46 protein-coding genes and 1 riboswitch (1 of these 47 only partly in view) are annotated in these 56,477 nt (G+C 58.7%); of the genes, 18 read left to right on the top strand and 28 right to left on the bottom strand.

Annotation, left to right across the window (positions count from 1 at the left end):
- The first annotated feature begins 95 nt into the window (after positions 1 to 95).
- Entirely contained in the window at positions 96 to 485 is a 390-nt protein-coding gene (locus tag L6966_RS06325) for an FAD synthase family protein (RefSeq protein ID WP_237233094.1), read from the top strand.
- Positions 486 to 640: 155 nt separating this feature from the next.
- On the opposite strand, the gene L6966_RS06320 is transcribed toward L6966_RS06325, so the two are convergent.
- The 10 genes from L6966_RS06320 to L6966_RS06275 all read right to left on the bottom strand — a co-directional run bounded on the left by L6966_RS06320 (position 641) and on the right by L6966_RS06275 (position 12,240).
- Positions 641 to 1,147 carry a DUF2505 domain-containing protein gene (locus tag L6966_RS06320; RefSeq protein ID WP_237233093.1) on the bottom strand — a complete coding sequence of 169 codons (507 nt, stop codon included), beginning with the start codon at positions 1,145 to 1,147 and terminating at the stop codon, positions 641 to 643.
- Positions 1,148 to 1,219: 72 nt separating this feature from the next.
- Positions 1,220 to 1,816 carry a glycosyltransferase gene (locus tag L6966_RS06315; protein ID WP_237233092.1) on the bottom strand — a complete coding sequence of 199 codons (597 nt, stop codon included), beginning with the start codon at positions 1,814 to 1,816 and terminating at the stop codon, positions 1,220 to 1,222.
- A gap of 14 nt (positions 1,817 to 1,830) precedes the next feature.
- Positions 1,831 to 2,280, bottom strand: coding sequence for a PssD/Cps14F family polysaccharide biosynthesis glycosyltransferase (gene pssD / locus L6966_RS06310; protein WP_083093363.1), 450 nt, complete (start codon positions 2,278 to 2,280; stop codon positions 1,831 to 1,833).
- Between the two features lie 30 nt (positions 2,281 to 2,310).
- A complete protein-coding gene (locus tag L6966_RS06305) occupies positions 2,311 to 3,519 on the bottom strand; it encodes a YveK family protein (RefSeq protein ID WP_083093365.1) in 1,209 nt (402 codons plus the stop codon).
- 35 nt (positions 3,520 to 3,554) lie between these two features.
- The gene (locus L6966_RS06300; protein WP_237224137.1) at positions 3,555 to 5,081 is read right to left on the bottom strand and encodes an oligosaccharide flippase family protein; all 1,527 of its coding nucleotides are present in this window, start codon (positions 5,079 to 5,081) and stop codon (positions 3,555 to 3,557) included.
- The gene (locus L6966_RS06295) at positions 5,082 to 6,368 is read right to left on the bottom strand and encodes an O-antigen ligase family protein (protein ID WP_237233091.1); all 1,287 of its coding nucleotides are present in this window, start codon (positions 6,366 to 6,368) and stop codon (positions 5,082 to 5,084) included.
- Between the two features lie 2 nt (positions 6,369 to 6,370).
- Positions 6,371 to 7,285 (bottom strand): glycosyltransferase family 2 protein, encoded by a 915-nt coding sequence (locus L6966_RS06290; protein ID WP_237233090.1) that lies wholly within the window; start codon positions 7,283 to 7,285, stop codon positions 6,371 to 6,373.
- Positions 7,282 to 8,031: a CDP-alcohol phosphatidyltransferase family protein gene (locus tag L6966_RS06285; protein WP_237224140.1), complete on the bottom strand. Its 750-nt coding sequence runs from the start codon at positions 8,029 to 8,031 to the stop codon at positions 7,282 to 7,284. Before L6966_RS06285 ends, L6966_RS06290 begins: the two co-directional genes overlap by 4 nt.
- Before the next feature lie 330 nt (positions 8,032 to 8,361).
- Complete coding sequence (locus L6966_RS06280; protein ID WP_237233089.1) at positions 8,362 to 11,436, bottom strand: fibrinogen-like YCDxxxxGGGW domain-containing protein; 3,075 nt, start codon at positions 11,434 to 11,436, stop codon at positions 8,362 to 8,364.
- 6 nt (positions 11,437 to 11,442) lie between these two features.
- Positions 11,443 to 12,240: a hypothetical protein gene (locus L6966_RS06275; RefSeq protein WP_237233088.1), complete on the bottom strand. Its 798-nt coding sequence runs from the start codon at positions 12,238 to 12,240 to the stop codon at positions 11,443 to 11,445.
- A 341-nt stretch (positions 12,241 to 12,581) separates the two neighbouring features.
- Between L6966_RS06275 and mfd the strand changes: the two genes are divergently transcribed.
- Positions 12,582 to 16,229, top strand: coding sequence for a transcription-repair coupling factor (gene mfd / locus L6966_RS06270; RefSeq protein WP_237233087.1), 3,648 nt, complete (start codon positions 12,582 to 12,584; stop codon positions 16,227 to 16,229).
- Between the two features lie 23 nt (positions 16,230 to 16,252).
- Here mfd and L6966_RS06265 read toward each other — a convergent pair whose 3' ends face one another.
- The 4 genes from L6966_RS06265 to L6966_RS06250 all read right to left on the bottom strand — a co-directional run bounded on the left by L6966_RS06265 (position 16,253) and on the right by L6966_RS06250 (position 19,880).
- Complete coding sequence (locus L6966_RS06265; protein ID WP_083093377.1) at positions 16,253 to 16,579, bottom strand: hypothetical protein; 327 nt, start codon at positions 16,577 to 16,579, stop codon at positions 16,253 to 16,255.
- A gap of 86 nt (positions 16,580 to 16,665) precedes the next feature.
- Positions 16,666 to 17,358 (bottom strand): deoxyribose-phosphate aldolase, encoded by a 693-nt coding sequence (gene deoC, locus L6966_RS06260; RefSeq protein WP_083093379.1) that lies wholly within the window; start codon positions 17,356 to 17,358, stop codon positions 16,666 to 16,668.
- Between the two features lie 32 nt (positions 17,359 to 17,390).
- The gene (locus L6966_RS06255; RefSeq protein WP_237233086.1) at positions 17,391 to 19,079 is read right to left on the bottom strand and encodes a phospho-sugar mutase; all 1,689 of its coding nucleotides are present in this window, start codon (positions 19,077 to 19,079) and stop codon (positions 17,391 to 17,393) included.
- Positions 19,080 to 19,094: 15 nt separating this feature from the next.
- Entirely contained in the window at positions 19,095 to 19,880 is a 786-nt protein-coding gene (locus L6966_RS06250) for a purine-nucleoside phosphorylase (RefSeq protein WP_237233097.1), read from the bottom strand.
- A gap of 184 nt (positions 19,881 to 20,064) precedes the next feature.
- Between L6966_RS06250 and L6966_RS06245 the strand changes: the two genes are divergently transcribed.
- Positions 20,065 to 21,483, top strand: coding sequence for an NAD(P)H-quinone dehydrogenase (locus L6966_RS06245; protein WP_083093624.1), 1,419 nt, complete (start codon positions 20,065 to 20,067; stop codon positions 21,481 to 21,483).
- 122 nt (positions 21,484 to 21,605) lie between these two features.
- Here the strand turns inward: L6966_RS06245 and L6966_RS06240 are convergent, their stop codons facing one another.
- From L6966_RS06240 to L6966_RS12205, 8 genes are all read right to left on the bottom strand, one after another.
- Positions 21,606 to 23,000, bottom strand: a complete 1,395-nt coding sequence (locus L6966_RS06240) for an MFS transporter (protein WP_143539227.1) — start codon at positions 22,998 to 23,000, stop codon at positions 21,606 to 21,608.
- A gap of 152 nt (positions 23,001 to 23,152) precedes the next feature.
- The gene (locus tag L6966_RS06235; protein WP_237233085.1) at positions 23,153 to 24,970 is read right to left on the bottom strand and encodes an acetyl/propionyl/methylcrotonyl-CoA carboxylase subunit alpha; all 1,818 of its coding nucleotides are present in this window, start codon (positions 24,968 to 24,970) and stop codon (positions 23,153 to 23,155) included.
- Positions 24,971 to 25,066: 96 nt separating this feature from the next.
- Positions 25,067 to 25,771, bottom strand: coding sequence for a Maf family protein (locus tag L6966_RS06230; protein WP_237233084.1), 705 nt, complete (start codon positions 25,769 to 25,771; stop codon positions 25,067 to 25,069).
- A gap of 132 nt (positions 25,772 to 25,903) precedes the next feature.
- Entirely contained in the window at positions 25,904 to 27,427 is a 1,524-nt protein-coding gene (gene exaC, locus L6966_RS06225; protein WP_237233083.1) for an acetaldehyde dehydrogenase ExaC, read from the bottom strand.
- A gap of 272 nt (positions 27,428 to 27,699) precedes the next feature.
- Positions 27,700 to 29,403, bottom strand: a complete 1,704-nt coding sequence (locus tag L6966_RS06220) for a DUF885 domain-containing protein (protein ID WP_237233082.1) — start codon at positions 29,401 to 29,403, stop codon at positions 27,700 to 27,702.
- Positions 29,404 to 29,533: 130 nt separating this feature from the next.
- Positions 29,534 to 30,172 carry an ABC transporter ATP-binding protein gene (locus tag L6966_RS06215; RefSeq protein WP_237233081.1) on the bottom strand — a complete coding sequence of 213 codons (639 nt, stop codon included), beginning with the start codon at positions 30,170 to 30,172 and terminating at the stop codon, positions 29,534 to 29,536.
- Positions 30,173 to 30,186: 14 nt separating this feature from the next.
- Positions 30,187 to 32,202: a hypothetical protein gene (locus L6966_RS06210; RefSeq protein WP_237233080.1), complete on the bottom strand. Its 2,016-nt coding sequence runs from the start codon at positions 32,200 to 32,202 to the stop codon at positions 30,187 to 30,189.
- Between the two features lie 65 nt (positions 32,203 to 32,267).
- Positions 32,268 to 32,567: a lactococcin 972 family bacteriocin gene (locus L6966_RS12205; protein ID WP_369127125.1), complete on the bottom strand. Its 300-nt coding sequence runs from the start codon at positions 32,565 to 32,567 to the stop codon at positions 32,268 to 32,270.
- Positions 32,568 to 32,876: 309 nt separating this feature from the next.
- On the opposite strand from L6966_RS12205, the gene L6966_RS12200 reads away from it, so the two are divergent.
- Positions 32,877 to 33,659 carry an MBL fold metallo-hydrolase gene (locus tag L6966_RS12200; protein WP_083093399.1) on the top strand — a complete coding sequence of 261 codons (783 nt, stop codon included), beginning with the start codon at positions 32,877 to 32,879 and terminating at the stop codon, positions 33,657 to 33,659.
- Positions 33,660 to 33,795: 136 nt separating this feature from the next.
- Here the strand turns inward: L6966_RS12200 and L6966_RS06205 are convergent, their stop codons facing one another.
- From L6966_RS06205 to L6966_RS06195, 3 genes are all read right to left on the bottom strand, one after another.
- The gene (locus tag L6966_RS06205) at positions 33,796 to 34,119 is read right to left on the bottom strand and encodes an acyl-CoA carboxylase subunit epsilon (protein ID WP_083093401.1); all 324 of its coding nucleotides are present in this window, start codon (positions 34,117 to 34,119) and stop codon (positions 33,796 to 33,798) included.
- Positions 34,120 to 34,132: 13 nt separating this feature from the next.
- Entirely contained in the window at positions 34,133 to 35,737 is a 1,605-nt protein-coding gene (locus L6966_RS06200; RefSeq protein ID WP_237224149.1) for an acyl-CoA carboxylase subunit beta, read from the bottom strand.
- Positions 35,738 to 36,000: 263 nt separating this feature from the next.
- Positions 36,001 to 36,285 (bottom strand): YciI family protein, encoded by a 285-nt coding sequence (locus L6966_RS06195; RefSeq protein ID WP_083093405.1) that lies wholly within the window; start codon positions 36,283 to 36,285, stop codon positions 36,001 to 36,003.
- 116 nt (positions 36,286 to 36,401) lie between these two features.
- Here L6966_RS06195 and L6966_RS06190 point away from each other — a divergent pair, with 116 nt between their 5' ends.
- From L6966_RS06190 to gatB, 9 genes are all read left to right on the top strand, one after another.
- Positions 36,402 to 37,262 (top strand): biotin--[acetyl-CoA-carboxylase] ligase, encoded by an 861-nt coding sequence (locus L6966_RS06190; RefSeq protein ID WP_237224150.1) that lies wholly within the window; start codon positions 36,402 to 36,404, stop codon positions 37,260 to 37,262.
- A 104-nt stretch (positions 37,263 to 37,366) separates the two neighbouring features.
- Entirely contained in the window at positions 37,367 to 37,864 is a 498-nt protein-coding gene (locus tag L6966_RS06185; RefSeq protein WP_237224151.1) for a YdbT family protein, read from the top strand.
- 169 nt (positions 37,865 to 38,033) lie between these two features.
- On the top strand, positions 38,034 to 39,161 hold the full coding sequence (locus L6966_RS06180) for an adenylate/guanylate cyclase domain-containing protein (RefSeq protein ID WP_237224152.1): 1,128 nt from the start codon (positions 38,034 to 38,036) through the stop codon (positions 39,159 to 39,161).
- Positions 39,158 to 40,237 carry a PP2C family protein-serine/threonine phosphatase gene (locus tag L6966_RS06175; RefSeq protein WP_083093411.1) on the top strand — a complete coding sequence of 360 codons (1,080 nt, stop codon included), beginning with the start codon at positions 39,158 to 39,160 and terminating at the stop codon, positions 40,235 to 40,237. Before L6966_RS06180 ends, L6966_RS06175 begins: the two co-directional genes overlap by 4 nt.
- Before the next feature lie 144 nt (positions 40,238 to 40,381).
- Positions 40,382 to 42,538, top strand: a complete 2,157-nt coding sequence (ligA, locus tag L6966_RS06170; protein WP_237233096.1) for an NAD-dependent DNA ligase LigA — start codon at positions 40,382 to 40,384, stop codon at positions 42,536 to 42,538.
- Between the two features lie 601 nt (positions 42,539 to 43,139).
- Positions 43,140 to 43,817, top strand: coding sequence for a LysM peptidoglycan-binding domain-containing protein (locus tag L6966_RS06165; RefSeq protein WP_237233079.1), 678 nt, complete (start codon positions 43,140 to 43,142; stop codon positions 43,815 to 43,817).
- A 123-nt stretch (positions 43,818 to 43,940) separates the two neighbouring features.
- Complete coding sequence (gene gatC, locus L6966_RS06160; protein WP_237233078.1) at positions 43,941 to 44,237, top strand: Asp-tRNA(Asn)/Glu-tRNA(Gln) amidotransferase subunit GatC; 297 nt, start codon at positions 43,941 to 43,943, stop codon at positions 44,235 to 44,237.
- Positions 44,238 to 44,246: 9 nt separating this feature from the next.
- Positions 44,247 to 45,836 carry an Asp-tRNA(Asn)/Glu-tRNA(Gln) amidotransferase subunit GatA gene (gatA, locus tag L6966_RS06155; protein ID WP_237233077.1) on the top strand — a complete coding sequence of 530 codons (1,590 nt, stop codon included), beginning with the start codon at positions 44,247 to 44,249 and terminating at the stop codon, positions 45,834 to 45,836.
- Positions 45,837 to 47,342: an Asp-tRNA(Asn)/Glu-tRNA(Gln) amidotransferase subunit GatB gene (gatB, locus tag L6966_RS06150; RefSeq protein ID WP_237224155.1), complete on the top strand. Its 1,506-nt coding sequence runs from the start codon at positions 45,837 to 45,839 to the stop codon at positions 47,340 to 47,342.
- Positions 47,343 to 47,461: 119 nt separating this feature from the next.
- Here the strand turns inward: gatB and L6966_RS06145 are convergent, their stop codons facing one another.
- A complete protein-coding gene (locus tag L6966_RS06145) occupies positions 47,462 to 49,636 on the bottom strand; it encodes a S9 family peptidase (RefSeq protein ID WP_237233076.1) in 2,175 nt (724 codons plus the stop codon).
- A 140-nt stretch (positions 49,637 to 49,776) separates the two neighbouring features.
- Positions 49,777 to 49,894: riboswitch (SAM riboswitch) on the top strand.
- Positions 49,895 to 50,017: 123 nt separating this feature from the next.
- Here L6966_RS06145 and L6966_RS06140 point away from each other — a divergent pair.
- The 3 genes from L6966_RS06140 to L6966_RS06130 are packed head-to-tail and all read left to right on the top strand — an operon-like array spanning position 50,018 to position 53,321.
- Positions 50,018 to 51,373, top strand: a complete 1,356-nt coding sequence (locus L6966_RS06140; protein WP_237224157.1) for an O-acetylhomoserine aminocarboxypropyltransferase/cysteine synthase family protein — start codon at positions 50,018 to 50,020, stop codon at positions 51,371 to 51,373.
- Between the two features lie 4 nt (positions 51,374 to 51,377).
- Positions 51,378 to 52,604 (top strand): homoserine O-acetyltransferase MetX, encoded by a 1,227-nt coding sequence (metX, locus tag L6966_RS06135; RefSeq protein WP_237233075.1) that lies wholly within the window; start codon positions 51,378 to 51,380, stop codon positions 52,602 to 52,604.
- A gap of 30 nt (positions 52,605 to 52,634) precedes the next feature.
- On the top strand, positions 52,635 to 53,321 hold the full coding sequence (locus L6966_RS06130) for an alpha/beta hydrolase (protein ID WP_237224515.1): 687 nt from the start codon (positions 52,635 to 52,637) through the stop codon (positions 53,319 to 53,321).
- A gap of 23 nt (positions 53,322 to 53,344) precedes the next feature.
- Here L6966_RS06130 and L6966_RS06125 read toward each other — a convergent pair whose 3' ends face one another.
- A complete protein-coding gene (locus tag L6966_RS06125) occupies positions 53,345 to 53,563 on the bottom strand; it encodes an RNA-binding S4 domain-containing protein (protein ID WP_180377906.1) in 219 nt (72 codons plus the stop codon).
- Positions 53,564 to 53,688: 125 nt separating this feature from the next.
- Here L6966_RS06125 and L6966_RS06120 point away from each other — a divergent pair, with 125 nt between their 5' ends.
- Complete coding sequence (locus L6966_RS06120; protein WP_237224516.1) at positions 53,689 to 55,071, top strand: glycine--tRNA ligase; 1,383 nt, start codon at positions 53,689 to 53,691, stop codon at positions 55,069 to 55,071.
- Positions 55,072 to 55,225: 154 nt separating this feature from the next.
- Here L6966_RS06120 and L6966_RS06115 read toward each other — a convergent pair whose 3' ends face one another.
- Positions 55,226 to 55,846, bottom strand: coding sequence for a GNAT family N-acetyltransferase (locus L6966_RS06115; RefSeq protein WP_237224517.1), 621 nt, complete (start codon positions 55,844 to 55,846; stop codon positions 55,226 to 55,228).
- A 199-nt stretch (positions 55,847 to 56,045) separates the two neighbouring features.
- Between L6966_RS06115 and L6966_RS06110 the strand changes: the two genes are divergently transcribed.
- A protein-coding gene (locus tag L6966_RS06110) for a GNAT family N-acetyltransferase (RefSeq protein ID WP_237224518.1) crosses the window boundary here: on the top strand, positions 56,046 to 56,477 show its 5' portion. It continues 543 nt past the right edge of the window; 432 of the gene's 975 nt are visible here — the first part of the coding sequence; the start codon lies at positions 56,046 to 56,048; its stop codon lies beyond the right edge, outside the window.

The raw sequence follows: 56,477 nt of genomic DNA, 5'->3' as shown, positions 1-56,477 counted from the left end.
TGCCCGGCGGTGGATGACTCGGTGGAAGCCGGCGTTGAATGCTTTTGCTATTGTTTTTGGTGATCGGTTGCCGCAGGTGGCTGGTCGCTAGATTGTTGTGGGTTTACACCGTTAACCTGACAGTCCCGAACTGTGACTATCTCATTGCAGGCGTGGTCTCCGATGAGATGCTAGAACTCACCAAGGGCCGCCGCCCCATTGTGCCCCTGGCTGAGCGTATGGAAATCGTCTCGCACATCGATTTTGTGGACGAGGTGCGCGCTGAGACCGTGGTTGACAAACTTGAAACGTGGGAACAGGTGCGCTTCAATACCTTCTTCAAGGGCGACGACTGGAAGGGCACTCCCCGCGGAATTGAGTTAGAACGCCGCTTCGCTGAGGTGGGTGTGCAGGTGGTCTACTTCCCCTACACGGCCCATACCTCATCAACCAAGCTACGTGCTGCCCTTGAGGCCCTCAACACTCCGGCTGCTAGCGCCGCCTAGGTCTTCAACCACAGCAAAAACGCCCCGTTTCTCTTGCTACACAGCAAGAGAAACGGGGCGTTTTGCATATATTTTTTGAATCGGGAACAAGAACCCAGAACGGGGTGTGGGAGGGGCACACAGAAACGTGCCCGCATCAACAACCCAACAATAATTTAGTAGTTAGCCTTAATGTATTCTTCGGCGCTGGTTCCCAGAACTGAGAAGACACGGCCAATCTGAGGCTCAGCAGCTGCAGCGATTTTCTTGCCCACAAGGGGAATAGAGCACTTGACTTCACCGTCAACCGTCACCTCGGTGGTTTCTCCAGCGGAGGTGAGGGTCTGGGTGGCGTTGCCGGTAACGGGGATACCCCTGACTGAAACCTCAGAGATGATGGTGCGTGAGCCGTCAGCGGCCGGGGCTGAAACACGGTCTACCTGGTTGACGGTCACGCCGTTGGAGACACCGGGTAGTTTCTTTGCTACGTCAGGGATGCGGTCAGCGGGGATTGCGCGCACGGTGGTTGTGGTGAAAGCCCCCGCGCGGTCGCCTTCCATGGTGAAAGACTCAAAGGAGACACGTACTTTCTCGCTGGCGAAGCGGGCGAAGTTCTCATCGGCGAAAGCGCGGACGACATCTTCGATGGGGGCGTTGATGGTGGTTGAGCTCTGAACTGCCATGGGGCACCTTTCTGGGAGGAATATTGCCCTGTTTATTTTACGGGGTGTTCTCAGCTCAACAAAGCCACCGGCTCACCGAGAGCGTAAACCGGAAATAATGTGGACAGCGCGGCGTAGGAAGCCTGAATTGTGGGCGGTACCTAGAGTTTTGAGCTCAACGCTGAGATTATCTGAGGCTTGGTCGCTACCGGGCACCCTGTAGGTTCCGCGAAGAGAGCCGGGGTCAGCAAGGGCTGCATCAAGCTTGTGACGCAGGTCTTCGGGGCTGGTGACAACGATGGTTTCGCCGTGGGTTTGCATCACGCGTGAAAACTCAACCTGGTGGTTGTCTACCACCTCATCGAGTTCGGCTACACGAGGTACGGCAAGGGGAATAGCTCCAACTTCGCGGGCATCGAGAATAGAGCCGGGCCCGCCCTGCACCAGAACCACCTTAGCTGCACGGTACAGTTCTAAGAGTTCGTTTCGGGGCATGCGCTCAACCGCTTCTGCGTGTTTGGGCGGGTCAGTGAATCCGTGCTGTACCAGGGCTTTGATTTGGGGTCGGTCAGCTAAATAGGTATCGACCCAGCTGATGAGACGGTCGAACTTGTGGTGATCTGTGCCCAGGGAAACCACCAAATCATAGGCAGGCACCTGCTCAGGTGACTGTGCCTTCTCTTCGCTCATGAGTATGCTCCTGACTAGAGAATATGGCCGATATTAACGGCCTCGGGGAAGGTCTTCTTCTGCTCGTCCCACTGCACCACAAAGAGGTCACTGAGAGGGTAGCACATGCGGCCTGTGAGTGTGGGCATGGTAATCCGGTCATAGGCCTCAATGAAGACGGTTTTGATTCCTAAAACCTTGGCAATGATGAAGAAAGGCACGGCTACGGCAGCACCGGTTGAGATGACGGCGTCGGGGCGTTCCTTCCGCAACACTTTCCAGGCTACCCCGACGTTACGGATGGCGTTGACGATGTTGCGCGTGGTGGGAAAGTACACCCAGTAGGTGCGCTCACCTGCCAGGGCAGCCTTGACTTCGGGGAGCTCAAAGGTAGCCCAGGCTCGGTCGTGGTTCTTCCAGAATTTATCGAGCGCAATCAGCTGGGCAAGGTGCCCGCCTGCGCTTGCTGTGAGCAAAACTTTCATGCTGTGTATCTCTATTTGCTGGTGGTTCGTCTACTTCTGGGGGGAGAGGGCCTCAAAGTAGACAGGGATGATGCGAGTGGCCTCAGAGGGGGTTAGCTCACGGAAAAGGCTGCTGGCGCTCTTAACGGAGCTCTTAGCGGTGAACGGTAGCAGGAGCACCCCGGTGTAATCGGCGGCTAGAAGCACCTTGGCGGTGGACGCAGAGTCAGAAGCCTCGATGATGACGGGTGCATTGGACTCGATATGCTTCTGCAACTCGTCCCTGCCCAGGGCATCAAAAGCCGCGGAGTCGGTGAGGGTAGGGGAGCTACCGGTGAGCGAGCCAGAAATCAGCGCGGTGAGTGACGTAGCTGCGTGCGGGGTGGGGGAGAAGATGGTGAAGCCCTTCACATCGCTCCCCGAGAGGTGTCCGTCTGCCACACCGAGACGGCGCAGGAGCTGGGCGGCGGACTCTTCTTCAGCGCCGCTAGCGATGACCGAGACCGGTGCCCCGGCGATTTCTGAGAGTCGCTCAGAGTAGCCCAGGGAGCGGTTAGTGCGGTCTGCCAGGTAGGCGACGAAGATACCGATGAGCAGGCCAACGGCTGCACCAATAAAGAGGGTCTGGGCCAGAGTGAAATTCGAGGGTTTCTTAGAGACCTGAGCTTGCGAAATGATTGTGCCGCTATCGGTGGAGGTAGCTTCAAGAGTGAGAATGGCCTGATCTACAAGCGACTTATCCATGCCTTCTGATACGGCATCTATGTTAGTGCGGGTCTCTTCACGGGAGGCCCTAATCGTGTTCGATCGGTGCGTCAGATAGGCCTGGGCTACAGTGTTGGCGATATCAGCTGACTTCTGGGGATCATCGGAGTTGACGATAATGTCTAGAACGGTGCTGTTGGAATGGCCAGCTGCGGTGACTAAGGAGTCGAGCTCAGCAACGTCCATGCTCAGCTCGTCTGCTGCTGCCTGAAGCACAACGCGGGAGCTTGCGATGGCCTCTTCGGTATCCATATCAATGGTGTTGAGTGAGGCGCGTAGACCGGTGGCACCGGAGCTAGGCTGGGTGACGTTAATAACGGCCTTAGACTCATAGGTGTGAGGAAGGGCCAGACCCACTAGAGCGCCGAGAATAGCGGCAACAAGGGTGCAGATAAGAATGGTGGTTTTGTGGCGTAGAATGCGGCGCACAGCCGCCCCCAGGGTGACGGGGGTGGTCTGCTGGTCGTTAGCTCTAGAGCGGCTGGAGCGTTCCATAGTTGTAGGTTTTCCTTCCCTAGAAGTGTAGGTGCCTAACGGCGAAGTTTACGAGTGATTGAATTGATAAGTTTTTCAAGGCCGATGGCCCGCCTGAAACGGTAAATCAATACCAGGTAGACAGGGACGACGGTGCAGAGATATATACCCAAGGCCAGTAAGGTGTAGCCCGCGAGCATCAGAATGATGACTGCCCCGACCACAGGAACTCCGGCTGCAAGGGCTATCACCGGCAGGACCTCTGTGGGGTGAGGGCGTATCCCTAGCTTGCCGTAGACCTGGGCTGTGGCTAGACCGCAGTCTGTCAGCACAGCTGCAGCCCAGGCAACGGCGGCTCCTGGCATGCCTAAGAGGGGGATCAGCGTCACGTTAAGCGTGAGTGCCACCGCTAGCGCTGAGAGCTTGTTATAGAGTTGCCAGCGGGCCCGGCCACTCATGAGCAGTACCGATTGCACGCCCCCTGCAGCCATCTGTACAAGCATGGCCGCCCCGATGATGTAGAAGAGCGGGGCTCCCTGGGTAAAGCCTGGCCCGAAGAAACTGAGGAGGACAGGACCGAAAGCCGCCAGCGTGATAAAGAAGGGCCAGCCTATCGCGATAAGGATGCGTGTGGCAGCCACAAAAATCTGGCGCGCTCTGGCTGAGTCTCCGGTGGCGATAGCAGCTGAAATATCGGGGCCTGTAACAACCCGGGCCGTGTGCTCAACCATGGCACCTACGCGTACGCAACGGTTGACCGCACCGTAGATGCCGCTGGCTGCCGGGCCCAAAAAAAGGCCAACGAGCAAGACATCAATCCATTCGAGCACAGCTTCAACAATGGCTGATACGCCACGGGCTGAGCTGAAGGCCCAGAAGCTCTTGGCAGATTCGGGCTCTGCCACGGCGCTAGGGGGAACCTGATCCACCGTCAGGTGCTTAGCCTGGCAGGTGGGCAAATCTGGCCCGGTTGGCAGATACTTACCTACCCAGAGCACCGAAATAACAAAAACTACTAGAATCGGCACGGACCAGGCGAGCGCCAGCGAAAACACGACTCCAGAGAGCCAGACGGCCAGTAGCACACCCACAATACGCAGGGTTGGTAGTAGCACTGACTGCAAGAAAGTGAACTCCACTGTGTGCCCAAGCCCGCGCAGAGCGCCGAAGCACAGGGTCATCCAGGCGGCAACGACGACGAAGGGTGCTGATACCAGGACGGCGGCGCGGACGTCCGCGTCTAGGGTGGGGGTAACCCCCGGGAGAGCCACCACCACAGCACCCACTGCCAGTACCGAGGCAATGACGGTGGCCGGGCCGAAGGCAAAACGCAATAGTTGCGGAAGCGCCGAGTAACGGCCGACGGCTCGCTGGGCGCTGACTGTGCGCACCAGGCCGGTATCAGCCCCGAACACACTCAGGGAGGTGGCGATGGCAAAGAAGGCCATGACCGAGAAGAAGGCACCGGCACCGGCCTCTCCCACCCCGTTTGAAACAATCAGGGTGGACACAAAGGCTGCTACCGAGCCGAACATGACATAGAGCGATGAAAAAGCACCGCTTTTGGCAAGGGACCTCGCCATTTAGAGCCCCTCCCCATACATGCGCGATCGCATCATGAGAGCCGCTGAAAACATGAGAACGGTCAGCTGGATAACGTCAAAGGAGTAGAAGAAGACTACAGCGAGGGCTGACACAATCACAGAGTGCACCCACATACCGGTCACCGACGCGATATTCCACGTATTGACCAGCACAGAGATGACGTACAGCAAGAAGAGCCCCAGCCCCACAAAGCCAAAGCAGAACATGAGCGCCCAGACCTGCCCCTGCGTACCCATCGACACGCCCACTGAGTCAGCCATCTTCGAGGTACCGTATCCCACCAGAGGGGAGCGTAGGGTGTACTCGAAAGTCAGGGTGTAGAGGGAGGCGCGGCCTCCCGTGGAGTCAGAAAATTCCTGACGGCCCAAAATCTCGCCCACAGCACCTGACACAAAGAGGTAGCTCACCACACCCACACCAAGCACAGCGCCGATACCGAGAGCCCGCCAGTCACCCTTGAGCAACAATCTCAAAAGCACATATGCAAATGCTGATCCCAGGCCGATGAACATACCGCGGTTAGAAGTCGCCACAGCCGGTACAAGCGATAGGACCACTGCTAGCCCCAGACCAACCTGAATCTTCTTAGAATGTACGCCTGTGATTACCGCAAACACCACAGGGGTCAGCAGAGCATAGGCCAGACCCCAAGAGTTGGCGTAGGGGAAGGGAGCCGAGGGGCGCACATAGGGAACGTCGACGCCCCAGGGCATCTGAACTTCAGCCATAGGCGGTAGCACGTAATCGCGCACCAGGTCGTTACCGAGTAGAGAACCGGGTAGCAAGAAACTCATGGGGGTGCGTAAGCGGAAATCGGGGAAGGCCAGCGCCAGGTAGCCCAGGATGACTACAGTGAACCAGATGGTGAGTAGCCCCCCGAGCATCAGGTGGTTGGGTATGCGTTCGCGAGCATTAAAGAAGTAGAGGGTGTAGATGCCCACGTTGAAGATGTTCATGTAGCGCTGCAACCACCCCAGAAGCTCTGAGGCATTCTCAAGGGAGACCGTGCAGACCAGGCCCCAAAACATGAGGGCAAACCATATCCACATGGTTGAATGAACCAGCACGCGGCGGCGCATCACCATGAGCACAATCATGAGCATAGCTAGGATTGAAGGCGCGAACTGCATGAGGCCAAAAGCCCAAATCAGCGGGAAGCCATAGAGCAGAGTCAAAATAGGCCACGCCGGAAGCGGGGCGCCCACAGTGGGAGCGACCGCTGACAAAAAGCGACTGTTCTGGCGGGTGGGAGTCAGCACTGACACGGTTACAGGCCTCTGCCGGTTTTGTTAACAGCAGCGAGCAAGGCGTCGGGGCTCAATAGTCCCAGTGCTACAGGCAGAGCAGCCCAGGCACGGAGCTGGGTGATGTCACGACGCAGGGTAGCGCGCGCATAGGCTAGGGCCAGAGAGCGGTTGCCCAGGGCCGCGTGAATAAAGGCTATCTGGCCCGAGATACGAGCCAGGCCTTTGGGGTCGTTCTCAAACTCGGGGAATTTGCGGAGCAGGTAGGTGAGGCCGTCGGCCATGTTTTGCCACTTACCGGCAAAGAAGGAGGGCCGATCCCACAAGATGAGCACGAGCGGCTTGGGAACAGAGAAGACATCGCCAAATTTGGTGGCGCGCAACAACAGGTCGTAGTCTTCACCATAGGCCGCCGGAAGGTCCTCATCAACAAGACCCACACGTCCTAACAAATCAGCCTTGCGGTAGAGCATAGCAGAGGGGTGAATCTCAGTGATACGAGAACGCAAAAAGTCTGTGAAGGAGGCCGTGGCTGGAGCCAGGCGGTCAACGTCCTTACCCCCGGTGCGCACCCGAATACCTGACGAAATAGCCACAGCCTCGGGGTGCACCTGCCAGAGCTCAAGCTGATCAGTCAGCTTGCTGGGCAACCAAAAGTCGTCGTCATCGCAGAAACCCAAAACTTCACCCCGAGCAGCTTCAATGCCGGTATTCCGGCCACCAGCTAGCCCCTGGGGGCGGGTATTGGGCAGAGTGCACAGACTGCGGTGAGCAGGCACAGGGACGTCGGTGAGCGGGTCAATCTCAACATGGTCGAACACCACGAGCACCTCAACCTCACCGGTGAAGGTCTGTTCAAAAATGGAGGTCACCGCGGTGCGTAGCAGCTCAGGGCGCTTGCCGTTGGTGGCGATGATAACGGAAACTGAAGTAGTCATGAGGTAACCGCCGGAGTTGATAGGGTAATAAATTTACGTCGCATAGACAGCAACACCGTAGCTGCGTTAGCAAGAAAGAGCAGGCCGTAGACCAGAATAAAGCCCAGGCCGGTACCCCAGAAAATGAAAATCCAGCAGAAGGTGCCGGCGTCCATGTGCAGGTTCACAAAGGAACGCATAGTACCGCCGGAGGCAGGGGCGGCGGTGCTCTTGTTGCGGCGGAGCTGTTCTGCCAAAATCTGGCTCATGAAGTGGCCGGTAACTAGCACCGTGAAAGCCAATGGCAACCACCAGAGCTGCCACCCGGTGAGCGGAAAAGCCTCAGGGTACTTAACAAAGCCCACCAGAATAGTTAGATGCTGAGCCGGGGTGCGCATGGCATCTACCACGTGATCCAACCATTCACCTGCGGGTGAGGAGGTGCCGGTGACGCGGGCCACCTGGCCGTCGGCAGAATCTAGGGCATATCCCAGGGCAAACAGCAGGGCCACGAGCAGACCCAACCAGAGGCTAGGCGGCAGGGCCACCATCAGAACCATGCCCAGCACAGATACTGAAGCGCTAGCTGCGGTCACACCATTAGGCCCCAGGCCAATCTTGACCGCAGCTGCCGCGAATACGCGTGCTACTCGGCGGTTAACCCAGCGAGTATAAGCGGGAACACCAACACCAGACTTCTGCGCTGAGTTAAGCTGAGCCAGTGTTTGCCGAAAGCCCATGCGGGCCGGTGAATGGGTACTAGTCATAAAGCGCAGATAATCCTTTTTACGTGTGTGCTGAGTGAAGTTTCCGTCAGGTAGGGTGCTGGAACATGTGGTAACCGACCCTGCCCAACCACTTCACATCGTGCTTCTGAATCTTTAATTCTAGGTGAACAGACCGCTCGGCAGTAGGTGGAAAACGATCTAAAATACTATGACTTTCACTAACTTTACCTGGTCAGGGGCATTTCCCTACCGTTTTCCGGTTCTCTGAACTGGCACCCTACCGTGCCCTCATGACACCTGTGGCCCGCACCCTATGTGGGGTGCGGGCCACACATCGGTGACATTACAGGTGCCAGCTATTTACCGGATTTATGAAGTGCGGAGCGTGGCATCCATATCAAAGGTGGAGCTCTTAGCCCTGCGGTACGAGTGAACCTCAACGGCGATGACGTTCTTGCCCTGATTCAGCTGGCTCGCAGGTACCACCACGGTAATGGGGGTGGCCTTAGCCAGAGAATAGGTGACGTCACTCTGCGCTGCCGTGTTCGCTGTGGCACCGGCCATGAGGTTGGTGCGGTTAACTTCACGACCGTTTACGTAGATAGCGATGCCGTCGTCAGCGTAGGTGGTCAGCACCAGCTCCTGGTTCGGCTGAGGAGTCAGCTCAATTTCCTTGCGGAGGAACATCGACATGGGCTGTTCAAAGTAGCTGAACTGCAGGCGGGTGGCCAGTGAAAACTCACCCCAACCAATCGAAGTCGGTGCTACGTACCACTGACGGGCAGTGTTGTAGGCGTAGTCAGTCGAGCGCCAGGTCTTATCGTAGCGATTGGTCAGGTAGAAAGCTACGTTCCACTGATCACCCGAGGAGACAATCTGCTGGTCAGCAGGCTTGACCGGTTCGGCGGGAGTCACAGGCTCAGCGGGAGCCGGGTTCTCTTCAACAACCGGGGGAGCAGGCTCCTCGGTAATCTGATCGATGGGCTTTACTGCCGGATCAACCGGGGTGGCCGGGTCAACCGGTGCCTCTGTGGTGGCGGTGGGGGTCGGCTCAGCTACCGGAGGCTCAGTGACGGGTTTTTCCGTAGTGGGTGCCGGGTTGGGCACAGGGTTGGCTACAGTAGCCACCGGGGTGGAGGCAGAGAGGTTGCCAGCAGCATCAGCTACGCGTACGAAGTAACGGGCGCCCTCGGTGGTGGGGAGCGAGTAGTTCGTCTTGGTAGTTGAGGCAACGACGCGGTTATTACGCAGAATCTGGTAGGTTACACCGCGCTCGCCTGCACCGTTCCAGGTGAGGGAATCTGTGGTGCCGTCAGTGGTAACAGCCAGGTTAGAGGCGGTCGCAGGAGCGGTAGAATCGCTCGGCGCGTAGCGGGCAAAGCCCACGGTCTGCTGGACTCCGTTGGTACCCAGAGAGCGGGTGATGTCGCCGCCTACCCAGAGGACGCCGGTGGAGTCGGTGAAGGTGGCCCACACACCGTGGCCGCGTGCACCCTGCAGAATGGGGTTGAAGGAGGGCAGAATCTCGCCGGTCTGAGAGTCGAAGGCAGCCACCAGGCGGATGGTGTTCACTCCGTTATAGGTGGGAGCTTCCCAGGGGTTATTGAAGGTGTCAGCGCCGCTGTAGATCCAGTCACCGCAGTGGCAGGCCGCGAAAAGCACACCGTTCTTGTTGAGGGAGAGATCCTGGAAGTCGCCGCCGCTCTTGGTAATAAAGGTGCTGGGGCGGTTGGCCAGGTTAGCCTTTTCGTACTGGGCCAACAGGTGCTCAGCACCGGCAGCCCAAACAGTTGAACCTGCGTCCTGAACATCGAACTGGAAGCCGTCACGGGAGGTGGGGTTGTTGGCCCGGTAAGAGAGGGTCCAGTTCCACTGCTGAGCAGCCTTGCCGTCGGTCAGGTTGAGGTAGGCCAGCTTCCAGGCGGGGTCACCGTTGAGGGTTGAGAAGTAACCAGCGATAGAGATGCCCTCGTCGCTCGCCGAAATACCGTTAACGGTGCCGTTGGTTACGGGGCGCCAGTTCCAATCGACTGAGTTGTCAGACAGGCGGAAGCGGGCGACGTTCTTGGAGTAGGCGTAGACATTTGAGGTGGAACCCTTCACGTGAGTGAAGTTGCCGCCAATGTAGACGTGACCGCCGTGTACGGTAATGGACTTGACAAAGGAAACGCCGCTGGCGCCGCGGTTAACAACGTCCCAGCCCAGGGAGGTGTCAGTGGCACCGGTGACGGGATCAAGAATCACAAAGCCCTTGGAGGGCTGCCCGTTAACCTCGGTGAACTCGCCACCTACGGCCAACTTACCGTTAGGAAGGGGAGCAATAGCCTTGACCTGGCCGTTGAGCTGGGGGGTGAAGGTGCGCACCAGCTCGCCGGTGTTGACGTCGTAACCAGCGATAAACTTCTGCTGGACCTTCTCACCGGTAGCAGCGTTTTCTACGAAGGCAAAGTCGCCGCCCGTGTATACGGTGTCACCGAGCTGGTCGATGGCCTGAACACGGGTGTTGAGCTCGCTGGTAGAGCCGGTGCCGCTTTCAGCACTGGTGCGCCAGCTAACGCGAGACGAGCGGCTAGAGGGCAGGGCGGGCTTGGTTGATTCTGCGGTGCCGGAATCAGCGATATCAGTGAGGTTAAGGTCAGCCTGAGTCAGCTTGGGGCGCACGAAAACCTGGGTGAAAGGAATGGCGTAACCAGTTGAAGAGGGAGACCACAGGTAGGAGTCTGCAGAAGTGGTTCCCTGCAGCATACGCCCGTAGGCAAAGCCAATCTTCCACTGCTGGTTGGAGCGACCGTAGAAGTTGTTGGCATAGTAGTAGTCGTTGTCATTGGAGACGCGGTTTACAGACAGCGCAGTGGTGCGATCAGCGCCCAAGGTGGGGTCATTATCGTAGCGCACGTTCTCCCAGGGGTGGTAGGCCGAGAGAGTCCAGGACCAATCCTCAATCTTGGAGCGCTGGGCGTACATGTTCTGCCAGGCAGTGCCTTCAGCGTTGCCTGCGCGGTTGAAGCGTACACCGTCCTCGAGGTCCTTCACCTTGGTGCTACCGAGCAGGGCGTCCACGGTGGTGGAGGGGAGCTGCACGGGGGAGAAGGCATCGGTGCCATCGGGGTTGGTTGCCAGGTCGCGGGGGTTACCCTTACCGGCGTAGTCCTCGCTCCAGCCCTCGCGGCCACGGCCAATCATGACCCAGCCGCCGCCGTTGGTCTCCTGGTCGCAGTAGAACTGGGCAGGAGCGTCCATCTCGTCGGTCCAAAGCCAGTAAGCACCTGATTTGGATTCGGGGTCATTCTGCTTAATCTCCCAGCAGGAGGCAGCAGCGGTTTCTGAGGAGAGGCCATTGGCAACGTAGGCTGCATTGGCGGTTGCACCGGGAAGGGTTGATACGCCCACACCGAGGGCTACCGCTCCAACGGCGATTTTAGTGATCAGTGATGGTTTTTTCATAGGTCTTTAGCAATCTGCGTTGTTCGGGAAGTCATGGGAGGCGATCTTCCACGTCCCGTTGTCTTCAATCAGAGTAAAAATGTTGAGCGAGCGAGGGGTCTGGTTCGAGCTCATGGTGTTACCGGCGGCATCCACCACCTTCACCTGGGAGGAGTCCAAGCAGACCTCCATGATTTTGGCGGCCTGGCCCTTGTATTCTCCCTCGGCTACGCGGGGTGAACCTACCACAGTGGAGCTACCCTCTACATGCCAGCCCGAGAGGGCGTATTCGGTGGCTGTAGCCAGGTACTGGTCTAGGGCACTATCGATGGCTGCTTCTTCGAGCTTGGCAGTAGTTTCAGCCGAGACATACTGTTCAGAAGCTACCTGCTCCTGGGCCTGTATGTTTTCGGTGTCGCTCACTACGTCTTCGCCGGTGTTACCTGTGGTGGGGGTCGTAACGGGCTCTATGTTGGCCAGAGCGCCCTGGATATCGGTGTAAAGCTGCTCGGTGGTCTTGACCTCTTCGGAATTTGCATCGACCTCGTTGGCCTTGGCTAATGCCTCTGAGCCTGAGAAGTTCTCGGCCGGAGCTTCACCGGTGCTGTCGGTGGCCGTTGCGCTTGCTGAAGCAGACTCGTGTGCAGTTTGACTGGCTGATGCGCTGGCTGATGTCGATTCACTTGCTGCCTGATCCGGAGCGGTGCTGTTGGAACCGCCGCAGGCGGTTAAGGCCAGGCTGCCTGTGGCAAAAAACACAAGGACGCCTGTGCGCGTCTTGCGCGCGCCGGGCGAAAAAGACAGGGGTATCCCTAATATGTTCATTCAGTCCCTCTGGGGTTATGGTGCGTAGATAGTTGATGGGCCCCCGGGCGCTCCGTGCGAAAAGGAGGTGTTGTAGCCCGAGCTCGTCAACCACTTATCATCATACTACCTGGCGGAGGTGTTTGGGTGTATCTTTTGAAATGCAAAACACAATATTACTCATCGGTAACTTACTGAGGATAAATAATTATTCTCAATTTTTTATTACCTCCCTATCCCATCTGTATTTACGCTGACGCTGGAGCCGGTTGGTTAAGGCGAGAGTGAATCCTTCACCCAGCTCAGGGCCCCTGTGCGATAATGGGGAACGCACTCACCGGCCCAATCAATACGGAGTACCCATGTCTTTGCGGGGTCTATCAGCTGCCCTAGCCACCGAACCCAGCTACACTGCCATGACGGAACAGGCGGCGGCTGCCCCTGCTACCCGCATCGACGAATTTCTCATCGGTAGCCCCGATGGAGCCCGTCCCTTTATTCTGGCAGGTCTCGCTGAACAGCTTGCCCGCCATGATTCGGAGCAGGTGCGCCCGGTCGTCCTTGCCGTGACCGCGACTGACCGTGAAGCCGAAGACACCGTGACCGCCCTGACTGCCCTCCTTGAACCCGGTGAAGCAGTGCTTTTCCCTGCCTGGGAAACCCTGCCGCACGAGCGTCTCTCACCGCGCAGTGACACCGTGGGTGCACGCCTGGCTGTGCTGCGCTCCCTGGCTGGGGGAGGGGCTCAGGCTCCGCGCATCGTGGTCGCCCCCATCCGATCGGTACTGCAACCACTGGTTGCAGGCCTCGAAAAGCTACGGCCGGTTCACCTGAGCGCGGGCTCTGAAACTAATTTTGACGGGGTTATCAAAGCCCTGGTGGCAGCTGCCTACTCCCGCGTTGACCTGGTCTCTAAACGCGGAGAGTTTGCTGTACGTGGTGGCATCATCGATATCTTTCCCCCCACGGCGGCCCACCCCGCCCGCGTTGAATTCTTCGGCGACGAGGTCGAAAACATCCGCTGGTTCTCTGTAGCTGACCAGCGTACCTTACCCAGCGGTGACCACCCCACCGAGCTGACCGCCCCACCCTGCCGCGAACTCCTTATCACCCCTGAGGTCATGAGTAAGGCAGCCCGCCTCAAGGGCTCCTTCCCCGGCGCTGCTGCCATGCTTGAAAAGATTGCAGGAGGTATCTACGTTGAGGGCATGGAATCGTTGATTCCGCTCCTGGTGGACGACATGGTGACCCTACTCAACCACCTGCCTGCAGGCTCCCTGCCTATCATCTTTGAACCCGAGCGCGTGCGTTCCCGTGCAGCCGACCTGGTAGCTACCAACGAAGAATTCCTGCTAGCTGCCTGGGATTCGGTCACAGATAGTTCGGACGCCCCCATCGACCTCGGCGGCACCGGCCCCGCCGGTCTGGGCGCCGGTAGCTTCCGCACCATCGCTGCCGTGCGCGAGGAGGCCCTGGCCCGTGGCTTTGGCTGGTGGGCCCTGACCGCCCTGGGGGTGGACGATGCTATTGACGACGGTATCGACTCCGTCCGGCTGGCTGCCCGCGACCCCCACACCTACGCCGGCAACGTCTCTGAGTTGCTCACCGAGGTGGGTAGAAAGGTTAAGGAAGGCTGGCGCATCACCGTAGTCACAGATGGTCCCGGCCCGTTGGCCCGTCTGCTTGATCTCTTTCAAGAAGCCCAGATACCTGCCACCCGCGTTGACGACCTCACCGACCCGCCGGAGCCCGGCATCATCGAAATGACCACCGCTTCACTGGGCCGTGGCTTTATGATGGACGCCGAGCGCCTGGGGTTGCTGACCGAGGCTGATATTCTGGGGCGCACCAGCCCGTACACCACCCGAGATTTACGCAGCGGCAAGCTACCGGTTCGTCGCCGCAAGAATGCCGTGGACCCTATGAGCCTGACCGCTGGTGACTATGTAGTGCATGAGCAGCACGGTATCGGCCAGTTTGTTGAGCTCATCCAGCGGCCTATCGCCGGGGCTACCATCACCCCGGGGGAGCCCAAGCCCATGAAGGAGTACCTGGTCCTTGAGTACGCGCCCTCAAAGCGCGGCGGGCCTAAGGACCGTCTCTTCGTGCCTTCAGACCAGCTTGACCTGGTCTCAAACTACGTGGGCGGCGACGCCCCTGCGCTCTCGAAGATGGGTGGCTCCGACTGGGCCAAAACTAAATCCAGGGCCCGCAAGGCTGTTAAAGAAATTGCCGCTGACCTCATCAAGCTATACTCAGCCCGCCAGGCCTCACGCGGCCACGCCTTTGGCCCAGACACCCCCTGGCAGCGGGAACTTGAAGAGGCCTTCCCCTACAACGAGACCCCCGACCAGCTGGTTGCCATCAACGAGGTCAAGGCAGACATGGAACGTGAAATCCCCATGGATCGCCTCATCTCGGGTGATGTTGGCTACGGCAAAACAGAAATTGCCGTACGCGCTGCCTTCAAAGCTGTACAGGACGGCAAACAGGTGGCTGTACTCGTCCCCACCACCCTGCTGGCCCAGCAACACTACGAGACCTTCTCTGAACGCTTCTCGGGCTTCCCCGTTTCTATGAGGGTGCTCTCACGCTTTCAGAAAGCCAAGGAATCCGCCGAAATTATGGAAGGCATTAAGAACGGTTCGGTAGACGTGGTGGTGGGTACTCACCGTATTCTCTCGGAAACCGTGGACTGGAAGGACCTAGGGCTGGTCATTATCGACGAGGAACAGCGCTTTGGCGTGGAGCACAAGGAAAAGCTTAAGACCATGCGCACCAACGTGGACGTGCTGGCTATGAGCGCCACCCCCATCCCGCGTACCCTGGAAATGTCTCTGACCGGTATTCGCGAGACGTCCACCCTGGCCACCCCTCCTGAGGAACGCCACCCCGTGCTCACCTTCGTCGGGCCCCGTACCGACAAGCAGATTACCGCCGCCATCCGCCGCGAACTCATGCGCGAGGGCCAGGTCTTTGTGGTACACAACCGCGTCTCGACCATTGAAGAGACTGCCAACGAGATTCAGAAGCAGGTGCCCGAGGCCCGTATCGCTGTGGCTCACGGACGCATGAGCGAGTCTCGCCTGGAGAAAATTATTGTTGACTTTTGGGAACGCAAGTTCGATGTACTGGTCTCCACTACCATCGTTGAGACCGGTCTGGACATCTCGAATGCCAACACCCTGATTGTGGATCAGGCTCAGAATTACGGCCTGTCGCAGCTTCACCAGCTGCGCGGGCGTGTAGGGCGGGGTCGCGAGCGCGCCTACGCCTACTTTCTTTACCCACCCGAAAAGATGCTGACCGAGGTAGCCCATGAGCGCCTTAAGGCTGTGGCGACTCACAATGAGTTGGGTGCCGGTATGCGCCTGGCGATGAAGGACCTGGAGATTCGCGGTGCAGGTAATCTGCTGGGCGGGGAGCAGTCTGGCCATATTGCCGGTGTGGGCTTTGACCTGTATCTGCGGCTGGTGGGTGAGGCGGTGGCTCACTTTGCCCACGGTGAGAAGGGCGAGGTGCCTGCCGAAATTAAGGTGGATCTACCGGTCAATGCCCACATGCCTCACGACTACGTGGCATCTGAGCGCCTGCGCTTATCTGCCTACCGGCAGATAGCTCAGGCCCAGAGTGCAGATGAGCTGGCGGAGGCCCGTGAGGAACTGGTTGACCGCTACGGCACCCCGCCTGCCCCGGTGGAAAATCTTTTCAAGGTTGCGGCTCTGCGCCATCGCGCCCGTGCGGTGGGCCTGACCGAGATTGTGGCTGTGGGCCCCAAGATGCGCTTCTTCCCGGTCAACGATTTGCCGGAGTCGCGTCAGATGCGTCTGACGCGCATGTACCCCGGTGCCCTCTATCGGCAGGTCCCGGGCACAGAGAACTGGCAAATCCTGGTGCCCCGCCCCAAGACGTCCGCGGTCGGGGGCAAGGACCTGGTTGATGATGCCATCGTGGACTGGACCGAGCAGTTTATTCATGCCATCTTTGAGGCTGGCGTCGCCGCTTCTTAACAAGCACCCTATGGGTTGGAGCTCTACTTGAGGTAGAGGTCAGTGCCGTCTGAGCGGGTGCGCTCGTTGGTCTTCGAGGGAAGAATCCACAGCGGAACCAGAAAGGTGATGCCGTACAGTACTACAGCTACGGTCCACCAAATCCAGCCACCCTCGGGATAGGTACCCAGGGCGTAGAAGCAGGCAAACAGCAGGGCAATACAAAAGATGGTCAGAGCAATGTTTGAGCCCAGCTCCTTGGTGCCTGAATACTGGGGGGCACCGCTACGGGCTGGGGCACCCGACTCCATGCCGAGAGACTCGACGTTGGAGCGTTTCTCGGCCTCTGCTTGGGCGTTGGTCTTAGCCATAGATGGGTCCTTTTCGTGTGTGTACTTTATTAGACAGTATAAGCTGTGGGGCTCAGCTTCGCACGGTCTATCACCTATATGACCTGTTAGTAGCCGCTCTGAGCTGTTTGGCCTGCACCGATAATCGCAATACCTTGAGAGGCGCCAATACGGGTTGCACCGGCATCAATCATAGCCAGAGCCTCTTCGCGGGTGCGCACACCTCCGGAGGCTTTCACCCCGACGGTGGGGCCAACGGCTGCTCGCATGAGGGCGATATCTTCAACGGTTGCACCGGCGGAGGAGTAGCCGGTGGAGGTCTTGACGAAGTCGGCACCTGCTTCAACGGAGGCCTGGCAGGCCAGTACCTTTTGGTCGTCGGTCAGCTCGGAGGTCTCAAGGATTACCTTGAGAAGGGCACCCCCGGCGTGGACGGCATCTGCCACGGCCCTGATGTCTGTGACCAGGGCGTCCTTTTTCTCTGCGCGGGCGTCCGCGATATTGATGACCATATCAACTTCGCGGGCCCCGGCCTCAACGGCGGTCTTAGCCTCGAAGGCCTTGACTACGGTGGCAGATGCGCCGAAAGGGAAGCCGACTACCACACAGGGCACAGGTTTCGAATCGGCAAGTTCCTCTGCCAGTACCGGCGCCCAGACAGGGTTAGCACAGACGGACGCAAAGCCGTACTGCCTGGCCTCGTGACACAGACGGCGAACGTCTGCCTCAGATGCGGTGGGGGCTAGGATGGTGTGATCAATCAGGGCGGCCAGTTCAGCCTGAGAAAGTTCAGCAGTCATTATTCTCCTTTGGGGCACGGGGACGGCGGGTGTTAGAGACCCAGGGCGGCCTTCATATCTTCTTTGAGGAGGGCAAGCTTGGTGGCTGCAATTGCGCGGGCATCAGCCACTGAGCTACTTACCGGGACGAGGACCTCCAGGTAGCACTTGAGCTTAGGCTCGGTGCCGGAGGGGCGCACAATCACACGTGAGGAATCTTCGGTGTAGTAGCGCATGCCGTCGGTTGGAGGTAGAGTCTCGGTGCCCTCGGTGAGGTCTTCGACCGAGGTAACGGGGGATTCTGCCAGCTCGGTCGGTGCATTGGTGCGTAGCCTCTTCATCATAGCCGGGATCTCAGTCAGGTCAGAGACGCGCACTGAGAGCTGGTCGGTAGCATAGAGGCCGTGTTCGGCGGCAAGCTCATCGAGCAGGGCGGGCAGGGAGGAGCCAGCGTCCTTGAGTTCCTGCGCATAAGCTGCCATGACCAGGGCCGCAGAGATACCGTCCTTATCACGCACCTGGGAGTGGTCAACGCAATAGCCGAGGGCCTCTTCGTAGCCGAAGGTCAGGTTCTGCACGCGGGCAATCCACTTGAAACCGGTGAGGGTTTCTAGGTGCTTGACCCCTGCGGCGCGGGCGATGGCCCCTGCGGCGCGGGAAGACACAATTGAGTTGGCGAAGGTGGCTTCAGCCGGGTTTTCTACGGACGCCAGTGCGCGGGTTGCTAGAATTGCGCCGGCCTCGTCGCCACGCAGCATGGCCCAGGTGCCGTCACGCTTGACCGCAAAGGCTGCGCGGTCGGCATCCGGGTCATTGGCGATAATTAGATCTGCGCCAATCTTCTCTGCCAGGTCTATAGCCAAATCAAGAGCGCCGGGCTCTTCGGGGTTGGGGAAGGCAACGGTAGAGAAATTAGGGTCGGGCTCGGCCTGCTCGGGCACCAGAGTGACGTTGGTGAACCCGGCCTTACGCAGAGTGGTTTCAGCGGTCTTACCGCCCACACCGTGCATGGGAGTCAGCACGATTGAGAGGTCGCGTTCTTTTGTCTCTACGAGCGGGATGACTCGTGCGATATAGTCGTCCGCTACGGTCTCGGGCAGAATATTCCAGCCGTCCGCTGCCAGTACCGGGGTCTGAACGGCGGCAATGGCGGCGGCAATGTCACCGTCGTAGGGAGGGATAATCTGGGCACCGCGAGCTCCGGGGTCAACAGCGGAACCACCCAGGTAGACCTTGTAACCGTTATCGTTGGGCGGGTTGTGGCTGGCGGTGACCATCACACCGATTTCTGCGCCGTATTCACGGGTGGCCCAGGCCGTCACGGGGGTGGGAAGGGCAGACGGCATGAGGTGAACCTCGATACCGGCGGCAGTAAAAATTGCGGCTGTGTCGAGGGCAAAAATATCGGAGTTTTTGCGTGCGTCAAAGCCTACTACAGCAGAAATCTTTTCCCAGCCCTCAGCCTGCGCGCGCCCGGTAGCGTAGTTAGCCAGCCCCTGGGCGGCGCGTTGAACTACCACACGGTTCATGCGCATGGGCCCGGCACCTAGCTCTGCGCGCAGGCCAGCGGTGCCGAACTGAAGGGTTCCCGAGAAGCGGTCGATCAGATCAGCGGTCGCGGCCTGGTCGCCTGCCTCAACCTGAGCGATGATGCTCTCAAGCTGGGCTTTGGTTTCTGTATCGGGGTCGATAGCGGCCCAGGTGCGGGCTTGCTCAAGGAGTTGCTGAGTATCGAGTGACATGGTCTTTCCTTGTCCTTAGAGGGCCGCGATAATGTCTGCGAGCAGGCGGGAGATACGGGGGCCAGCGGCCTGACCGGCTTCAATCACTTCGGTGTGAGAGAGCGGGGTCTCCTGAATACCAGCGGCCAGATTGGTGACCAGCGAGATACCAAAGACCTCCAGGCCGGCGGCGCGGGCGGCAATAGCCTCAAGCGCCGTGGACATACCCACCAAATCAGCGCCGAGCGCACCGGCCATCTTCACCTCTGCGGGAGTCTCGTAGTGGGGCCCCGGGAACTGCATGTACACGCCCTCTTGCAGAGAGGGGTCAATACTGCGGGCAATCTGGCGGATTCGCGGTGAATATACATCGGTTAGATCGACGAAGTGGGCACCGGCCAGGGGGGAGGTTGTGGTGAAGTTGATGTGATCAGAAATCAGTACCGGCTCACCAGCGGAATAGGCAGGATTGAGACCCCCGCAGCCGTTGGTCAGAATCATGGTGCTGGCCCCGGTAGCTGCCGCCACCCGCACCCCGTGCACCACTGCGTCCACACCCCTGCCCTCGTACAGGTGAGTACGGGAGCCAAGCACCAGAGCCCGCCTCCCGTTTTCTGTCAGAATTGAGGTCAGAGTGCCGGGGTGGCCGGCCACAGCGGCCCTGTGAAAGCCCGGAACCTCATCTGCGGCAAGTACATGGGTTGCCTCACCAATCAGCGACGCGGCAGCACCCCAACCCGAGCCCAGCGTCAGCGCCAGGTCGTGTCTTTCAGCACCGGTCTTCTCGGCAATAAACTCGGCTGCTTCCCGAGCCTGCACCATTGCAGGGTAGGCGGGGTCAGCGGTAGAAATATTAGATTCATTCAACACACCTCTACGGTACCAAAAGTCAGGGCATCGCCCCACCGCTAAACATGCTCCCCTCCCCGGAGATTTGCACCGGGCTACTGACAGGCAGAAAGAGACGCAAGTTGAGCCAGACTGCGATGTGCGACACAATGTTCTTGTGACTCTAAAAACTGACAATGCTTCGCACAAAATCGTTATTTTGGGCGGCGGCCCTGGCGGCTATGAGGCCGCGCTGGTAGCAGCTAGCCACGGTGCTGACGTGACCCTCGTCGAAGAGAAGGGCATGGGCGGCTCCGCCGTGCTCACTGACGTCGTGCCCTCCAAAACCCTGATTACCTCAGCAGAGGCCCGCAACCGCTTCGGCAAGGCCCAAGACCTAGCTATATCGGTAGGGGACGACGCTGACCCGCCCCAGATTACGGTTGACCTGGCCAAGGTCAATGCCCGCCTGCTAGACCTAGCCCAGCAGCAGTCCCAAGACATCAAGCGAACCCTAGAACGCAAGGGGGTCAAGATCATTGACGGGCGCGGTCGACTTAAGGACCGCCACACGGTTGAGGTTACCGACTCAACCGGACTCACCTATGAGCTGACCACAGATTTCATTATTCTGGCTGTTGGTGCCCACCCCCGTGAGTTACCCACTGCCCAGCCAGACGGTAAGCGCATTCTTAACTGGACTCAGCTCTATACGCTCGAAGAGCTCCCTCAGGATCTCATTGTGGTGGGCTCTGGCGTCACCGGAGCCGAATTCGCCTCAGCCTACAACGGTTTGGGCTCGCGCGTTACCCTCATCTCCTCACGAGACCGGGTGCTCCCGGGCGAGGACGAGGACGCCGCCACCGTCCTTGAAAACGTCTTTGAGCGCAAGGGCCTGCGCGTGATGCCGCGCTCGCGGGCTGATGCTGCCTGCTATAACGAGTCGGGTGACGGTGTGATTGTAACCTTGGGTGACGGGCGTAAGGTCTCCGGTTCGCATGTGCTCATTGCGGTGGGCTCTATTCCTAACACCGAAAACCTGGGGCTTGAGGCTGTGGGAGTTGAGGTTGGAGAGTCTGGCCATATCACTGTGGACCGTGTCTCGCGCACCAACATACCCAATATCTACGCAGCCGGTGACTGCACCGGCGTGTACCCCCTGGCTTCGGTCGCGGCCATGCAGGGTCGTGTTGCGGTTTCGCACATGTTAGGTGATATCGTCAGGCCTTTGCGCACCCATCAGGTTGCGGCCAATATTTTTACCGCCCCCGAAATCGCAACCGTAGGGGTCTCCCAGGCTGAGATTGAATCTGGCCAGTACCAGGCTGACATGGTGATGCTACCGCTTGCCACTAATCCCCGGGCTAAGATGATGGCTGTTGAGGACGGCTTTATCAAGATTTTTGCCCGCAAGCACTCCGGCACCGTTATCGGCGGTGTGGTGGTGGGCCCCCGGGCCTCAGAGCTCATCTTTCCTCTCTCCCTGGCCGTTGATAAGAAGCTACACGTTGATGACATCGCAGAAACATTCACGGTCTACCCCTCACTGACCGGGTCCATCTCAGAAGCGGCCCGCCAACTGCACACCATGCAGTAGGGCATAAGATAGTTACAAGAAAAACCGCCCGTTCTTCACTATGAGGAACGGGCGGTTTTTGATGATGCCTCTGTTCTAGCAGTATTGGAGGCGCTTCTGCTTGAGCTATACGGAGGTTTACCCTACTTGGCGCGGGCCATGGTGGTTAGATCTACGTCGCGGGTTTCGTGGGTGATGGCCATGAAAATTAAAGTCAACAGGGCCGCACCGGCCAGATAGAGGCCAACCGCACCGACACCGCCGTTAGCGTTCAGCCAGACCGCAGCGTAGGGGGTCAGTGCAGCACCCAGAATGGAGGAGACGTTGTAGCTAATACCGCTGGCGGTGTATCGCACGTTGGTGGGGAAGAGCTCGGGCAGGTAGGCGCTCATAGAGCCGAAGGTGAGACCCATCAGGGTCATGCCGATAGCCATAAAGAGCACGATGCGGCCGGTGTTGGCCTCAGCACCTGTGCCCACCACCGAGGGATTCATGAGGAAGCCGAAGGAAAGACCGAAGATGATAATAGCTCCGGTGATGACCAGCTGGGAGGAGCGGCGCCCGTACTTATCGGCTAGCCAGCCCGAGACCGGGACCATGGCTGCGAAGAAAAGGATGGTGATGATCTGAATCAGCAGGAACTCGCGGTAGGCGATGCCCAGGCCGCCTTCTTCGACTTTGCCAATGCCGAAGGAGAGGATCCAGGCGGTCATGAGATAGAAGAGCACGTAGGTGGCCAGCATAATGAAGGTGCCCTGAATCATGGGCCACCAGGCCACCTTGAAGGCCTCAGCCAGGGGGGTCTTGACCTTCTCGTCCTTGGCAAGGGCCTGCTTGAAGACCGGGGTCTCTTCGAGCTTGAAGCGCACATAGAGGCCCACCAGAACCATCACGACGGAGGCGATGAAGGGGATGCGCCAGCCCCAGACCAGGAAATCGTGGTCAATGGTGTCACCTGCAGCCAGGGAGGTGAAGCCCATGGCGACGGTGAGCAGCAGCATAAAGCCGTTGGCCAGGATGAAGCCGAACGGAGCGCCCAGCTGGGGCCACATGGCAGCGCGGGCGCGTTTGCCTTCCTCAGCATACTCGGTTGCGAGTAGCGCTGCGCCCGACCATTCGCCGCCCAGGCCCAGACCCTGGCAGAAACGTAAGATGGTCAGCATGATAGGTGCCCACAGACCAATCTGGTAGTAGGTGGGCAGAAGGCCAATGAGGAAGGTGGCGATACCCATGGTAAGTAGTGCACCGACTAGGGTGGCCTTGCGGCCGATCTTGTCACCGAAGTGGCCGAAGACTACGGAGCCGATGGGGCGGGCGATAAAGGCAGCGCCAAAGGTCGCCATGGAAGCTAGCAGCTTTGCGGTTTCATCTTCGCCGGTGAAGAAGAGGGCAGGAAAGACAGCTACGGCTGCGGTGGCGTAGATGTAAAAGTCGTAGAATTCGATGGTGGTGCCGATGAGCGATGCCAGGATGACGCGGCTGCGCGGCACGGTCGGCTGCGCGGCAGAGCTGGCCGAGGTAGCAGTTGAGGGGTTCACAATACTTCTTCCAGGTTGAGTGAATGTGGTGTGTATTCACTGTAAAACTGGTGTTCCCTATAGTGAACTCACATTCCATTATATGAGCAAAAGACGTGTAAGGGCGGGGTATCACCCCGCCCTTACAGCAACCTACTTCTGCTATGCAGACACTACTTGATGGTCGCGATAATTGCCCCGGCTGAGACAGTGTCGCCGGACTTGAGCTTGAGCCCGGTGACCTTGCCTGCTTTATGAGCGGTAATGGGCTGCTCCATCTTCATCGCTTCGAGCACCACAATTAGATCCCCTTCAGCCACCTTGGCCCCGTCCTTAACCGCGACCTTGACAATGGTTCCCTGCATAGGGCTGGTAAGTTCGTTGCTGTTGGCAGAACCGCCTGCTCCGCCTCGGGCAGAGCGAGACTTACGGGCCTTAGAAGCGGCAGCCGCCTTAGGCGTGCCACCACCCAGGGCAGGGAGCACAACCTCCATCCGTTTACCGTTGACCTCCACGGTGATTTTCTGGCGATCCTCGTCAGCCTCCGCCAGGGTCAGAGACCCCTCATAGGCAGGGAGCGTGTTCTCAAACTCGGTTTCAATCCAACGCGTGTGCACCCTAAACTCCTCACCGTCAGCTGGCGCGAAGGCTGGGTCGGCAATCACCGTACGGTGAAAGTTAGCCACGGTGGGCATGCCCTCGATAACCAGCTCGTTGAGTGCACGGGCAGACCGCTGCAGGGCCTGCTCACGGCTACTGCCGGTAACAATGAGCTTGGCAATCATAGAATCAAAATTACCGCTCACAGTGTCACCTGCGATTACGCCCGCGTCCCAGCGGACACCGGGGCCCGTAGGTACAACCAGTTTCTCGATGGTGCCCGGTGAGGGCATAAAGCTACGGCCAGCATCCTCACCGTTGATACGGAACTCGAAAGAGTGCCCGCGCACCTCTGGATCCTCGGGGCTGATCTGTTCGCCGCGCGCGATGCGGAACTGCTCGCGCACCAGGTCAATACCGGTGACCTCCTCAGAGACCGGGTGCTCCACCTGCAGGCGGGTGTTGACTTCGAGGAAGGAGATGGTGCCATCAGTACCTACCAGGAACTCACAGGTGCCCGCCCCCTGATAGCCAGCCTCACGCAAAATCGCCTTGGAAGCCTCATAAAGACGCTCGTTCTGCTCGCTGGTCAGGTAGGGGGCAGGGGCCTCTTCGACCAGCTTCTGGTTGCGGCGTTGCAGGGAGCAGTCTCGAGTTGAGACAACGACGACGTTGCCGTGGGCATCCGCCAGGCACTGGGTTTCAACGTGGCGGGGCGAATCGAGAAAGCGCTCAATAAAGCACTCACCCCGCCCAAAGGCGGCGATGGCTTCACGCACTGCCGACTCGTAAAGTTCAGCGATGCCCTCACTCTCGCGGGCAACCTTGATACCGCGGCCGCCCCCACCAAAGGCTGCCTTGATGGCGACGGGCAGGCCATACTCGTCCGCGAATTGTTCAACCTCAGCGGCAGATGCCACCGGATCCTTGGTGCCGGGCACCAGCGGCGCACCGACTTTCTCTGCTATGTGACGGGCGGCGACCTTGTCGCCTAGGCGGTTGATAGCTTCGGGGGAGGGGCCAATCCAGGTCAGGCCTGCATCGATGACCTGCTGGGCGAACTGGGCGTTCTCAGAGAGGAAGCCGTAACCGGGGTGTACTGCATCGGCACCGGAACGGCGGGCAACCTCAAGTAGCTTGTCCATGACCAGGTAGGACTCAGCGGCGGTTGAGCCGCCCAGCGCGTAGGATTCATCGGCAAGGAGCACGTGTTGGGCTTCGCGGTCGGGGTCAGCATAGACAGCTACAGTCGTTAGCCCTTCGTCCTGGGCCGCCCGAATCACGCGTACCGCAATTTCACCGCGGTTGGCAATCAGTACCTTGCTGACCGGGCCAGTGTGGCGGCCCGGTACCTGGGTGAAATTCTGGGCCTGGGTTTTGGTTTCAGTCACGGACGCTCCTCGGTTAGGGCACCGGCGCGCTGGGTGGGGTGCCGGTGGTGGGGTCTCTCCCTGTGTCGGCTAGTGGGAAAACCTGCATCTTGAAATTTATCGTGATTTTTTCCAAATGTCGGTGATTGAAACACCTAAGCTGCCCAGCATTGTGCGCAGGGCGTGGACGGAGAGGCCGACTACGGTATGGTATTCGCCCTCAACGCCCTTAATGAAGGCCGCCCCGAACCCGTCGATGGTGAAAGACCCTGCCACCCAAATCGGCTCCCCGGTTGCCACGTAACGTTCGGCTTCAGCTTGGCTGAAGGTATCAAAGTGCACGGTGGCAGTGCGTAGCTCGCTGGCTTCTGGTAGCTGGTGGTTGGCTGCGCACGTGGTGCGGGTGTCAACCAGCCAGTGGCCTGTGTGGAGCTGCCCGCTGCGTCCGCTCATTGCGGTAATACGTTCAAGGGCGGCTTCGGGGCTACCCGGTTTGCCGTAGGCCAGGCCGTCCAGTTCAAATACCGAGTCGCACCCCAGAACCAGAGCTCCTGCCGCTTCGGGTAGCGCGGCAACGGCCCGTGCTTTGGCTTGAGCGAGTAGCTGGGCGGTTCGGGTCGGGGTGATGTCGCCCAGCCCCGCAGTGTAGGCGGCCTGCTGGGCTTTGGCGAGAGCGGCGTCCTCATTCACATTTGAGACTATGACGTCAAAAATAATCCCGGCATCTTCGAGTAGCTTTTTGCGGGCCGGGGAGGATGAGGCTAGGACGAGCCGCACCGGCTGCTCGCCCGATGAGGCTGTATTTTCAGTGGGGTTCTGCATGGGTAACAGTCTAGTGGCTGGCGGTAGACAGGGGGGCAGAGCCCCATCTCTCACGACGCGAGGGCTCAAAAATGTGCACGAAACTACGGTGTTTTCTACACATTTTTGAGCCCTCGCCTTATGAGAAGTTACTTAGAAGAGGCCCATGGGCTTATCCGAGTAGCTCACCAGCATATTCTTGGTCTGCTGGTAGTGCTCAAGCATCATCAGATGGTTCTCGCGGCCGATGCCCGACTTCTTGTAGCCGCCGAAGGCAGCGTGGGCCGGGTAATTGTGGTAGTTGTTGACCCACACGCGGCCTGCCTGGATGGTTCGGCCAGCCCGGTAGGCGGTGTTTTGGTCACGGGTCCACACACCGGCTCCCAAGCCATAGTCGGTGTTATTGGCGATGCGCATGGCCTCATCAAAATCGGTGAAAGAGGTGGTGGCCAGCACGGGGCCGAAAATCTCTTCCTGGAAGATGCGCATATCGTTGTTCCCAGCAAAGACGGTGGGTTGAATGTACCAGCCGTCTGCTAGGTCGCCACCCAGCTCACAGGCCTCGCCGCCTACAAGGACGTCCGCGCCCTCGTCCTTACCAATTTTCAGGTAGCCGGTAATCTTATCCCACTGTTCCTTGGAAGCCTGCGCACCGACCATGGTCTCAGTATCCAGTGGGTTACCCTGCTTCATAGCTTTCACGCGTTCAATACCGGCCTCCAAGAAGGAATCATGAATGGGCTTCTGAATCAACGCACGCGAGGGGCAGGTGCAGACCTCGCCCTGATTCAGGCCGAAGGAGGCAAAGCCCTCCAGCGCCTTATCGTAGAAAGAGTCCTTCTCGGCGGCAACATCGGCAAAGAAGACATTGGGGGATTTACCACCCAGTTCCAGGGTGACCGGAATGATATTTTCTGAGGCGGCCTTCATGATGATGGAGCCTGTAGTGGTCTCGCCGGTAAAGGCGATCTTGCGGATGCGCTTGCTACCAGAAAGCGCTGCACCAGCCTCGGGCCCAAAACCGTTGACGATGTTCAGTACGCCTGCAGGCAGGACGTCCTTCCAAAGGTCAACCAGGTAGAGCACCGATACCGGGGTTTGTTCAGCGGGCTTGAGCACAATAGTGTTGCCAGCAGCCAGCGCGGGGGCGATCTTCCAAATAGCCATGAGAATGGGGAAGTTCCAGGGGATAATCTGGCCTACTACACCGAGCGGCTCGTGGAAGTGGTAGGCCACCGTGTCTTCGTCGAGTTGAGAGAGGCGGCCCTCCTGGGTGCGGATGGCGGACGCGAAGTAACGCAGGTGGTCAATAGCTAGCGGGATGTCTGCGGCCAGGGTTTCGCGCACGGGCTTACCGTTTTCCCAGGTCTCGGCTACCGCAATAGATTCAAGGTTGTCCTCCATAATCTGCGCCAGCTTGAGTAGCAGGGAGGCGCGCTGGGTGGGGGTGGTCTTCCCCCAGGTTTCAAAGGCCTTTTCGGCCGCATCGAGAGCCGCCTCAATGTCAGCGGCGGTGCCGCGGGCTACCTCTGCAAAGGGTTTGCCGTTGACGGGTGAAACGTCGTCAAAGTACTGGCCCTCGGCCGGGGCTACCCATTCGCCTCCGATGAAGTGGTCGTAGCGGGACTTAAAAGTAGCAATGGAATCGGCGGTGCCGGGTGCGGCGTAGACGGTCATTGTCTCTCCTCTGAAGTTGTGTCTGACGAAGACGAAATTTTGCTACCCTCCATCTCTGACACAGGGGCAGAAGGTAACCTGAATCACATTCTAATGGTGTTGGTCACTTTAAGGGAAGAGCCTTGAGTAAGTTTTGGGGGTACGCAGAGACTCTATAGAGATTTTGGGAGTGCACCACAGAGAGAATAGGGAGGCCTTGCCCTCCACACCTTGTTTTTTGGGGGAGGGCAAGGCGCGGTTGTTCTTGCTGCGCCTATAAGGTAAGCCTTTAGCTAGAAGGTCAGTGCCTTGCGGAGCGTGTCAAGGCCGACCGACCCTAGCATGAGGGCGCGAGTGTGAAAGTCTCGGTCAGAGATACCGGCGGACCGGGCCTCATCGCGTAGCTGTAGCCAGATGCGTTCACCCACCTTATAGGAGGGAGCCTGCCCCGGCCAGCCCAGGTAGCGCAGGAACTCAAAACGGCGCTGGCCCTCAGACATATCTAGGTTGGCTTCTAAGAACTTATAGCCTCTCTCTGCATCCCAAATACCCGGCTCTACGCCCAGCTCAGCAACCCAGCGTTCGGGGATCTCAAAGCCGCAGTGCAGACCAATATCGAAGACCACGCGAGCTGCGCGTAGGCGCTGGGCATCGAGCATACCCATGCGGTCGCCCGGGTTAGAGAGGTAGCCCAGCTCGTCCATGAGACGCTCAGCGTAGAGTGCCCAGCCCTCACCGTGGCCCGAGACCCATACGGCGTTAGCGCGCCACTGGTTCAGGGCATCAGCCATGGCCGTTGCGTAGGCAATCTGCAGGTGGTGCCCGGGCACGCCCTCGTGGTAAACGGTTGAGGTTTCGCGCCAGGTGCCAAAGGTATCTTCACCTTCGGGCACCGACCACCACATACGCCCGGCGCGCTCGAAGTCAGCGGACGGGCCGGTGTAGTAGATGCCGCCCTCCTGGGTGGGGGCAATCATGCACTCGAGCTTGCGTAGCGGCCCCTCGATGGTGAAGTGCTCTTTGGCCAGGTAGCCAACTGCGGCGTCAGAGAGCTCCTGCATCCAGGCCTGTAGCTCGTCGGTGCCGTGCAGGGTGCGCTCGGGGTCGGCATCGAGCAGGGCTTTTGCCTCGTCAATAGTGGCGCCGGGCTTGATGGTCTCGGCCACCTCTTGCTGGGCTGCGACGATGCGGTCGAGTTCCTCAATACCCCAGGCGTAGGTCTCGTCCAGGTCAAGGGTGGTGCCCACGAACTGGCGGGAGTAGAGGGAGTAGCGCTCGCGGCCCACGGCGTCGGCCTCGGGTGCGTCGGGGCGCAGGGTATCTTTCAGGTAGGTGAGAAGCTCGCTGTAGCCTTCCTTGGCGGACGCCGCACCCCGGGCTGCACTGTCGGCGTGCTCGGGGGCTGCCTCGGCAACCTCTCTCGCCAGGGTGTCGAAGAAGCCGCCCTCAGCCACGTAGGCAGTGACCTGCTCGATGACGATATCGATCTGGCGCACGGCGGCTACCTTACCTGCGGTGCGCGCAGCTTCTAGGGTCTTGATGTAGCTACGAACAGCTGTTGCGACGTTACCTAGACGGCCAGTGATGTGCCCCCAGTCTTCTGAAGTTTCGCGGTTCATCAGGTCAAAGACGGCGCGGATGCCCTGGACGGGGGAGGCGATGTTGTTGAGTTCCCAGCCGCCCAGGCCAGCCTCATGAATTTCAATTTTCAGGCCCAGGCGCTCTCGCATGGCATCAATGGTCACCCGGTCGATAGCGTCGGCTGGCTCCAGGGCGTCAAGAGCGACCAGGGTCTCACGGGCCAGGTCAATCTCGGCCTTCGTACCTGCTGGTGAGTAGTCGGGGTACTCGGTCTCCCGCCCTTTACGGCCTATGATTGTGGCGGAAGCCGGGTCAAGTTCCAGGGTTTTCTCGTAGTAGGCGTTAGCCGTACGGTCAACTGCGGTTTGTGCGCGGTCGGTCTTAAAAATATTGGGTAGATCTGGGTGTAGTGCCATGCATCCCATTGTAGTCACTGTGACTCAGAAAACAGGAGCCTGGGAGGGGTAAGCTACTGGGGCCCGGGTGTTGCTTCAATCTTGACGACGTTCGCCCACTTCTGAGCGCGAATCAACTCGTTACTGAGATTTATCCCAGGTTGATTGAGTCATGTGCATAACCCAGCAGTCGAGCATCGTGGGTGGCTACCACCGCAATACCGCCTTGGTTACAGTGATCTTGAATAAAGTTTAAAACTCTTTGCGCGTTGTCATCGTCAAGTGCTGCAGTCGGCTCATCGAGCAGAACCAGGGGTGTATTCCTTAAAGCTAGCCTGATAAGGCTCACTCTTTGCTGTTCACCGCCGCTGAGCTGGTAGACAGGTTTATCCAAAAAACTGTAATCGAGATTGAAGCGATTGAAGGTAGCTTCTGCTCGGGGCTGGTCTTGATTAACCTTGTACCCTGCAAGGTCTAAGTTTTTGCGGACCGACCAGGAAGCTACTAATCCAGAGTTCTGAAAAGCTAGACTGACAGTGTTCCTCAGGAAGTCTCGCTTGGCTTTTCCCTTGAGTGTGGAGGGGTTAATGCCGTTGAAGTCTATAGTGCCAGCAGATGGTCTCTCTAGAGAACCTATGCATTGCAAAAGAGTAGTCTTACCTGAACCGCTATGTCCACGAATCGCTATGAAATGACCCGACTCAGCCTTGATGCTGAGATTTTCCCATAGCGTCCGCTGAGGGAAACTGTAGCGGAGTTCTGAGAGTGTGAGTGAGTTTTTTGCTTTCATTGAAATCCTTGGATTTAGGAGGTTTCGAGTGCAGTTTTGGATAATGTGCGTTCTAACAGTTTGAGTGTAAGAACTACCACGGAAGCCGAGACAATAATCATTGATATAGCGATTATGAGAATCACTGTGAGGGGGAGCTGTGTTGTTGCCACGATAAGAGAAGCTGGTATGGCCGCCAATACAATAGTTTTTATAACAAAATTGCCGTAAGTTTCCGCAAAGCTGGCTCCGGAAGTGCGTAGTAGAAAAATTGCAGAACGGTTCCTTGCATGATAGATGATGGCCAGAATGATGTTTCCTAAGAGAAGCGCAAGCAGGGCAACAGAAGTTCCTATCAGAGAGATATTGAAAGCTACTTTCCTATCAGTGGCTGCTAGGGCTGAGTTTTGAGTTGTGTATTCATAGCCGATTACTGCATAACCCAAATTCGCCTCAGTTACAGCATTTTTTAGTGCTGTTTCATCAAAAACAATCCCGTATTCCCCAATATGCTTCGGGGAAATGACATGGTTCTCTGAGTGACTAACTATAACTATCGGATTTTCAAGGTACATATTGGTAGGTAAATTGTAACTCAATAGCGGTAAGATCCCTATATCAGTGACGGTGTAGGGTATCACGCTTACTGATGGTTGGGGGTTTCCTCCCAGTTCTTGTTGAGACTCAGCCCAGATTTTAACTTCAGCTACAATTTCTGCCTCGTATGGGGAGTAAGGCTGCGGTATTAATACAGCAACTGATGATTCTTTTTGGGCGGTACTGGTGACTGCATCAAGAGTTGAAGTATCTAACTGAGCGAAAGTTGTCAGGTAGTTGGGATTGGCCAGGAGCACATTATCTGAGACGGGCGAAAGTGGGTTGTACAAAGGATTTTTGCTGGTAAGATAGCTGGTCTGGTCCATTTCGAGTTGGCCAAATATATTGCCAAGTTGCTCTTGAGCATCATCAGCTTGTGAAGACAGAAGGGCGTAGCCCATGACAGGCTGCACTAGATTTGTATGCTCGTTTCGCATGGTGTCAGCGTATGATTCCTTGACATCCTCATTCTTGAGGGTAAGCGTAGCGCAGATGCTTGCCATTGAACCCAAAAAGGCAACAAAAACCAGGGCACAAGACAGGGCTCCCAGTAGAGTCATTGGCCGTTTGCCCTTGTTGAGTTGCCCAAGTGAGTATTTAGCAGTGCAGATGCGTATGCTCAGCAGGCTAATTGCTAATGCGCCGGTAAGAATCAGCCCCTGCTGGATTGCAATCATGCCTATGCTGGTCAGCCTGTACCCTTGCGCGTAAATCAAGCTATAGAGACTCAGTGCTGTAGTGCCAAAAACTAAGGGTGTATACACCGGCAGCAGCAGTGATGCTGTCTCCCTCAGGGATACGTAGAGCGGCACTTCGCCTGCAGTGACGCGGGCTGAGACTATAGCCAGCCTTACACTTTGTAGCTGACACAGGGACAAGATAAGGCAGGTGAGGAGGGTAGCTACTGCTACTGCCCAGCCGTTGCCAACGATAAAGAAAAACCACAGAACGTATCCGGGCTTGGAATTTACGGTCGTGCTGATGACTCCCAGCTGCTTGAGCGTATCCGCTACTGCCTGAGAGTCTTGGGGGCTTCCGTCAATGAGGTAGGTCCCCGTGAGCTGATCACGGCTCAGCTGCTGTTCTGGGTAAAGACGTGAAGGGTACTTGTCGCTGAAACTGGGGAAGGATGCCGTATCGAGATTACCGATGACCGTGTCTGTGCTACCTAATATGAGGTAATAATCGGTCGCTTTCACGTCATGATCTAAAGACACTGAATTCTTATATATATTAATGCCCCGGGCTTGCGCAAGCGAACTTAGCTCATTCAGAAAACTTTCTGTGGAAAGATTACTAGGGAGCTCTGTTATAGCTACCCCTGTTCTAAAGCCTTCTGGGCCCCAGCGGTCTTGATCCACCAAAAAAATATAAGTAGCCGAGGCAAAAATGAGACAGAGCAGAGAGGAGGTAATCCAGGTGAGAATACATGCGAAACGGAGAGGGCTATTCATCGGCTTTGCTCTTTTGGGAGAGGGTTGGGGTTTGCGTATATACACAAACCCCAACCTGTTGAACATCAGTAAAAGGTTCTAGTGATTCCAGTAGCTTGTGTTCCCGCCCCAGGTTGCAGGAATGCTGGCCCTGGGCCAGTGGTTGGGGGCGTGGCACTATTGCAACCTTTAGCACTACAAGCGGTACTACCGTGTGCCTTAGAGGGACGGTGGTAGTTTGACCAGGTATTCATAACCCCATAATTCACCCCCTGGTCCCACGTTCCGCCACCTACGTAATGGATGGCGGCGTTGGTAGCGCTTGCACCGCCGAAAAGGCTAGCACTGAGGGCAATAGTAGCAAGGATTTTCTTAGAGAACTTCATTGTTTCCTCCAGGATTGGAAAACTTGATGCACCTCTCCAGCGGAGTCGCTAATTCAGAATTTATCTTATTGCAGAGTGTTGTGCAACACTGTGAGACAAATCCTTGAAATTTATGTTATGAGACTTATTCAAAAAATAATCAGGCGAACCCAGGCTCGCAGCTAAGCTGCTGGCTTGGATGGAGTCGGCAGCTTCCGAGCGTGCAAGGAAAGAAAGGCTGAAAATAGGCGAAGCCCCGGGGATCCAATGAGGGTGAGCCTGCGGAACCCCTATGAGTAAGCTTCAAGGAAGTTGGAGTACGATTTCACTATGAAAATTCATCATCTCAACTGTGGAACTCTTCACCCTGTTAGCCAGTATTTAGTCAATGGCTTTGGGTCAATTTTCAAGTCCGCCACACTTGTGTGCAATTGCTTGCTTGTTGAAGATGGAGACTCCTGGGTGCTCATCGATGCAGGCTTGGGTATGGCTGATCTTCAAGATCCCAATCGTAGACTTGGTAAGGGGTTTTTGCGCAATACCAGGCCACTCCTCGACTACCAAGAATGCGCAATCGAGCAACTTAAGGGCCTAAATGTCAGACCTGAAGATGTCAGCAGAGTGATTCTGACGCACGTGGATATTGATCATGTGGGTGGAATCAGTGACTTTCCCTGGGCGGAGGTCACGGTCTCGCGAACTCAGCATACTTTAGCGATGGAGGCTCTGCGTTTGGCAGTGAACAAACGTCTACATCCGGCGCAGTGGGAGCATAATCCACTATGGGATCCACGAGATTTAGATGAAGAGTGGCGGGGGCGACCGGCCGCCAGTATCACAGAGAATATAACTCTGGTATCCCTTCCCGGGCACCTTGAGGGACACTGCGGGGTGGTTATTGAACTGCCGGGGGAGCAACCTTTGATTCATGCCGGGGATGCTTTCATGAGCCTTAGACCCTTGAACGGAAAAAGGAATCCATTAGGTCTCTCTCTTTTTGAATCTATGATGCGAACCAACTCTCGCGAATGGAGAGAAAGCCGTACCTGGCTCAGGGCACGTGCGCTTGAAGGCTGCACTGTAATATGTGCACACGAGCCCCTGGCCCTGTGATACTTAAGCAGAGACAGCACCATAGAGACCTGTTCAAAGAATTCTGCAGGTTCACACTTGCTACTGACTCCATCCGAGCGAGCAACTTTGCTACTAGTCTGGGTCGCTTGATTACTGTTGAATAAGCCTCAGTGCATCACTGAGGCCGGGCACGCTTCCATGAACCGGGGCCGGGGCGCAGTCTCATGCCCAAGCGCTGGGTGTTGTTCAGGCGGCGCTGCCACATCTCCAAAGCGGTCTCCTTCTGAGAGTCAGCCTGAGCCTGAAGAACCAGAAGCACAGAGGTCAGCGCGGCCAGCTCCTCCTCCGTGGGGTTACCTCGCATCACCAAGAAAGAAGGTTCCGGCGTCTGCTCGGCCACAGGGCTCTGCCCCTCCTCAGAGGAAGCCCCGGTGCTACCTTGCGCAGACGCAGGCTTTTTGCCAAAGCCCAGCAGTGTGAAGGGATTAGATGTTGCCATAGGGAATCAGACCTTAGAGAGGAATGTTGCCGTGCTTCTTAGCGGGAGTGGCGGCACGCTTATCGCGCAGGGCACGCAGGGACGAGATAATACGGACACGGGTCTCGGAGGGGGCAATGACCTCGTCAATGTAGCCCAGCTCAGCCGCCTGGTAGGGGTTGAGCAACTCCTCTTCGTACTTGGCAATCAGCTCAGCGCGCTTGGCCTCAACGTCCCCACCCTCATCTGCCACCGCAGCCAGCTCACGCCGGTAAAGAATGTTGACCGCGCCCTGGGCGCCCATCACTCCGATTTGGGCGGTAGGCCATGCCAGGTTGATGTCAGCCCCCAGCTTCTTGGATCCCATCACAATATAGGCCCCGCCGTAGGCCTTGCGGGTAATGACGGTGACCAGTGGCACGGTGGCCTCAGCATAGGCGTAGAGTAGCTTGGCGCCACGGCGAATAATGCCGTTGAACTCCTGGTCGGTGCCGGGCAGGAAGCCTGGCACATCCACAAAGGTCAGAATCGGAACGTTGAAGGCGTCGCAGTTACGCACAAAACGAGCGGCTTTCTCAGAGGCGTTGATATCGAGGGTGCCAGCGAACTGCATGGGCTGGTTGGCTACGATACCCACGGTCTTGCCTTCTACTCGGGCATAACCAATCATCACGTTGGGGGCGTAGAGGGCCTGCAATTCAAAGAAGTGGCCGTCGTCAACCACAGACTCAATCACAGCGCGCATATCGTAGGGCTGGTTAGCGGAGTCGGGAATGAGTAGGTCAAGGTCGAGATCGTCAACAGAGACCTCGGGCTCCTGGTCATGATCCAGAGGGAGGGTCTCAGTGAGGTTATTAGAGGGCAAAAATTCGATGAGCTCGCGCACGAAGTCAAAAGCGTCCTCCTCATCTTCGGCCAGGTAGGCGGAGGTGCCGGTCACCGCGTTGTGCTGGCGGGCACCGCCCAAAGTCTCCATATCGACTTCTTCGCCGGTCACGGTTTTAATCACATCAGGCCCTGTAATGAACATGTGGCTGGTCTTATCAACCATTACCACATAGTCGGTGAGGGCGGGGGAGTAGGCCGCACCGCCAGCGCAGGGCCCCATAATCACAGAAATCTGGGGGATGACGCCCGAGGCACGCACGTTCATACGGAAGATATCGGCAAACATAGCCAGCGATGCTACACCCTCCTGAATACGGGCACCGCCGCCGTCATTAATACCAATGACGGGGCAACCGTTCTTGAGGGCAAACTTCTGCACCTTCACGATTTTTTCGCCGTTGACCTGTGAAAGTGAACCACCGTAGACCGTGAAGTCTTGTGAATAGACTGCTACTAACCGACCATCAATAGTTCCGTAGCCCGAGACCAGGCCGTCACCCAGAGGCTTCTTCTTCTCCATACCAAAGGCCGAGGTGCGGTGGCGGGCAAGAGCATCAAACTCTACAAAAGAACCCTCATCGAGGAGCATCTCGATGCGCTCGCGGGCGGTCTGCTTGCCGCGCTCATGCTGGCGGTCAATAGGCCCCTGCCCTGTGGGGGCGAGGGTTTGCTCGCGGCGGGCGTAAAAGTCGGCAATCTTACCAGCGGTGGTGGTCAAATCGGGGGCGTTAACGGTGGGGTTCTCGCTCATAATACGATCTCTTCGCGCGGCAGTAGGGAATCTGGGACGACCTGGGATGAGGGCCATTCACTCAACTATAGACGGACTCGCCCCCCGCCCCTCAACAATTCCTAGGTTTTTGTGTATTTTTCTCGAGAAGATGAGCATGACTTTTCGCTAGCAGACGGGTCAGAAAACCACGAGAATCGTTTGAATCCCGGAGGAAATACACATGAGAAAGCGGGGAGGGAACCTCGTTCCACCCCCGCTTTTGAGCCTGTTGACTTTTGATCCTACTGGCCAACCTTACCGATGACCGCATTCCATTCGCGTGCGCTGTAACCGGTGAGTACACCACCAGTACTCATGGGGTCGGCGGCGATGATGCGGTCAAGGTCATCACGGTCTTCGGCGACGAAGATAAGCAGGGCACCGGCGGGGTCGCCATCGAGGTAGGCGCCAGCCGCGTGGAGTTTACCTTCGGCGTGGAGCTGAGCCAGGTATTCTCGGTGGGCTGGGCGGTGCTGGGCCTGTAGATCAGCGGGGCCGTAGGAGTAGTTCACTGCGTAGACAGTCATATGAATCCTTTCAAAGGTTGCGGTGGGCGCTTTCAGTATCTCACTCTTGCCCCATCGGGTGGGGGCGGCACGTGCAATACTGGTCAGTAACGCGATTGTGATGAAAGGATGCGGGTATGACCGGATTGCGGCACGACCTGGTACAGATTCAGGGTTTTGACCGGGTAGAGGTATTGCCGTCAGTGGGGTCAACCAATGAACGCGCGAGGCAGGTTCTAGTGGGTGATGTGCTGGCGCGCCGCTCTTATGGTGAACTGTCCTTGATTTCAACTGATCAGCAGAATGCCGGTAAGGGGCGCCTTGACCGGGTCTGGCAGGCCCCGGCGGGGTGCGCGCTGGCAACTAGCTTTATCGTGCGCCCCCACGTGAACCATGCTCATCGTATTGCCCCAGACCGGTACCACTGGTTGACTTCGTTGGCAGCTCTTGCCGCCTGTGATGTTTTTGAAGAGCTGGCAGGGCTGGCCCCCTCTATCAAGTGGCCCAATGATGTGCTTATCGGCAACCGTAAGGCCTGCGGTGTTTTGGCGCAGCTGGTGAGTGAGCCTGAGGGGCAGATATCTATTGTGGTCGGTATTGGTTTGAACCTGAATCTGACCGAGGAGCAGTTGCCGGTGCCCACGGCGACCAGTGCCCTGGTTGAATCCGGTGCACGGGTTGACCTCAACGAGGCTTTGATCCTGCTAGCTACGAGTTTTGAACGCTACTATCGCGACTTTGCGGCAACCGGCTTTGACGTGGACGTTGACCGAGGGAAGGGCTCTTTGCTAACTCTTCTGAAGAACCGTATGAGTACTTTGGGCTCCACTTTGACCATCCACCTCCCCGGAGATCGCACTTTTCGGGGCGTTGGTCAAGATCTCACCCCCGAAGGTGAGCTGGTGGTGCGCTCAACCGAGGGCGTGGAAAAGAGTTTTACTGTGGGTGATGTGGTGCATGTACGCCCCGAAGGCTACGGCGGAGACACCGAGAGATAGGGCCTTTGAACAAGCCTCGTAATACACCTTGTGAGGCATCCTCTCCTGGCAGCCCGGTAGAGATTTTGGTAAATACTCAGATAACGCAGATAGAGTCGTCAGTCATGAAACTTAAAGGCCCCCTCAAGCCCGGCGAGCACACGCTAGTAGCAACGCGCGCCCACGGCGTTTTACTGCTACGCCCCTTGGGTTACCTGCTGGGAGCCATGGCCGCCTGGAGCTTCGAATCAGCTCTGGGGGTTGGCCTGCCCTGGGTCCGTTACCCTGCTCTGATACTGGCCGTGTGGTTGGTGTGGGTTGGCGTGCGTGGCATCGTCAGCTGGGTGAGCACGTCTTACCTGGTCACTAGTGACCGGCTACTGATTCAGCGGGGCCTCGGGGCAGGCGGCTTGGATGTTGAAGTTCCACTTTCTGAAATTGAGGGAGTGCGTGTGGGGCGTAAGCACCTGGTGGGCGTGGTCGACGCGGCTAGCTTGGTGGTAGTTGCCCGAGGCGGCCAGCAAACGCTGAACGCCGTGCCTGAGCCTGAGCGCTTCAGCGCAGAGATACGGCAGGCCCAGAACCTGCATTTCACAACCGGTCACGCCAGCAACCTTTTTTAGAAAAAGGTGATGGTGGGCATAGAATGTGCAAGGAATAATAGACAAGGGGGCCGCGAGCGTAGTCTGGCTCACGGTTAACTGGGTATTCTTGAAGTATCCTCCGGTAGACCAGACCGGGACCATAACCTCATGCATCGCACCATACGGACCCAAGAGAAGGAAGACACCCGTGGAGAAGTCAGCACCCGGCAGCGAAACCGCCCCTGCGGTGGGTAGCGCACCTGACCGGAGCAGGCACCACCATAACCGTGTACAGAGCCAGCTCTACCGTAGTGACGAGGCACGCCAGGGTGTGCTGGAACTGGAACGCACCCTTCTGGGTGATAACCTCACAATGAAACGTGGCGAAGTCGCAGATGAAGCCGGAATGCCGCTCCTGACCGCCCGCAAAATTTGGCGCTCCTTGGGTTTGCCCAACTCCAAGGACGACGACACCTTCTTTACCCACGCAGACAGCAAGGCTTTGGAAGCGGTGAACTCGCTGGTCAGCAAGGGTAAGCTCACCGAAGAGGCCGCCCTCTCCATCACCCGCTCGGTGGGGCAGATGATGGATCGCATGGTGGTCTGGCAGGTAGAGGCCCTGGTTGAAGATATGGTCATTAACGGTGGGCTTACAGACACCGAGGCCCGTGGTGAGCTGCTCAACCTGCTACCGCGTCTTATCGGAGACCTCGAAGATATCACCGTGTACGGCTACCGCCGTATGCTGAATTCCGCTATCTTGCGCCTCGCCTTGCGCGATGAAGGAGACGGCACCGACTTGGCCGACAGTGACCTGCCGCTGGCTCGAGGAGTCGGGTTCGTTGACCTGGTATCGTACACCTCGCTCTCTAGAGAAATGAACGAGCGTAACCTGGCCCGTCTGGTCAAGAATTTTGAGCAGCGTTGCGCTGAGGTAATCGCCGTAGGGGGCGGGCGAATCATCAAGACCGTGGGCGACGAGGTGATGTACCTGGTAGAGTCACCCGAAGACGGCGCCCGGATTGCGCTGACTCTCTCTAAACTGATTAGCGAAGACCCCCGACTACCCGAGGCCAGAGTCTCCTTTGTCTGGGGGCGGGTGCTACCGCGCTTGGGCGATATTTACGGGCCCACCGTCAATCTGGCCTCCCGCCTGGTTGCGCTCACCGAACCCGGCGTCGTCCTCACCGACGCGTCAACTGCCGAAGCCCTCGAACACGACCGCCGCTTTGTACTCATCCCGCAAGGGGTGCGCAATGTGCGCGGCTTCGGCAATGTAAGGCCCGTGGCTATCACCCCGGGAATTGGTAATGAACTGGAGATCGATTTCGAATGACAACCGCCCCACAGCTGACTCTTTACGCGGGTAAGTCAACCGACGTTGGCCAGTTCCGTGATAACAATGAAGATTCCATGGTTGTAGCTGGCACTCTCTGCGTGGTAGCTGACGGTATGGGAGGGCACGAAAAGGGCGAGGTTGCTTCACGCCTGTGTACCCGCACCCTGGCATACGCCCAGGTTTTCACACGCCCCGGCGGAATGAACGAGCAGGAGCAGCAGGCCTTTGAGGCCGACCTGGCTACTGAAGCGCTCGGTGATGACCCCGGTGGCCGCCGCCTTCGCAAGAGGCGTAAAGAAACCGGTGCCCTGAACCGCCAAATCTTGCGTACTCTTGACAAAATCAAAGAGATTATCGGTGAGGCGGACGAGGCTATCAAGAGTGCCCTTGATTTGCGGGCCGGTACCACCGTGACCGGAGCCTGGCTCACCCATATCGGTGAGCAGCAGATGTGGTTCATCTTCAACGTGGGCGATTCGCGCACCTACCGTCTGGTGCGCACTGAGGACGCCGAGACCGAGGGCGCGCTCTCGGTTTCTCACGGCCCCGTTGATGGGCTGGAATTAGAGCAGATTACCGTTGACCACTCCGAGGTGCAGTACCTGGTAGATACCGGGCAGATTACCGCCCTTGAGGCGCTTACCCACCCGCGCCGCAACGTCATCACCCGGGCCCTGGGCACCGGTAACTACTGGGAACCTGACTTCTGGGTGATTCCGGCCCGGGCCGGAGACCGCCTGATGCTGTGCTCTGATGGCCTATCAGGCGAACTTTCTCATAACTATATGGCCCGCGTGCTGGCTACCGTTGAGCACCCCCAGGACGCCGCGGACGTGTTGCAGATGGCTGCCCTGCGTGCCGGTGGCCGTGACAACATCACCGTGATTGTTGCTGATGCCATTACCGTTGAAGAGGCCGCCGCCCGCGCCGAAGAACTCAAAGCGCTCACCGCAACCGATGCGCACAGGATTGTGGCCAACATCGACGGCTACGACTACCAGCACACCACAACTGAAGAGGAGGAGCGGTTCCACTCTGAAAAGGAGCTGACCCGCGATACCAAGAAGGCCTAATCGCAGTATCACCTGCCCACTCCCACGTGAACCAACCTCTCCGGTAGGGGAGAAGACCTGCTATAGGGCAGAATAGGTTAGGTGAGCGATAATAAAAACCTCCCCGGTGTAGAAGAAGAAACCGTGCATGGCGTTGACCGCGATTTGGTTGAGGGGCAGGGGGTAGCAGCCGACATTAAGGAGCGCTACGCCCAGCTCGTTGATCGGGTCCGTGTTGCCCGTCAGAGCTACTACGTCAAAGACGCCCCTACCATCTCGGATGCCGAGTATGACTCCCTGTACCGGGAGCTCGAAAAACTCGAAGCACAACACCCCGAGCTGGTCGCCAATGATTCTCCGACCCAGGAGGTTGGCGGTGAGGCCTCCGCTGCCTTTGCCCCGGTCACTCACCTGGCTCGAATGTACTCCCTCGAAGATGTCTTCTCCCTGGACGAGTTGAGCGCCTGGCTTGACCGGGCCGAGAAGAACACCGAAGAAATGACCGGTGCCAAGCCCACCTGGTTGACCGAACTCAAAATTGATGGGCTCGCTATCAACCTGCTGTACCAGAACGGTAAGCTGGTGCGGGCCGCCACCCGGGGCGATGGCACCACCGGTGAAGACGTGACCCACAACGTCCTGACCATCGCTTCGATTCCTACCCGCCTGGCTGGGGAGCAGCACCCAGCTGAGATAGAGATTCGCGGTGAGGTATTCATCTCTTCTGCTGACTTTAAAGCCCTCAACGAGCAGATGGTCGTAGCGGGTAAGGCCCCCTTCGCAAACCCACGAAACGCTGCGGCGGGTTCGCTCCGTCAAAAGGACGCCGCGCTGACCGCTCAGCGCCCGCTCAGTATGTTTGTGCACGGTATCGGCTCCCGCACCGGCCTGGACCTCACTACCCAGTACGAGACCTATGACCAGCTCGCCTCCTGGGGGCTGCCAGTCAGCCCCTACTCTCGGCTCTTGACGACCAGGGAGCAGATCCTGGAGTTCATTGCTACCTACGGCGAGAAACGCCACTCTTTGGTGCATGAGATTGACGGCATTGTTATTAAGGTCAACGACTTCTCCACCCAGGAGTGCCTGGGTTATACTTCGCGCGTGCCTCGCTGGGCCGTGGCCTATAAGTACCCGCCCGAAGAGGTCAACACCAGGTTGCTCGACATCCGCGTTAATGTGGGCCGTACTGGCCGCGTGACCCCCTATGGCGTGATGGAACCGGTGAAGGTAGCGGGGTCCACCGTCGAAATGGCTACCCTTCATAACCAGGACGTGGTGAGGGCCAAGGGGGTGCTCATTGGCGACACGGTGGTGTTGCGTAAGGCCGGTGACGTGATTCCTGAAATTGTGGGGCCCGTGGTAGCTCTGCGTGATGGCACTGAGCGTGAATTTGTGATGCCAACTACCTGCCCTTCCTGCGGGGAGCCCCTATCGCCAGCTAAGGACGGTGACGTAGATATTCGCTGCCTCAACGCCCGTTCCTGCCCCGCTCAGCTAACGGAGCGTGTTAACCATCTGGCGGGCCGCGGTGCCTTCGACATTGAGGCCTTGGGCTATGAGGCCGCCAAAGCCCTGACCCAGCCAGCAGCCCCTGAAACCCCACCGCTGGTTTCTGAAGCCTTCCTCTTTGACCTCACCCCTGAAGACTTGGCTGAGGTGCGCATCGAACGTGAGAAGAAGGTTAGAGGTGAGCTGACCGGGCACATGGAACTGGTGCCCTACTTCTATACCCGTGGCACCAAGGCCAAGCCCAGTGCACCGACCCGCAACACCGAGAAGCTCTTCGAACAGTTACAGAAGGCTAAGAGCCAGCCGCTGTGGCGTGTTCTCGTGGCTCTTTCAATTCGTCATGTGGGGCCCACCGCAGCTCGGGCGCTGGCTACCGAATTTGGGTCTATGGACGCCATTCGGTCAGCCAGCGAGGAACGGTTGGCAGGCGTCGACGGAGTGGGCGCTATTATCGCCCGGTCTTTAGTCGAGTGGTTTGCAGAAGACTGGCACCGCGAAATCATCGAGCGTTGGGCGGATGCAGGGGTGCGGATGGAAGACGAACGCGATGCCTCCATCGAACGAACTCTTGAGGGTCTGACTATTGTGGTGACCGGTACGCTCGAGAACTTTACCCGTGACAGCGCGAAAGAAGCCATTATTGTGCGCGGCGGTAAGGCTTCGGGTTCTGTCTCTAAGAAAACCAGTTACCTGGTTGCAGGTGCATCTGCCGGATCAAAGCTTGAGAAGGCTGAGCAGCTGGGCGTTCCTGTGCTTGATGAGGAGGGGTTTGAGGCCCTGCTCTCTGGAACCCTGAACAGCTCAGATTAGAGCTGCCTCAGCGGCGAACCTGAACCGGTCATGCTGGGGTGAGGCGAGGGGCGGAGGGGCTTAGAGGAATCGCAGTTACGGTACAGGGCACGTATGGTTTGTTACCAAATTGTGACCTACCGCTCCGTTTGCCACGGAGAAAGTTACCGAAACTTTAAAAAATTTTTAAGCCGTAAAAAACTCGCCTACCATGCGCCTCGCTGGCCCCCAGCCCTCCAGGGTAAGGCCCTTAAAATATGGGACTTCAAGGGGAAAGATACATCCAGGGTGATTTACCCACGAGTAGCAAGCCTGCTTACAGCCCCCGTGGCGGCAGTCACCCGAAGCCCAGCGGAATGTGTTCTGTCTCAAAAATGGGTTGGCAAAGCCAAAATTGTTACGTTATCGTTATCAACGAATCAAAAATGACCGCGCTTGAGAATCACCTCGATCCGGTCCATAGCTCACAGTGGAAGCTGTGAGCGCATGCTGGGCTCTACCGCACACCTGATGCCGTCTACAGGGTAAAGCCTCAATAATCCACCCAACGATTACGGGTAGACGGCAATGCGAAGACACCCAGGGATGGGAAGAGCATAAGGTGGCCTCACGGAGCATTTACATGACTTCCAACATCCGTCGTTCAGCAGCAGCACTTGCAATCGGTGGCGCAGCAGCAGCCGCAACCCTGGTTGTAACCCCCACCTCAGCCAACGCCGCCCCCCTTGAAGCATGGGACGCTCTCGCACAGTGCGAGTCCGGTGGCAACTGGTCCATCAACACCGGCAACGGTTTCTACGGCGGCCTGCAGTTCACTCTGTCCTCCTGGGCAGCAGCAGGTGGCACCGGCAACCCCGCCGCTGCCTCAAAGGCTGAGCAGATTCGTGTAGCTGAAAACCTTCTGCAGATGCAGGGCTGGGGCGCATGGCCCTCCTGCGCTAGCCAGCTCAACCTCTACGCCTACGGCACCGGTGGCGCACCTGCCGCAGTAGAGGCCGCTCCCGCAGTTGAAGCAGCTCCTGTAGAGGTTGCTCCTCAGGCAACTGAGGTTACCGAGGTTGCAGAAGCACCCGCCGTAGTTGAAGCCCCTGTCGTGGTTGAAGCTCCTGCAGCTGAAGTAGCCGTAGAAGCAGCACCCGCCGCTAATACCTACACCGTCCAGGCTGGCGACACCCTGTCAGAGATCGCCCACGCTCACGGTTTCAACGGCTGGGAAGAGCTGTTTGCAGCTAACACCCACCTGGTTCAGAACCCCGATGTTATCGAAATCGGCTGGGTTCTGACCATCCCCGCTAAGTAAGGTTTCACTCCTTAGCGAGATTCAAACATGCGCGAAGACCCGCTCACCTGCCGGTGAGCGGGTCTTCTTTCTTGCCGGTAGTATAGAGACTGAAAAATCTATGTCTACCTCGTGGAAGTGATTATGTCTGCTATTACGAGTGAGCAGGTGGCACACCTTGCCACACTGGCTCATATCGAGATGACTGATGAAGAGCTGGCCGCTATGGCCGCCGAGCTCGACGTCATCGTAGAATCCGTCAAGTCAGTCTCAGACGCCGTCTCAGACGATATCCCGGCAACCAGCCACCCCATCCCGCTCAAGAACGTCTTCCGTGACGACGTGGTGGGCGAAACTCTGACCGCTGAAGAGGCCCTCTCGGGCGCCCCCGATGCCGAAGACGGCAAGTTCAAGGTTCCGGCAATTCTGGACGAAGACTAAGGAGCGGGTATGAAGGAGATCATCACACTTTCCGCAGCAGAACTTGCCGAGAAACTGGCCGCCGGTGAACTCACCTCTGTTGAGGCAACCCAGGCCTACATCGACTACATCACCGCCACCGACGGGCACCCCCTGGACCCCGATAACCGCGCAGCGGGTAAGAGCGGCCTCAACGCCTTCCTGCATCTGAACGCTGAAGAGGCCCTTGAGGTTGCAGCAGGGGTGGATGCGGACCGCGCAGCTGGCAAGGAGCTTCCTGCCCTAGCTGGCGTGCCCATCGCCGTCAAGGATCTAATCGTGACCAAGTGCCAGCCCACTACCGCTGCCTCCCGTATGCTTGAGGGCTGGATGAGCCCCTACGACGCTACCGTCACCCAGAAGATCCGTGAGGCCCGTATGCCCATTCTGGGTAAGACCAATCTGGACGAGTTCGCTATGGGTTCAACCACCGAGCACTCAGCCTTCGGTGTTACCCGCAACCCCTGGGCCCTAGACCGTATTCCCGGTGGTTCCGGCGGTGGCTCTGCTGTAGCGGTGGCAGCCTTCCAGGCTCCCCTGGCCCTGGGCACCGACACAGGTGGCTCTATCCGTCAGCCCGCAGCAGTCACAGGCTCGGTCGGCGTCAAGCCCACCTACGGTTCTGTCTCCCGCTACGGCGTCATCGCCATGGCCTCTTCCCTGGACCAGGTCGGCCCCTGCGCCCGCACCGTCCTCGATACCGCCCTGCTGCACGAGGTCATCGGTGGCCACGACCCCAAGGATTCCACCTCCCTGAACGAGCCCGTCCCCGCCTACGCGGACGCCGCCCGCGCCGGGGCTGCTGACGGTGGCCTGAAAGGGCTGCGCGTTGGCGTCATCAAGGAACTGACCGGCGAGGGCTTCCAGCCCGGCGTCATGGCCCGCTTCAACGAATCCCTGGAACTGCTCAAAGAAGCCGGTGCAGAGATCGTTGAGGTCTCCCTGCCCTCCGTCAAGGAAGCGATCGGGGCCTACTACCTGATTATGTCTTCCGAGGTTTCCTCCAACCTGGCCAAGTACGACGGCGTCCGCTTCGGTCTGCGCAAGCTGCCCGAAGAAGGCAACGTCACCATCGAGCGCGTCATGGCAGCCTCCCGTGCAGCCGGTTTCGGTTCAGAAGCCAAGCGCCGCATCATCCTGGGCACCTACGCCCTGTCAGCTGGCTACTACGACGCCTACTACGGTTCAGCCCAGAAGGTGCGCACCCTGATTCAGCGCGACTACGCCAAGGCCTTTGAGGTTGCTGACGTACTGATTAGCCCCACCGCCCCCACCACCGCCTACAAGCTGGGTGAGAAGACCTCCGGCGATCCCATGGCTATGTACAAGGGCGATATCGCCACCGTCCCCACCAACTTAGCCGGTGTGCCCTCCCTGTCGCTGCCCGGTGGCCTGGCAGATGAGGACGGCCTGCCCGTCGGCATCCAGTTCACCGCCCCCGCCCACGAGGACGCCCGCCTCTACCGCGCCGGTGCTGGCCTAGAAGCCCTGCTGACCGCCAAGTGGGGCGGCTACTTGCACGAGCAGCTGCCCGATACCGCAGCCCTGATTCGTGACTTCGACTTCGAAGGAGCTAAGTAAATGTCTGACCAAATCCTGTCCTTTGAGGAAGCCATGGAGAAGTACGACCCCGTACTCGGCTTCGAGGTTCACGTAGAACTCAACACCGCAACCAAGATGTTCGACGCCGCTCCCAACGAGTTCGGCGACACCCCCAACACCAACGTCACCCCCGTCTCCCTGGGCCTGCCCGGCGTGTTGCCGGTGGTCAACGGTAAGGCCGTTGAGTCTGCTATCAAGCTGGGCCTGGCTCTGGGCTGCGAGATTGCACCCGTCAGCCACTTCGCCCGCAAGAACTACTTCTACCCCGACACCCCCAAGAACTTCCAGACCTCCCAGTACGACGAGCCTATCGCCGCCAACGGGTCCCTGGATGTTGAGCTGGAGGACGGCACCGTCTTCACCATCGACATTGAGCGGGCCCACATGGAAGAGGACGCCGGTAAGCTCACCCACAAGGGCGGCACCGCTGGCCGTATTCAGGGCGCGGACTTCTCCCTGGTCGACTACAATCGTGCCGGTGTGCCCCTGATTGAAATTGTGACCCGCCCCATCGTGGGTGCAGGGGGGCGTGCTCCCGAGCTGGCCCGTGCCTACGTGGCCGCTATCCGCGAAATCGTCAAGAACCTGGGTATTTCGGATGCCCGCATGGAGCGCGGTAACGTGCGTTGCGACGCCAACGTCTCGCTCATGCCCAAGGGTTCTACCGAGTTCGGTACCCGCTCAGAGACCAAGAACGTCAACTCCCTGCGCTCAGTTGAGCGCGCGGTGCGCTACGAGATTCAGCGTCACGCGGCCGTGCTTGAAGCTGGCGAAAAGATTGTTCAGGAAACCCGCCACTGGCACGAGGACACCCGCGAGACCACCAGCGGCCGCCCCAAGTCCGACGCCGATGACTACCGCTACTTCCCCGAGCCCGACCTGGTTCCCGTGGTCACCGACGAAGAGTGGATTGAGCGCCTGCGCGCCGAGCTGCCCGAACCTCCCGCCGAGCGACGCCGCCGACTGAAGGCCGACTGGGGCTTTACCGACGAAGAGTTCCGCGACGTGGTCAACGCCGGTGCCATGGACGCCATTGAAGAGACCGTAGCCGCCGGTGCTCCTGCCTCTGTTGCCCGTAAGTGGTGGATGGGCGAGATTGCCCGTATTGCCAAGGAGCGCGAGGTTGAGCTGACCGAAACCGGGGCCACCGCAGCTACCATCGTCGAGCTTAACCAGCTCATTGAGGGTAAGAAAATCAACGATAAGATTGCCCGCCAGGTGCTGGGCTTGGTGATCGACGGTGAAGGCACCCCGGCTGAGATTGTGGAAAAGCGCGGCCTGGCCGTTGTCTCTGATGATTCAGCTCTGACCGCCGCTATCGACGAGGCCCTGGCTGCAATGCCCGACGTTGCCGACAAGATTCGTGCCGGTAAGGTCCAGGCCGCCGGTGCTGTGGTCGGCCAGGTGATGAAGGCTACCCGGGGCCAGGCGGATGCCGGACGCGTGCGCGAGCTCATTCTCGAAAAGCTGGGGGTTGAGGGCTAAAGTACAGCTCTTAAACCAGCACTAAGCCGCCTGTGGCGGGGCAGACAGCCCCGGTACAGGCGGCTTTTCTCTGGTCATGAGTCATGTGAGGGCCCTTGCCAGAGGGCATCAGGGGGTGGTTAGGAGGTGATACCCAGGTGGGTGAGCAGGAAGGAGTAGTCCCAGGCGATTTCGCGCCAGGCGGTGTAGCGGCCTGAGCCACCGCCGTGGCCGCCGTCCATCTCAATTTTGAGCAGGGGAGTGGGGGAGGCCGGGTCGATGGTCTCACGCAGGGCTGCAACCCACTTGGCCGGTTCGACGTAGTAGACGCGGGTGTCGTTGAGGGAGGTGACCGCCGCGATGGCCGGGTACTTGACTGGGCGGATGTTCTCGTAGGGGGTGTAGGACTTCATGTAGTCGTAGACCTCCCGATCGGTGAGGGGGTTGCCCCATTCTTCCCACTCCAGGGCCGAGAGCGGCAGCTCGGGGTCAAGAATGGTGGTGAGAGCATCCACAAAGGGAACCTGGGCTACACAGACTGCGTACTTTTCAGGAGCCATGTTGACCACAGCACCCATGAGCAGGCCACCGGCCGAACCGCCCATAATGCCGATACGGGTGGCGTTTACCCAGGTCTGGGAGGCTAAGAAGTCAGTTGCATCGATGAAATCGGTGAAGGTATTTTTCTTAGCCAGCTTCTTACCCTCGGTGTACCAGGCCCGGCCCATTTCACCGCCGCCGCGAATATGGGCAACGACGAAAATGACGCCGCGGTCCAGCACGCTCAGGCGGGCGGTAGAGAAGTAGGGGTCCATAGAGGACTCATAGGAGCCGTAGCCGTACTGGATGACGGGGTTTTCCTGCGACTTGTCGAGGTCAGCGCGGTGCATAACGGAAAGCGGAATCATGGCCCCGTCGGCTGCCGGTGCCCACATGCGGTAGGCGGTGTAGTTCTCAGGCTCGTAGCCAAGCACGGGGGTGCGGCGGCGTAGTACCAGGTCGTCAGTGTCGGGGAAGTAGTCGTAGACGCTGTTGGGGATTAGGTAGGAGGTGTAGTTCAGGCGGATGACCGGGGACATGATATTCACGCCCGAGAAAGCCGAGGTGTAGAGCTCTTCGGTAAATCCACCGGGCTCATGTAGCTCAATTCCCTGGGGGTGGGCCGCAGCAACCTGCTCAGCCAGTGCGGTACGCGGGGCCACAAACACCTTGACGGTGGTGTTCTCCCGGGCCATCAGGACCAGGTGGTTGCGGGAGAACTTAACCGATTCCAGGCGGACGTCCGCGCGGTGGGGCACCAGGGGTACCCACTCCTGCATCATATCTTCCAGGGGGCGGTGCTCGTCCTGCAGGGGGAGCATCACAAGCTCCATGTTGGGGGCGTCCTTGTTATGGCCCAAGACCAGGTAGCCGGTGCCCTCGACATCAATAATGTCAGTGGAGTGGGCGATCTTGTGTTCCCGGCTCATAACGAGGGTGGGTTCTAGCTGGCCCAGCTCATGGATATTGATGACGTAGGTTTCACTGTACTCAGAGTTGCTCGACGAAATCACCAGGTGGGTGCGCGAAGAGGACATACCAGCGTCAAGCCACATGCCCTGATCTGCCTCATGATAGAGCACCAGGTCCTGGGAAGAACCAGTGCCGATAGCGTGGGCGCGCACTTCGTAGGGCCGCCAGGATTCATCGGCCACCGAGTAAATCAGGTGCTTGGCCCCCGAGGCAAAGAAAGCCCCAGCGACGACGTCCTCAATCTTTTCTTCCAGAATCTCGCCGGTGTTTAGGTCTTTAAAATACTGGGTGTAGCGTTCGTCGCCAGAGTCATCGACCCCGAAAGTCAGCAGGGAACCATCACGGGTGACCTGGAAGGAGCCTAGTGAGAAAAAGGCCATATCCCGGGCAAACTCGTTGCAGTCCAGTACCACCTGCTCGCCGTCAAGCGGCTCACCGGGGCGCACGACCGGTGGCCGGTAGCGCTCTTCCACGCTGCCCTCCGTCAGGGCGGGGACGCGGCACATGACCGGGTACTGCTCACCGGCAACCGTGCGGTTAAAGTACCACCAGGCCCCGCGGCGCGAGGGCACCGACATGTCGGTCAGCTGGGTACGCCCCTTAATCTCCTCAAAGATAGCGTCACGCAGGGGCTGCTGGTCTGCCGTGACGGTTTCGGTAAAGGCGTTCTCAGCCCGCAGATGCTCTAAAACCTCGCTGCTCCCCTTATCGCGCAACCACTCGTAGTGGTCAACAAAAGTATCGCCGTGATGAGTGCGCTCAACGGGTACGCGCTTGGCAAGAGGAGGAGTCAGAGACATCATCAGCCCTTTCACAGAAAACTTAACCTCCCCTTATTCTAAAGGACGCCCCCGTTACGTAACCTGCGCAATAGAACGACACATGCTGAAATCTTCCAACCTGCTCTTGACGCTACCAGCCCCTTCTGTGCAGACTTGAACCAGGTCAAGAGAGCCAGCACTAAGCCCCAGCTAGCTGGTCGGCAACCCTCCACTCGCGGTGGGGTGCCCTGGGTGAAGACCTGGCGTACCCATCGAGAACCAGGTACGCAAGCGCGGGACCGATGTGCCTCTATCTTCTGCGAGGGCATCAGATTCTTTTCCTCCTTACCCGGGCGGAAGATACGGCATGCGGCCCGTTTCAACTGAACACTGAAACACCACTACCTCCCTAGGAGTAACCGCATGACCACCGAGAACACCCTTCCCACCCCCTCCAACCCCACAGGCTGGAAGTTCGAAACCCAGCAGATTCACGCAGGCCAGGAGCCCGATGCGGCAACCGGTGCCCGTGCCCTGCCCATCTACCAGACCACGTCCTTTGTCTTCAAGGACTCCGCCCAGGCAGCTGGCCGCTTCGCCCTCTCAGAACTTGGCCCCATCTACTCCCGCATTAACAACCCAACCCAAGAAGCGGTCGAAAACCGTATCGCGGCTCTCGAAGGCGGCGTCGGAGCTCTGCTACTCGCCAGCGGCCAGGCAGCCTCCACCTTCGCGATTCTGAACATTGCGGGGGCCGGTGACCACATCGTTGCCTCCCCCTCCCTCTACGGTGGCAGCTTCAACCTGCTCAAGTACACCCTTAAGAACCTGGGCATTGAAACCACCTTCGTTGATGATCCTGCCGACCCTGAATCCTGGCGAGCTGCCGCCCGCGAGAACACCAAGGCCTTCTACGCAGAAACCCTGCCCAACCCCCGCGGCGACGTGCTCGACATTGAAGCCGTCTCAGGCGTAGCCCATGAGGTGGGGGTACCGCTGATTGTTGACAACACCGTAGCCACCCCCTACCTGCTCAACCCCATCAAGTACGGCGCTGACGTGGTCATCCACTCAGCCACCAAATACCTGGGTGGTCACGGTACCTCGGTCGGCGGCGTCATCGTCGACTCCGGCAACTTCGACTACGGCGCCTACCCCGACAAGTACCCCCTCTTCAACCAGCCCGACGAAAGCTACCACGGCCTGATCTACGCCCGTGACCTCGGCGCGGACGGTGTCTTCGGAGTTAACCTCTCCTACATCCTCAAAGCCCGCGTCTCCCTGTTGCGCGACCTGGGCTCATCCATCTCACCGACCAACGCCTTCAACATCGCCATCGGTCTTGAAACCCTCTCCCTGCGCGTCGAACGCCACGTAGAGAACGCCCGCAAGGTTGCCGACTTCCTCAAGGACCACCCCCAGGTCGAATCGGTCACCTACTCCGGCCTACCCGATTCCCCCTACTACCAACTGGCTCAAAAATACCTACCCAAGGGGGCCGGTGCCGTCCTCGGCTTCACCCTCAAGGAGGCCGACGCCGCAACCGCCCAGAAATTCGTGGACTCCCTCTCCCTGCACTCCCTGCTGGTCAATATCGGCGACGTGCGCTCGCTCGCTGTACATCCGGCCTCCACCACCCACAGTCAGTCCACCACCGAAGAGCTTGAAGCCATCGGCATCAACCCCGCCTTCATTCGCCTCTCGGTAGGTATAGAGCACATCGACGATATCCTCGCTGACCTCGAACTCGGCTTCACCGCCATCGCTCAGGAAAGGTAGTTCAATGACGACCGCCCGCCCCGCTGACACCACCCCCACCCGTACCGACGGCGTGCTCACCTACGCCCAGGTTGGTGACCTGCCCCTCGAATCAGGCGCATTGCTCCCCGACGTCACCATCGGCTACGAAACCTGGGGAGCCCTCAACGAGGCGGGCGACAACGCCATTCTGATTCTGCACGCCCTGACCGGAGACACCCACGTCTCGGCAGGGCGCGTAGGGGCTGGCGCCAGTGAGCAGGACCGCGAGGCCGCTGAGGCTGCCGGCTGGTGGCCTACCGCCGTCGGCCCCGGCCGCGTCATCGACACCGACAAATACTTCGTTATTTCCCCCAACATGGTGGGAGGATGCTATGGGTCAACCGGGCCCTCGTCACCGGCGCCTGCCTCGGCTGACCCGGAGGGTAGACCCTGGGGTTCCCGCTTCCCCCTGGTTACCATCCGCGACAGCGTGCACGCCGAAAAACGCCTGCTCGATGCGCTGGGCGTCAAATCTCTGCACCACGTCATCGGCGGCTCCTTAGGCGGGGCCCGCGCCGCTGAATGGGCCGTCACCTACCCCGGCCTCGTCCGCTCCTGCGCCGTGATTGCCTCCGGACCCGCAGCCACCGCCGAGCAGATTGCATGGGGCCATATGCAAAACCTGGCTATCCGCCAGGATCCGGGGTTTGCAGGCGGTGACTACTACCCGGGCCCCGGCCCCGTCACCGGCCTCGCCCTGGCCCGCCGTATCGCCCACACCACCTACCGCTCAGCCGCCGAACTCCACTTCCGCTTTGGCCGCGACGCCCAGGACGGCCACAACGTCCTGCACCCCCTCACCGCAGAACGTGGCCGCTACCAGGTCGAAAACTACCTGGATCATCACGGCACCAAACTCACCAACCGCTTTGACGCCAACTCCTACCTGGCCATCAACGAAGCTCTGCTCTCCCACGATCTCGGGCGTGACCGCGGCGGCCTCGACAAAGCCCTCGCCCGCACCACCTGCAACTGGACTATCGCCTACGTCGACTCCGACCGTCTCTTCTTCCCCTCCGATTCACAAATCCTGGCAGCAGCCCTGCCCAACCCCGTAGAACCTGCCGTGATTCACTCGCCCTGCGGCCACGATGGCTTCCTCATCGAACACGGACAACTTGAGAGGATTCTTGCCACCAGCATTGAAGCCCAGGATGCCGCCGACGAAGCACAACCGCGGGGGCGCAAACACCTGTGGGCAGTGGCCTAGGCTGGCTCTGCCGGTGGTAAGTTGGGAGTTATGAACCAGTACCTTGTTGAATATTCCAAGGCAGAGCCCTTCCGCCAGGGCACCCACCTGGTCGTCCTCCTACACGGCTACGGCTCCCACGAGCGTGACCTGCTGGGGCTCACCCCCTACCTGCCCAGCGAGAAGGTGACCTACGCGTCCGTCCGCGCGCCCCAGCCCGTTGGCTACCAGCTACCAGCAGACGCAGGCTCCGCCTACATCCAAGGCTCCGCCATGGGCTACCAATGGTGGCCCCTTAACCAGCAGCTTGAAACCGTAGGCTTCACCGCAATCGAACTAGCCGTGGACTACCTGCTGGGCTGGCTGGAACCCATCGCCGCCGACTACGAAAGCGTGACCCTGCTGGGCTTCTCCCAGGGCATGGCTCTTGCTACCTCGGTAGCCCGTGCCCGCCCCGACCTTATCAAGGCCGTGGTAGGGCTCTCCGGCTACGCCGTGGCCGGGGGAGAGCACTACTTCAAGGACGCCCAGCTGGCAGCTACACCCCTGCCCCTCTTCTGGGGGCGCGACCAAGCTGACCCCATCATCACCTCCGACAAAATTACTTACACCCAGGAGTGGGCAGCCGACCACACCGCTCTCACCGCCCAGACCTACCCCAACATCGGGCACGGGGTTGCAGCAGCAGAACTCACCCACGTCGCGGGGTTCCTCAAAGAGAAGGTACTGTCTGCTTAACCCAGGTGGTAAGAGCAGTTAGCTTACTCGGTCTCCACCTGCACCGTCAGACCGTTCAGCTCAACGGTATCGCCAGCATGTAGCTGCCGCCCACGTTGTTCACAAATCTCCCCGTTGACCTTGACCAGGCCGTCCTGAATCACCTGCCGGGCATGTACCCCATTCTCCACCAGGCTAGCCAGCTTCAAAAACTGGCCCAGGCGAATCATCTCATCACGAATCACAACAGACTCAATACTCATACCTATCACTTTACCGGCACCCCATCAGCCACCCGTGCGGTAGTCTTAAAGGCGCGCAAACCGGCGCACAACCATCCAAGCACGCCACAACCGGTGGCGCAGGCTCATAGGAGAAACCAAAACACATGGCACCGAAGTCCACACTCGACAACGTTATTTCACTGGCCAAGCGCCGCGGATTCGTCTTCCAAGCAGGCGAAATCTACGGTGGATCCCGCTCAGCCTGGGACTACGGCCCGCTCGGTGCCGAACTCAAAGAAAACATCCGCCAGCAGTGGTGGCAGACCTTCGTACGCGGACGCGAAGACATGGTGGGCCTCGACTCCTCCATTATCCTGCCTAAGGCAGTCTGGGAAGCTTCAGGCCACGTCGCCACCTTCACCGACCCCCTGGTTGAATGCCTCTCCTGCCACTCCCGCCACCGCCAGGACCACCTGATCGAAGCCTTCGAAGCCAAGAAGGGCCGCGCCCCCGAAAACGGCATGGCAGACATCGTCTGCCCCAAGTGCGGCACCAAGGGCCAGTGGACCGAGCCCCAGAACTTCTCAGGACTCATGAAAACCTATCTGGGCCCCGTCGATAACGAAGAGGGCCTGCACTACATGCGCCCCGAAACCGCCCAGGGCATCTTCGTTAACTTCAACAACGTCGTCACCGCCGCCCGCAAGCGCCCACCCTTCGGCATCGGCCAGATCGGCAAGGCCTTCCGCAACGAAATCACCCCCGGCAACTTCATCTTCCGAACCCGCGAGTTCGAACAGATGGAAATCGAATACTTCGTGCACCCCGACGACGCCCCCTTCTACTACGACCAGTGGATTGAAGACTGCTGGAACTGGTTCGTAGACCTGGGCATCAACCCCGACAACATGCGCAAGTTCGACGTCCCCGAAGACGACCGCGCCCACTACTCAGCCGGTACCATGGACCTCGAATACCGCTTCGGCTTTACGGGCTCCGAATGGGGCGAACTCATGGGCGTTGCCAACCGCACCAACTACGACCTGGGCGTGCACAATGAACACTCCAACGCTAGGCTCGAATACTTCGACCAGGGCACCGGCGAACGCTACGTGCCCTACGTCATCGAACCCTCCTTCGGCCTGACCCGCTCCATGATGGCCTTCCTGGTGGATGCCTACGTGGAAGACGAAGCTCCCAACACCAAGGGCGGCGTCGACAAGCGCACCGTGCTTAAGCTCGACCCCCGCCTGGCCCCCGTCAAGGCCGCCGTGCTGCCCCTCTCTAAGAAGGAAGACCTCGTTCCCACCGCCAAGAACCTGGCCGACGAGCTGCGCCGGGCCTGGAACATCGACTACGACGACGCCGGTGCCATCGGCCGCCGCTACCGCCGCCAGGACGAAATCGGCACCCCCTTCTGCATCACCGTCGACTTCGACACCCTGGAAGACCAGGCAGTGACCATCCGCGAGCGCGACACCATGACCCAGGAGCGTGTAGCCCTGGATCAGGTCACCGCCTACCTGGCAGCCAAGCTGACCAAGTAAGAAGCTAGTTTAGATAGACAAAAGGACGGACGTGCGGAGAGCCTGCTGACCCTCTTGGGGCTCGCGTTGGGGCGCTCACCCCAATTCACGCCAGCCCCGAGCCAGCGGGCTCTCTGCACGTCCGCCTTTTCCTATACCTCCAGCACCTGCGACGCTAGATTTCTACCCGCTTCAAGTCGAGGGTCAGGTGGCCTGCCACTGAGCGGGCTGCCTCCCAGTCGCTACGCAGCACAGCTTTCAGTACCGCGTCGTGGTACTGGCCGTCAATCAGGAAAGCCTCGCGGCGGCGTCCTTCTGCTACAAACCCGCAGGAGGTGTAGACGTGCTTGGCGCGCTCGTTGAAGTCCAGCACCTCCAACTCAATGCGGTGCAAATCCAGCTTCTCAAAGGCGTAATCCACCATGAGCTTAGTAGCCTCGGTACCATACCCTTTATTCTGGCCAGCCTGGCCAATCGCAATCCGGTAGTTAACCGACCCGTTATCGGGGTCGTACTCGTTGAAAGCCACCTCGCCTACATACTTCTGCTGATCCAGCGCATAAATCGCCAGGTCAAGGCGGTTCATCTTATCGTTGCGGCGGGCGTACCACTCCCGAGTCTTAGCCTCGTCGAAGGGATGGGCCTCAGTTGACCGGGAGTGGACTGTGCCGGTCTTAATCAGCACCTCTGGCTCCTGAAGAATGCTAATCATGGCATCAATAGCATCAGCGTCAAAGGGGCGCAACTCAATACGGGAACCTACGAGAGTGGGCTTGTGGGCAAGGGGAGAAGTCATAACACCACGCTATGTATATAGAGTCAAATGAACTTTTAGCCCTTCAATTTTAGCCGGTAACAGGCAAATGAACTCAACACCGTGAGGTAGGTTCACGCTCAGCATGAGCTGTCTCTTGGGCAAGCACGCCCACCGCTGGGTAAGGGCGCTAAAGTAGATGGGTACGCCCCCGCTGACCTTACTGAAAGAGACGAATCCGATGAGCACCGCCGAGACCACCTACACCCTGCGCCCCTGGCATGAGGGTGACACCCTTGCCCTGCTAGAGTACTGGAACGACCCCGAAAACCGGCAGGTAGCTGCTTTCCGCTCGTCTTTTACTTCTGGCTCGGAGTCCCCTTTCTCACGTACTCTGGTCGCTGAGCACCAGGGGGTGCCCGTGGCAGCGGGCGCTATCTACGAGACCGACCTGCACCCGAACCGCCTCTGGTGCTACATTGAAGTGGCCCCTGATCACCGCCGTACCGGGCTGGGCACTCTAATCCTGCAGGCCCTCAAGGACGCAGCCGCCTCAGCCCCCAGCGGAATCTCAGCCTTGCGTACCAAGGTGGAGCCGGAATCCACCGGCCTAAACTTCGCCTTAGCCCGCGGTTTCACGGCTGCCCAGCGCTCGCGCATGGTGCGCATTGAA

The organism is Rothia nasisuis (assembly GCF_928381405.1).
In the GTDB taxonomy this organism is placed as follows: Bacteria; Actinomycetota; Actinomycetes; order Actinomycetales; family Micrococcaceae; genus Rothia; species Rothia nasisuis.
Note: the sequence above shows the minus strand (reverse complement) of the source record. Positions and strands in the feature narration are given on the sequence as shown.

What these genes read in the sequence shown, in the direction of transcription:
- L6966_RS06230 (WP_237233084.1), bottom strand. Translation starts at nt 25,771, where the DNA reads ATGCAGAACCCCACTGAAAATACAGCCTCATCGGGCGAGCAGCCGGTG.
- L6966_RS06285 (WP_237224140.1), bottom strand. Translation starts at nt 8,031, where the DNA reads ATGACTAGTACCCATTCACCGGCCCGCATGGGCTTTCGGCAAACACTG.
- L6966_RS06275 (WP_237233088.1), bottom strand. Translation starts at nt 12,240, where the DNA reads ATGAACATATTAGGGATACCCCTGTCTTTTTCGCCCGGCGCGCGCAAG.
- L6966_RS06265 (WP_083093377.1), bottom strand. Translation starts at nt 16,579, where the DNA reads ATGGCTAAGACCAACGCCCAAGCAGAGGCCGAGAAACGCTCCAACGTC.
- deoC (WP_083093379.1), bottom strand. Translation starts at nt 17,358, where the DNA reads ATGACTGCTGAACTTTCTCAGGCTGAACTGGCCGCCCTGATTGATCAC.
- L6966_RS12200 (WP_083093399.1), top strand. Translation starts at nt 32,877, where the DNA reads ATGAAAATTCATCATCTCAACTGTGGAACTCTTCACCCTGTTAGCCAG.
- L6966_RS06315 (WP_237233092.1), bottom strand. Translation starts at nt 1,816, where the DNA reads ATGAGCGAAGAGAAGGCACAGTCACCTGAGCAGGTGCCTGCCTATGAT.
- L6966_RS06305 (WP_083093365.1), bottom strand. Translation starts at nt 3,519, where the DNA reads ATGGAACGCTCCAGCCGCTCTAGAGCTAACGACCAGCAGACCACCCCC.
- gatB (WP_237224155.1), top strand. Translation starts at nt 45,837, where the DNA reads ATGTCTGACCAAATCCTGTCCTTTGAGGAAGCCATGGAGAAGTACGAC.
- L6966_RS06145 (WP_237233076.1), bottom strand. Translation starts at nt 49,636, where the DNA reads ATGATGTCTCTGACTCCTCCTCTTGCCAAGCGCGTACCCGTTGAGCGC.
- L6966_RS06140 (WP_237224157.1), top strand. Translation starts at nt 50,018, where the DNA reads ATGACCACCGAGAACACCCTTCCCACCCCCTCCAACCCCACAGGCTGG.
- pssD (WP_083093363.1), bottom strand. Translation starts at nt 2,280, where the DNA reads ATGAAAGTTTTGCTCACAGCAAGCGCAGGCGGGCACCTTGCCCAGCTG.
- L6966_RS06215 (WP_237233081.1), bottom strand. Translation starts at nt 30,172, where the DNA reads ATGAAAGCAAAAAACTCACTCACACTCTCAGAACTCCGCTACAGTTTC.
- L6966_RS06220 (WP_237233082.1), bottom strand. Translation starts at nt 29,403, where the DNA reads ATGGCACTACACCCAGATCTACCCAATATTTTTAAGACCGACCGCGCA.
- L6966_RS06175 (WP_083093411.1), top strand. Translation starts at nt 39,158, where the DNA reads ATGACAACCGCCCCACAGCTGACTCTTTACGCGGGTAAGTCAACCGAC.
- L6966_RS12205 (WP_369127125.1), bottom strand. Translation starts at nt 32,567, where the DNA reads ATGAAGTTCTCTAAGAAAATCCTTGCTACTATTGCCCTCAGTGCTAGC.
- L6966_RS06200 (WP_237224149.1), bottom strand. Translation starts at nt 35,737, where the DNA reads ATGAGCGAGAACCCCACCGTTAACGCCCCCGATTTGACCACCACCGCT.
- L6966_RS06115 (WP_237224517.1), bottom strand. Translation starts at nt 55,846, where the DNA reads ATGACTTCTCCCCTTGCCCACAAGCCCACTCTCGTAGGTTCCCGTATT.
- gatA (WP_237233077.1), top strand. Translation starts at nt 44,247, where the DNA reads ATGAAGGAGATCATCACACTTTCCGCAGCAGAACTTGCCGAGAAACTG.
- L6966_RS06190 (WP_237224150.1), top strand. Translation starts at nt 36,402, where the DNA reads ATGACCGGATTGCGGCACGACCTGGTACAGATTCAGGGTTTTGACCGG.
- exaC (WP_237233083.1), bottom strand. Translation starts at nt 27,427, where the DNA reads ATGACCGTCTACGCCGCACCCGGCACCGCCGATTCCATTGCTACTTTT.
- L6966_RS06255 (WP_237233086.1), bottom strand. Translation starts at nt 19,079, where the DNA reads ATGTCACTCGATACTCAGCAACTCCTTGAGCAAGCCCGCACCTGGGCC.
- L6966_RS06130 (WP_237224515.1), top strand. Translation starts at nt 52,635, where the DNA reads ATGAACCAGTACCTTGTTGAATATTCCAAGGCAGAGCCCTTCCGCCAG.
- metX (WP_237233075.1), top strand. Translation starts at nt 51,378, where the DNA reads ATGACGACCGCCCGCCCCGCTGACACCACCCCCACCCGTACCGACGGC.
- L6966_RS06290 (WP_237233090.1), bottom strand. Translation starts at nt 7,285, where the DNA reads ATGACTACTTCAGTTTCCGTTATCATCGCCACCAACGGCAAGCGCCCT.
- gatC (WP_237233078.1), top strand. Translation starts at nt 43,941, where the DNA reads ATGTCTGCTATTACGAGTGAGCAGGTGGCACACCTTGCCACACTGGCT.
- L6966_RS06185 (WP_237224151.1), top strand. Translation starts at nt 37,367, where the DNA reads ATGAAACTTAAAGGCCCCCTCAAGCCCGGCGAGCACACGCTAGTAGCA.
- L6966_RS06320 (WP_237233093.1), bottom strand. Translation starts at nt 1,147, where the DNA reads ATGGCAGTTCAGAGCTCAACCACCATCAACGCCCCCATCGAAGATGTC.
- L6966_RS06210 (WP_237233080.1), bottom strand. Translation starts at nt 32,202, where the DNA reads ATGAATAGCCCTCTCCGTTTCGCATGTATTCTCACCTGGATTACCTCC.
- L6966_RS06250 (WP_237233097.1), bottom strand. Translation starts at nt 19,880, where the DNA reads ATGGTGCAGGCTCGGGAAGCAGCCGAGTTTATTGCCGAGAAGACCGGT.
- mfd (WP_237233087.1), top strand. Translation starts at nt 12,582, where the DNA reads ATGTCTTTGCGGGGTCTATCAGCTGCCCTAGCCACCGAACCCAGCTAC.
- L6966_RS06125 (WP_180377906.1), bottom strand. Translation starts at nt 53,563, where the DNA reads ATGAGTATTGAGTCTGTTGTGATTCGTGATGAGATGATTCGCCTGGGC.
- L6966_RS06165 (WP_237233079.1), top strand. Translation starts at nt 43,140, where the DNA reads ATGACTTCCAACATCCGTCGTTCAGCAGCAGCACTTGCAATCGGTGGC.
- L6966_RS06205 (WP_083093401.1), bottom strand. Translation starts at nt 34,119, where the DNA reads ATGGCAACATCTAATCCCTTCACACTGCTGGGCTTTGGCAAAAAGCCT.
- L6966_RS06195 (WP_083093405.1), bottom strand. Translation starts at nt 36,285, where the DNA reads ATGACTGTCTACGCAGTGAACTACTCCTACGGCCCCGCTGATCTACAG.
- L6966_RS06280 (WP_237233089.1), bottom strand. Translation starts at nt 11,436, where the DNA reads ATGAAAAAACCATCACTGATCACTAAAATCGCCGTTGGAGCGGTAGCC.
- L6966_RS06120 (WP_237224516.1), top strand. Translation starts at nt 53,689, where the DNA reads ATGGCACCGAAGTCCACACTCGACAACGTTATTTCACTGGCCAAGCGC.
- L6966_RS06300 (WP_237224137.1), bottom strand. Translation starts at nt 5,081, where the DNA reads ATGGCGAGGTCCCTTGCCAAAAGCGGTGCTTTTTCATCGCTCTATGTC.